Here is a 57,222-nt window from a genome sequence, read left to right as displayed (position 1 = left end):
ACCGCTGGGTGGAGGCGGACGCCCTGCGGACCGTCGAGTGGTACCTCGCCGACCGTCTGCGCAAGCGCCGCTGGGCCCGGTCGCTGCGGGTCGGCGCGGCCCTCTTCGCGACGACCGGCGCCGTCCTCGCCGTCACGGGGGCGGGCGGGCACATCCGCTGGGCGTACGCCGCCTTGGTGCTGGCCGTCGTGTGCGTGGGCCTGGACCGCTACCTCGGCCTGACGGCCGGCTGGATGCGGGACATGGCCACCGCCCAGGCCGTGCAGCGCCGGCTGGAGGCGCTGCGCTTCGACTGGGCGTCGGAGTCGGTCCGCGAGGTCCTGGGCCCGACGGAGGGCACCGCGGCCGAGGCCGCCGAGCGGTGCCTGACCGTGCTGCGCCGCTTCAGCGAGGACGTCTCGGAGCTCGTGCGCTGCGAGACGGCCGACTGGATGGTGGACTTCCGGGCCGGCGCCGCTCCGCTGCGGACCCAGTCCCTGACCTGGGCGGGGAGCACCCGGGGCCCCGAGGGCGCCGCGACCGGCACCGGCGGCAGGTTCCCGCTGCTGCCCGGCGGCCGGCCGAGCATGCCGCGCCAGCGCCCCCCGGAGGGCCCCCGCGCGAGCTGACCGCCGCCGGGGGGGCGCCCGCGCCCGGTGCTAACTGAAGACGATCATCGAGCCCTGCCCCAGCGCACGCGTCGCCGCCGCGTGCAGCCCCAGCCACACGTGGCGCTCCCGCGCGAAGGGGCTGCCGTCGTGGTGCTCCGGCGGGGCCGCCGGCTCCTCCAGCTCGGTGGGACCGGCCGGCGGCGCCGGGGCGGGCGGCGGGTTGTGCGGGTCGATGCCGATCACCGGGCCGACGAACTCGAGCTCGCGCAGCAGCCCGTGGGCGGAACCCAGGGGGCCGCCGGCATCGAGGAGTTCGTCGTTGACCAGCGGATGGGGGAAGTCGAGGGGGACGTAGCCGCCCGCGTGGTCGTAGTGCCAGACGAGGTGCGACTGCTGGGCGGTGGTCTCGAACATCTCCAGCAACTGCTCGTAGTCACCCCCGAGTTCGTCGACCGGGGTGACCGCGAGGCCCTGGATGTGGAGCAGGTACGCGCGGCGCAGGAAGTGCAGCGCGTCGTAGTCGAAGCCCGCGACCGGGGCCACGTCGCCGGACAGGCCCGGCATGTAGGAGTAGACGGGCACCGGCGGGAGACCGGCGTCGCTCAACGCCTTGTCATAGCGGGCGATCTCCTCGGCGAACGGGTTGTCGGGGCTGTGGCAGAGCACGTCCACCAGGGGAACCAGCCACAAGTCGCAGGCCACAGGCGCTCCAAGTCCTTCCGTGCGTGGTCGGACCAGCGTAGTGGGCGGCGGCCGTTCCTACCGGCCCGCGGCCAGTCGCCGCATGAGCGCGAGGGAGTGGTCGTTGAACTCCTCGACGACGCGCTGGGCCGTCTCCGTGTCCCGCTTCTCGATCGCGGTGACCAGGGCGACGTGGTCGGACCAGCACAGGCCCTCCAGGTCCGGCCGGCCGCGCAGGAAGGGCACCGCGTACACCCAGGTCTGGGTGCGGATCCGGTCGAGGAACTCCCCGACGTGGGCGTTCCCGGCCAGCGCCGTCAGCTCGCGCCAGAAGCGGATGTCGTAACCGATGAGGACGTCCAGCTCGCCGGCCCGGGAGGCACGCGCCGCGGCCTCGGCCCGGCGCCGTACGGAGGCCAGCTCCATGGGGTCGACCTCGCGCATGCCGCGCGCGGCGATGCGGCGGAAGATCCCCTCGACGACGAGGGTGCGCGCCTCGACCATGGAGCGGAACTCGGCGTCCGTGAAGCGCCGCACCTGGAAGCCGCGGTGGTGCTCGACGTCGAGCAGCCCCTGCGCCGCCAGGTCCACCAGGGCCTCGCGGACCGGGGTGGCGGACACGCCGTACAGCTCCGCGATCTCCTTGACCGTGAAGTGCCGCCCGGCCGTCATGCGCCCGGTGAGCACCTCGTCGCGGAGCGCGTCGGCTATCTGCTGCCGCAGACTGCTCCGTCGGACGGGTCCGCCCGCTGGGCCTTCCGGCATGCCGGTGCCTCCCTACAGATGTGGCGGTGCGCTTACGGCTCCGCCACACCTTATGCGAGGCCGGGCCGCGGGTGGTCCACACCTGTGGTGCGGACCACCCACGGTCCGCGGACACGCCCCGGGCGCGCTCAGCGCGTGTGCTCGTCGGCGACGGACAGCGCCGCGTCGAGGAGTGCCAGGCCCTCCTTGGCCTCGGCCTCGGTGATGTTGCAGGCCGGCACCACATGGGTGCGGTTCATGTTGACGAACGGCCACAGGCCGCTCTTCTTGCAGGCCGCCGCGAAGGCCGCCATGGGGGCGTTGGCCTCGCCCGCCGCGTTGTAGGGGACGAGCGGCTCGCGGGTCTCCCGGTCGCGCACCAGCTCCAGCGCCCAGAAGGCGCCCAGGCCCCGCACCTCGCCCACCGACGGGTGGCGCTCGGCGAGCTCCCGCAGGCCCGGACCGAGCACGTTCTCGCCGAGCGCGGCGGCGTGCGCGACGACGCCCTCGTCCTCCATCACCTGGATCGTGGCGACGGCGGCGGCGCAGGCCAGCGGGTGGCCGGAGTAGGTGAGGCCGCCGGGGTAGGGGCGGGTGGCGAAGGTCGCGGCGATCTCCTCGCTGATCGCGACACCGCCGAGCGGCACGTAGCCGGAGTTGACGCCCTTGGCGAAGGTGAGCAGGTCAGGGGTGACGTCGAACCGGTCGGCGGCGAACCAGCTGCCGGTGCGGCCGAAGCCGGCCATGACCTCGTCGAGGACGAAGACGATCCCGTACCGGTCGCAGATCTCGCGCACCCCGGCGAGGTAGCCGGGCGGCGGCACCATGATGCCCGCCGTGCCGGGCACCGTCTCCAGGACGATCGCCGCGACCGTCTGCGGGCCCTCGAAGACGATGGTGTCCTCGAGGTGCTGCAGCGCGCGGTCGCGCTCCTGCTCCTCGGTCTCCGAGTGGAACGGCGAACGGTAGAGGAACGGCGCCCAGAAGTGGACGACGCCGGCCGAACCGTTGTCGGAGGGCCAGCGGCGCGGGTCGCCGGTCAGGTTGATCGCGGCCGAGGTGGCGCCATGGTACGAGCGGTACGCGGACAGCACCTTGGGGCGGCCGGTGTGCAGCCGGGCGAGCCGTACCGCGTTCTCGACGGCCTCGGCGCCGCCGTTGGTGAAGAAGATCTTGTTCAGGTCGCCGGGCGTGCGCTCGGCGATCAGCCGGGCGGCCTCGGAGCGCGGCTCCACGGCGAAGGCGGGCGCGAAGGTGACGAGCTTGGCGGCCTGCTCCTGGATGGCGGCGACGACCGTGGGGTGCTGGTAACCGATGTTGGTGAACACCAGGCCGCTGGTGAAGTCCAGGTAGCGGTTGCCGTCGTAGTCCCAGAAGTACGCGCCCTCGGCCCCGGCGACCGGCAGCGGGTCGATCAGGCCTTGCGCGGACCAGGAGTGGAAGACGTGGGCGCGGTCGGCGGCCTTGACGGCGGCGCCGGTCCCGGGGTCGGCGAAAGGAGGGGTCATGCGCCCAGGCTAAGGAACGGCCCGGGCGCACGACATTGGCACCCTGTATGACGGTGGGCGCGCGCGCCGACAGGTTGTAGGGCCCGCGCGCCGCCGTCACTCAGAGGAACGAGTTGATCTCGATGGTCTCGGTGCGGCCGGGGCCGACGCCGATGGCCGAGATCGGGGCGCCGGACATCTCCTCCAGCGCCTTGACGTACGCCTGGGCGTTCTTCGGCAGGTCGGCGAAGGTCTTCGCCTTGCTGATGTCCTCGCTCCACCCGGGCAGGGTCTCGTAGACCGGCTTGGCGTGGTGGAAGTCCGTCTGGCTGTACGGCAGTTCCTCGACGCGCCTGCCGTCGATCTCGTAGGCGACGCAGACCGGGATCTGCTCCCAGCCGGTGAGCACGTCGAGCTTGGTGAGGAAGAAGTCGGTGAGGCCGTTGACCCGGGTCGCGTAGCGGGCGATCACCGCGTCGAACCAGCCGCAGCGACGGTCCCGGCCCGTGGTGACGCCGCGCTCGCCGCCGATGCGGCGCAGCGCCTCACCGTCGGCGTCGAACAGCTCGGTCGGGAACGGGCCGGCGCCCACGCGGGTGGTGTAGGCCTTGAGGATGCCGATCACCCGGTTGATCTTGGTGGGGCCGATGCCGGAACCGGTGCAGGCGCCGCCGGCCGTCGGGTTGGACGAGGTCACGAAGGGGTAAGTGCCGTGGTCGACGTCCAGCAGGGTGCCCTGACCGCCCTCGAGGAGGACGACCTTGCCCTCGTCGAGCGCGGTGTTGAGGACCAGCGTCGTGTCCGCGACGTAGTCCTTGATCTGCTCCGCGTAGCCCAGGTACTCCTCGACGACCTGGTCGATGCTGATGGCACGGCGGTTGAAGATCTTGATCAGGACCTGGTTCTTGTCGTGGAGCGCCGCCTCGGCCTTCTGACGGAGGATCGACTCGTCGAAGAGGTCCTGGACCCGGATGCCCACGCGGTTGATCTTGTCGGCGTAGGCGGGGCCGATGCCGCGGCCGGTGGTGCCGATCTTGCGCTTGCCGAGGAAGCGTTCCGTCACCTTGTCGAGCGTCTGGTGGTACGGCGTGATCAGGTGCGCGTTACCGCTGATGAGGAGCTTGGACGTATCGACCCCGCGCTCGTTCAGCCCGCTCAGCTCGGAGAGCAGGACCGCCGGGTCGACGACGACTCCGTTGCCGATGACCGGGGTGCACCCCGGTGACAGGATCCCGGAAGGCAGGAGGTGGAGCGCATACTTCTGGTCGCCGACGACGACCGTGTGGCCGGCGTTGTTGCCGCCCTGGTAGCGCACCACGTAGTCCACGGAGCCACCGAGCAGGTCGGTGGCCTTTCCCTTGCCCTCATCACCCCACTGAGCACCGAGCAGCACAAGTGCGGGCACAGGCGTACACCCCTTCCGGGCGGGGCATGTCCAACGTGGCTCCCCATGGCGGGGAGAGCCGTCGGACCGGTGCCCCGGAAATAGACGAAGCCCCTGGCGCAAGGCAGCGCAAGGGGCTCTTGCACCGAGATGTTACCTGAGGAAGGACCAAGGTGTCGGCTCAGCGACCGTCCGGGCAGCCCCTGCTCGTGGTCATCGACCCCGCTGCCCGCGTCATGGACGGCGAATCCGTACGCATCGCGAAGGACGTGCTGTGCGGGGGAGCCCCCTCCGTCAAGATCGCCCTTCCGGAGTCCGAGGAGGAGGCCGTCCGGGTGCTGGAGCACCGGGGCCGGCGGCGCCCGGTGGTCGTGGGTGACGATGCGGCGCTGCTGCGCACGGTACGGGCGCTGCACTCGGCCCGGGGACTGGGCGAGGCGGTCGTCGGTCTGGTGCCGGTGGGGCGGCGGACCGGCCTGGCGCGGGCGCTCGGCGTACCGGGCGGTGCGGTGAGCGCGGCGCGCGCGGTGCTGGACGGGGCGGAGCGCGAGCTCGACCTGCTGCTCGACGACAGCGGCGGCATCGTGCTGGGCGCGCTGCGCATCGGCTCGGCGGCACCCGCCTGGTGGACGCCGGTGGAGCGCCGGGCCCGCTCGCTGGCCCGCACACTGAGCCTGAACGGCCACACCGCGCACCTGGGGCTGGGGATGCGCGGCGGGCAGCGGCTGCGGATCGAGGCGGACGGGGTGGTCCTGGCCGACCTGGACGACTGCGTCGAGGAGGTGTCGGTCTCCACGGCGGTGCCCGGCCTCGCCGAAGTGCTGGTCCGCAGGGAGGGCGGGGCGCCCGCGGGGCCGGTGCACGCCCGGAGCGTCACCGTCTCCGGACGGGACTTCCGCTACACGGCCGACACCGCGCCGGCCGGCCCGGTCCGGCGCCGCACCTGGACGGTGATGCCCGCGGCCTGGCGGCTGACGGTCCCGCGGTCCGCCTACTAGAGGGTCACAGGACGCCCTGTTCGCGCAGCTCCGCCTTGCGGTCGCGCCAGCGGTCCATCATGTCCACCAGTTCCTTCTGCAGGAAGTCGAAGAAGGCCGCGGTCTCCGCGAGCCGCTGTCCGGCGGCGGTGTCCGGGCCGAGGGCGTCCATGCCGGACCGCAGGGTGTTCTCCCAGCGGGCGAGGACCTGGTCGCGGCGGGTGAAGGTCTCGTACCACTGGTCGCTGTGCACCCGGTAGCGCTCCCGCCGTGAGCCCGGCTCCCGCTCGCGGGTGAGCATGCCGACCTGCGCCAGGTAGCGGACCGCGCCGGACACGGCGGCCGGGCTGGCCTGGAGCCGTCCGGACAGCTCGGCGGCGCTCAGCACGCCGGTCTCCGAGGCGAGGAGCGCGGCGAACACCCGCGCCGCCATGCGCTGCATGCCCGCCTCGACGAGCTCCGCCGCGAAGCGCTCGACGAACGTCATCGGCTCCAAGGACTCTTCAGCCACCGCCATCGCCTCCTGTCCCGAAGTTTATACACTTCCTTAACTTCACAAATTTGTGAATCTACTGTACGTTCAGAATCATGACGAAGGCAATCAGTGTGGCCGGACTGCACAGGTCCTTCGGCCGCACGCACGCACTGGACGGCCTCGACCTGACCGTCGAGAAGGGTGAGGTGCACGGCTTCCTGGGGCCCAACGGCGCCGGCAAGTCCACCACCATCCGCATCCTGCTCGGCCTGCTGCGCGCGGACGGAGGGGCCGCCCAGCTGCTCGGCGGCGACCCGTGGCGCGACGCCGTCACCCTGCACCGGCGCCTGGCGTACGTCCCGGGTGACGTCACCCTCTGGCGCAACCTCAGCGGGGGCGAGGTCATCGACCTGCTGGGGCGGCTGCGCGGCGGGCTGGACGAGGCACGCAGGCGGCAACTGCTGGAGCGCTTCGAGCTGGACCCGACGAAGAAGGGCCGCGCGTACTCCAAGGGCAACCGGCAGAAGGTGGCGCTCGTCGCCGCGTTCGCCTCCGACGTGGACCTGCTGATACTCGACGAGCCCACCTCCGGCCTCGACCCGCTGATGGAGGAGGTCTTCCGGGACTGCGTCCGCGAGGAACGCGACCGCGGCCGGACGGTGCTGCTGTCCAGTCACATCCTCAGCGAGGTCGAGGCCCTGTGCGACCGGGTCAGCATCATCCGGGGCGGGCGCACGGTGGAGACCGGGAGCCTGACCGAACTGCGGCACCTCACCCGCACCTCGGTCACCGCGGAGCTGGCCGGCCGGCCGAACGGCCTCGGCCAACTGCCCGGCGTGCACGACCTCGACGTGCGCGGCAGCCACGTCCGGCTCCAGGTCGACACCGACAAGCTCGGCGCCGTGCTGAAACAGCTGAGCGAGACGGGCGTGCGCAGCCTGACGAGCACGCCGCCCACGCTGGAGGAGCTGTTCCTGCGGCACTACGAAGACAGCCCGGCCGGCACCACCGGCACCACCGGCGCCGTCGCGGCCGACGCGGAGGCCCGACGATGAACGCGCTCACCGGGACGGGCACGCTCACCCGGCTCGCGCTGCGCAGGGACCGCGTCATGATCCCGGCGTGGGTCGTGCCGATCGCCCTGCTGGTCGCGTCCACCGCCTCGGCCTTCGACGGCCTCTACGACACCCCGGCGGAACGCGCCGGGGTCGCGGCGAGCACGGCGGGCAACGGCTCGCTGCGCGCCCTGTACGGGCCGGTGTTCGACACGAGCATCGGCGGCCTGACGGCCTGGCGCATGATGGCCTTCGGCGCGGCGCTGGCCGGACTGATGGCGATGCTGCTGGTCGTCCGGCACACCCGGGAGGAAGAGGAGGCCGGCCGGCTGGAACTGGTCGGGGCGGGCGCCGTCGGCCGACGGGCGCCGCTGGCCGCCGCCCTGGTCACCGGCTTCGGGGCCTCGCTGCTCCTCGGACTGCTCGTCACCGGGGCCCTGCTCGGGCAGGGCGCGCGGGGCGCGATGGCCTTCGGGATCGCCTTCGCCGGCGCGGGATGCTCCTTCGCCGCGGTCGCGGCCGTCGCGGCGCAACTGACGGAGAGCGCGCGTGCGGCGCGGGGCATCGCGGGCGCGGTCCTGGGCCTCGCCTTCCTGATACGTGCCGTCGGCGACGCCGGCAGCGGCACCCTGAGCTGGCTCTCGCCGCTGGGCTGGGCCGAGAACATACGCCCCTACGCGGACGAACGCTGGTGGGTGGCCGCCCTGTTCGCGGCCTGGGCCGCCGGTCTCGTCGCCGTCGCGTACGCCCTGGTGGCGCGGCGTGACATCGACGCCTCCCTGCTGCCGTCCCGTCCCGGCCCGGCCACCGCCGGTCCCCGACTGCGTTCCGCCCAGGCCCTGGCCTGGCGGCTGCAGCGCGGCTCCTTGTGGGGGTGGACGGCGGGCTTCGCCGTGGGCGGCGGCGCGCTCGGCGGCCTCGCCAACGGAGCGGCCGACCTCGTCCGGGACAACGAGCAGCTCGCCGACGTCATGCGTGACATGGGCGGCGCCTCCGGGCTGGTCGACTCCTACCTCGCCTCCATGACCGGGGTGATGGGGATGATCGCCGCGATCTACGCCGTCCAGGCCGTGCTCCGGCTCCAGGGCGAGGAGAACTCCGGCCGCGCCGAGCCCGTCCTCGCCACGGCCGTGGGCCGGGTGCGCTGGGCCGCGGGCCACGCGCTGCTCGCCTTCGCCGGTTCCGTGCTCCTCATGGCCGTCTCCGGCCTCACCATGGGAATCGGTTACGGGGCGACGGCCGGTGACACAGGCGGCCAGATGTGGCGGCTGGCGGGGGCGGGCCTGGTGCAGCTGCCCGCGGTCTGGTGCGTGGCCGCGGTGGCGCTGCTGCTGTACGGCGCGGCACCGAAGGCGGCACGGGCGAGCTGGGGGGTGGCGTCGCTGACGCTCGCCATCGGGCTCTACGGACCCGCGCTGGGGCTCTCGCCCCGGGTGATGGACCTGTCCGTCTTCACGCACCTGCCGAAGGTGCCGTCGGCGGACGTCACCGTGACCCCGCTGGCGGTGCTCACCGTGCTGGCCCTCGCGCTCGCCGCCCTCGGGCTCGCGGCGCTGCGCCGCCGCGACATCACGGCGTGAGCCGCGGGACCCGGCCACCAGGCCGGGTCCCGCAGCGACCGGAGGACAGGTCCTAACAGGTGACGCGCAGTTCGCGCAGACCGCGGATGACGTAGCCCTCGTTCCAGGCGGGCTCCGCCGCGAGCTCCAGCCGCGGGGCGCGGCGCAGCAGCGCCGTGAAGGACGCGGCGAGTTCGATGCGGGCCAGCGGCGCGCCGAGGCAGTAGTGGATGCCGGCGCCGAAGGTGATGTGCGGGTTGTCGGCGCGGGAGAGGTCCAGCCGGTCGGGGTCGGGGAAGCGCTCCGGGTCGCGGTTGGCGGAGCCGAAGAGCAGCGCCACCTCGCTGCCGCGCGGGATCACCGTGCCGCCCACCTCGATGTCGTCCAGCACCCAGCGCTCGAACATCTGCAGCGGGGTGTCGAAGCGCAGCAGCTCCTCGATCGCCGTCGGCAGCAGCTCCTCCCGTGCCGCGCGCAGCTCCGCCAGCTGCTCGGGGTGCCGGAAGAGCGTCCACCAGCCGTTGCCGGTGGTGTTGACGGTCGCCTCGTGGCCCGCGTTCAGCAGCAGCACGCAGGTGGAGACCATCTCCTGCTCGGTGAGCCGGTCGCCCTCGTCGTGCGCGGCGATCAGCGCGCTGATCAGGTCCTCGCCGGGCGCCTTGCGGCGTTCGGCGATCAGCTCGCGCAGGTAGGCGGAGAACTCCTCGCTCGCGCGGACCGCCCGGCGCGCGGCCTCCTCGGAGGGGTTGAGCTCGAACATCCCGACGATGTCGGCCGACCAGGGCCGCAGCAGATGCCGGTCCGCGGCCGGTATCCCCAGCATCTCGGCGATGACGGCCACCGGCAGCGGTTCCGCGACCGTGGCGATGAGGTCGCCGCCGCCCTCCGCGACCAGCCGCTCCACCAGCTCCCCGGCGAGCCGCTGCACGGTCGGCGTGAGCCGCTCGACCGTGCGCGGGGTGAACGCCTTGGAGACCAGCCGCCGGATGCGGGTGTGGTCGGGGGCCTCCAGGTCGAGCAGGCCGTTGCCGTTGAGCGTGGTGAAGGGCTCGTGCTCCGGCGGCGGCGCGGTGCGGCCGAACTCCTCGTGGGTGAAGCGGTGCAGGTACGTCCGCCCGAGCCGCCGGTCCCGCAGCAGCGCGCTGACGTCCGCGAAGTGCGGGATGAGCCACTGCCGGCTCGGCTCGAACCAGTGGGCGCGCCCCTCCGCGCGCAGCCGGGCGTACGCGGGGTAGGGGTCGGCGACGAACTGCGGCGACCAGGGATCGAAGGCGGTGGCAGTGCTGCTCATGTGCGGAGACTACCCTCCGCCCGTTCAGCCGCCCGGGGTGACCAGCCGCGCCTCGTACGCGAAGACCGCCGCCTGGGTCCGGTCGCGCAGCCCCAGCTTCACCAGGACCCGGCTCACGTGCGTCTTGACCGTCGACTCGGCGACCACCAGATGGTCGGCGATCTCCGCGTTCGACAGTCCCTGGGCGACCAGCACGAGCACCTCGGTCTCGCGCTCGGTGAGCTCCCCGACCCGGTCCTGGGCGGGCGGCCGGGGGGTGCCCAGCCGGTTGAACTCGGTGATCAGCCGCTTGGTGATCGCCGGGGCCAGCAGCGCGTCGCCGGCCGCCACGATCCGCACGCCGTCCGCGAGCTGACGGGCCGAGGCGTCCTTGAGCAGGAAGCCGGAGGCGCCCGCGCGCAGCGCCTGGTAGACGTACTCGTCCAGGTCGAAGGTGGTCAGCACGAGCACCTTCGCGTCGGCGTCCGCGGCGACGATCTCGCGGGTGGCCTCCAGGCCGTTGAGCTCGGGCATCCGGATGTCCATCAGCACGACGTCCGGCCGCAGCGCCGCCACCTGCTCGATCGCCTGCCGTCCGTCGACGGCCTCGCCGACGACCTCGATGTCCGGCTGGGCGCCCAGCAGCACCGAGAAGCCCTCGCGGACCATCATCTGGTCGTCCGCGATCAGCACCCGGATGGTGTTCCCGGTCATGCACGCTCCCCGGGGACCGGGATGAACACGGAGACCTCGTAGCCGCCGTCCTCGGTTGGCCCGTCGGTCATCTCGCCGCTCAGCATCGCCACCCGCTCCCGCATGCCGGCTATGCCGTGTCCCGCTCCGGGTGACGGTTTCACCAGGCCGCGCGGCGGGCCGTTGACGACGCGCAGCCCGAGCCCGCCGAGGACGTAACTCACCTCGACCCGGGCGGCGGCGCCCGGCGCGTGCCGCAGGCTGTTGCTCAGCGCCTCCTGGATGATCCGGTACGCCGACAGCTCCACTCCCTGCGGCAGCTCGCGCACCGCGCCGGTCACCGTCCGCTCCACCTCCAGCCCCGCCTCGCGCACGTTGGCCACGAGCCGGTCCAGGTCGGCGAGGGTCGGCTGCGGCGCGTCGGGGGCCTGGTAGTCCTCGGCACGTACGACCCCGAGGACGCGGCGCAGCTCGGTCAGGGCGATGACGGCGTTCTCGCGGATGATCGAGAAGCTCTTGGTCAGTTCCTCGGGCGGGTCCTCCACCCGGTACGGCGCGGCCTCCGCCTGGATCGCGATCACGGACATGTGGTGGGCGACGACGTCGTGCAGCTCACGGGCGATGGTCGTGCGCTCCTCCAGCAGCGTGCGCCGGGTCCGCTCGACCTCGGTCACGGCGACCTGGGCGGCGACCTCCTGCCGGGACTGGCGCAGCCCGCGCACCGCCGACACGACGGACAGCACGACCGCGGAGAGGAAGATCATGATGAACGGGTCCGACCCGTACCCGCTCGACAGCCCCTGGAAGGCCAGCGCCAGAGCGGCGGTCAGCAGCCACATCTCGGCGGCCACCCGCGCCCTGGTGCGCGCCGCCACCACGCCCAGCACCGTCAGGTGCGAGACGAAGCCGGCGTCCGTCCACGGATACGTGGAGGACCAGCCGGAGCTGAACACCCCGGTGAGCACCGCGGCACCGACGGACAGCCACCACGCGCCGATCGGCCGGAACATCGTGGTGAGCAGGGGCACACCGGCCAGCAGGGCCAGCACGAAGCCGCCCGGCCCGCCCGCGCTCTCCGTCGAGACGAACATCAGGAAGACCGTGAAGCAGGTCAGCGCCGCGTGCGGCATCCAGCGCCCGTACCCCCGGAGCCTGCGCGGCACCACGGCGAGCAGCGGGTGCCCTTCGCGCAGCGGTGCCATCGGCCGGAAGGCGAAGCCGTCGGTGATCAGGTCGTGCCGCAGCCCGCTGAGGGCGCCGCGGGCCATGCGGAGCTCGGTCCGCAGCGAGGTCTGGCTTGTCTCGGTCACGCTCTCACGGTAGGCAATCCGCGTGTCGCCGTCGTCACCTGCGAAGACGATGTGGCGGCGTCATCCTCAAGTAGGACCTCCCGCAGGAGGACGCGCCTCACCAGGCGAGCTGGGCGATCTCCTCGGCGACCACGGCCGCCGCGTCCGCCGCCGGGTCGATCACCGGGAAGTGGCCCACGCCCGCCAGCAAGGTCAGCTGGACCTCCTCCCCCGCCTTCGCCGATGCCGCCGCGAAGGCCTCCGCGACCTGCGGCGGTACGACCTCGTCACGGTCGCCGTGCACGACGGTCACGGGGATGCCGGTGGGCAGCAGCGCGGCCGGGTCGGTCTCCGCGCGGCGCTCGGCGAGCAGTTCGGGCCCGCCCAGCAGTTCGGCGACCGCCCCGGAGCACACGTCGCGCTCCACGGCGGCCTCGAAGTCGGCGATGGGCGCGAGCGCCACGACGCCGCGCAGCGTGGGCGCGCCGGGGCGGTGCCAGCGCGACCCGGCCGGCAGCACGTGCCGGGCGGCCGCCCACAGCGCGAGGTGGCCGCCGGCCGAGTGACCGGTGAGCACGATCCGCCGGACGTCGACGGTGTCCTCGCCCAGGGCGGCCACGGCCAGCGCCGCGACGGCGTCGGTGGCGGCCGCCACGTCGTCGAAGGTGTCCGGCCAGCGGCCCGCGACCGTACCGCCGTTGCCCCGGCGGTACTCCACCGAGGCCACCGCGAAGCCGTGCCGGGCGAGCAGGTCCGCGAGCGGTGAGACGTGCGTCCTGTCGTACGGCGCCCGCCAGGCGCCGCCGTGCAGCAGCACGACCAGCGGCCCCGGCCGTGTGCCGCCCGCTCCGGGCCGCGGACGGTAGAAGTCCACGACCTGGTCCGGGTGGTCGCCGTAGGCGGCCGTGGCGTCCGGGGGGACGGGGGCGTGCGAGAACGCGGACGACTCCTCGGCCGCGGCCCGCTCCGCGGGGTCCCGCGGAGCGGACCGGGGCCCCACCGCGTCGGCGCGGCCGTCGGCGCCTGCCGGAATGGTGTCGCTCGACGAGGTGGGATCGGACATGCGTTACCGCGTCCCTTCCAGGACCTGGGCCAGCACCCGCGCCGCCCGCTCGGCGTCCGCGAAGCGTGTGTACAGCGGGGTGAATCCGAAGCGGAGGATATCCGGCTCGCGGAAGTCGCCGACGACGCCCCTGGCGATCAGCTCCCCCATCACCGCGCCCGCGCCGGAACAGCGCAGCGCGACCTGGCTGCCCCGCTCGGCGTGCGCGGCCGGGGTGACCGACCGTACGGCGCCTTCCGGCACGTACGCCGCGACGCACTCCAGGAAGAAGTCGGTGAGGGCGAGGCTCTTGGCCCGCACGGCGTCCAGGGACACGCCGTCCCAGACGTCGAGGGCCGTGTCCAGCGCCAGCAGCGACAGGATCTCCGGGGTTCCGACCCGGCCGCGGACGCTGCCGTCGGCGGGCCGGTAGGCGGCCTCCATCGCGAACGGGTCGCGGTGGGAGTTCCAGCCGGGGAGCGGGGAGTCGAAGCGCGGCTGCAGGTCACGGCGGACGTACAGGTACGCTGGCGCGCCGGGGCCGCCGTTGAGGTACTTGTACGTGCAGCCGACGGCCAGGTCCACGCCGTGCTCGTCCAGGCCGACCGGCAGGGCCCCGGCCGTGTGGCACAGGTCCCAGACCACCAGGGCGCCGGCCGCGTGCACGGCGGCGGTGGTGGCCGGCAGGTCGTGCAGCCGGCCGGTGCGGTAGTCCACGTGGTTGACCAGCGCGACGGCGGTGCGCGGGCCCGCCGCGGCGGCGACCTCCGCGGCGTCGACCGCGCGGATCGCGCACCCGGTCATACGGGCGGCGGACTCCGCGATGTACCCGTCCGTGGGGAAGGTGGCGGCGTCGACCAGCACCTCGTCACGGGCGGGATCGGTCTGCTGGGCCATCCGGACGGCGCCGACCACGGCCTTGAAGACGTTGACGCTGGTGGAGTCGCCGGCCACGACCTGGCCGGGGGCGGCGCCTATGAGCGCGCCGATGCGGTCGCCGATCCGCTCCGGTGCCGTCCACCAGCCGCTCTCGGTCCAGGAGCGGATGCGCAACTGCCCCCACTCGCGCGCGACCACGTCCGCCATCCGGTCCTGCACCCCGGCGGGCAGTGCGCCCAGCGAGTTGCCGTCCAGGTAGATCACGTCGTCCAGCACGAAACGGTCGCGGAGCTTGGCCAGCTCGTCGGCGGTGTCGAGGCGGGCGGCCCGCGCCGCCGGGGACTCGGTGGGCTTCATCGCGTCAGACATGGCTGCGGGCCGTCCAGAGCTCGGGGAACACGTTCTTGGTCGCGCGCTTCTCCAGCCAGGAGACCCCGGCGGAGCCTCCGGTGCCGGTCTTGGCGCCCATCGCGCGGCGGGTCGCCACCAGGTGGTCGTTGCGCCAGCGCCACACCAGCTCGGCCACCTCGGTCAGCGCCTCGCCCAGCCGGACGAGTTCGCCCTCCTGGTCACCGGAGTAGACGGCCTGCCAGGCCCGCTCGACGGCCGGGTCGGCCTCGTAGCGCTGCGAGAGGTCGTCGCGCTGCGGGACGTCGTGGCCGCGGCGGGCCAGCAGCCGCAGCACCTCGTCGTAGAGGCTGGGTTCGTGCAGCGCCTTCTGCAGCTCGTCGTGCACCCGCGGCGCGCCGCGGTGCGGGACCAGCATCGACGCGGACTTCTCGCCGAGCAGGAACTCCATGCGCCGGTACATCGCCGACTGGAAGCCCGAGCCCTCGCCGAGGGCGGCGCGGTAGGCGTTGAACTGCGCCGGGGTGAGGTGGGCGATCGGCTCCCACGAGGCGTTGAGCGACTGCAGTTCGTAGGTGCTGCGCTTGAGCGCGGCCAGCGCGGTGGGCAGGTCGTCGGCCGCGAGCGCACGGGAGGCGGTCTCCCACTCGTGCACGATGACGGTGAACCACAGCTCCATGACCTGGGTGGTCACCAGGAAGACCATTTCGCCGGGGTCGTCGGAGCGGGGGTGCTGCAGATGGGTGAGGACGTCGGCCTGGACGTAGTCCTCGTACGGGGTGGTCCCTTCGAAGTCCAGGTTCGGGGCCTCGGGGGCCGCCTGGGAAACGTCGGGGCGGTGGGACATCGGTGTCTCCGTGGATACGAGCTACCGGGTAGCGGTCTGTCCCGCGCGCCGTCGCGGCGGGACCCCGGTCCCCTCGGGCCCGCGCTCTACCGGCGCCGGGCCCAACGGGCATCATGCGTGGTCACAGCACGCTACGGCAAGACCTGCCCGGCGCGCGCGCCGGACAGGTCGGGGGTGGATGCCGTGGTCAGCGGCGGGGCGGTGGCTCAGCCGAGGGTGTCGGCGGCGGTCTGGGAGGAGTCCCGCAGGAAGGTGCTGCAGCGCTCGTACTCCTCCTGCTCGCCGATCGCCTGGGCGGCGCGCGCCAGGGCGTGCAGGGCCCGCAGGAAGCCGCGGTTGGGCTCGTGCTCCCAGGGCACCGGGCCGTGGCCCTTCCAGCCGTTGCGGCGCAGCGCGTCCAGGCCTCGGTGGTAACCGGTGCGGGCGTAGGCGTACGACTCGACGACCCGGCCGCCCTCGAAGGCGTCGTCCGCGAGCTGCGCCCAGGCCAGGGAGGACACCGGGTACTTGGCGGCGACCTCGGAGGGGGCCGCTCCCGAGGCGAGCAGCTCGCGCGGCTCGGGGTCGTCGGGCAGGTTCGTCGGGGGCGGTCCCCCGAGCAGGTTCTCGTGAATGGCCATGGGTTCCAGTATGGCCGGGGCCCGGCCCTCCGCGTGGAAGGGCCAGGCCCGGTGCGTACCGCCGTGCGGGGCGGTTACTTGAGCTTGGTGCCGGCGGAGCGCAGGTCCTGGCAGGCCTCGAGGACGCGGGCGGCCATGCCGGCCTCGGCCAGCTTGCCCCAGCTGCGCGGGTCGTAGGTCTTCTTGTCGCCGACCTCGCCGTCGATCTTCAGCACACCGTCGTAGTTGCGGAGCACGTGGTCCGCGACCGGGCGGGTGAAGGCGTACTGCGTGTCGGTGTCGATGTTCATCTTGACCACGCCGTTCTCCAGCGCGGTGGCGATCTCCTCCTTGGTGGAGCCGGAGCCGCCGTGGAAGACGAAGTTGAACGGGTCCTGCTTGCCGAACTTGGCGGCCACACCCTCCGCGAGCTCCTTCAGCAGCTCGGGACGGAGCACGACGTTGCCCGGCTTGTAGACGCCGTGGACGTTGCCGAAGGAGGCGGCGAGCAGGTACCGGCCCTTCTCGCCCAGGCCCAGCGCCTCGGCGGTGCGGATGGCGTCCTCGACCGTGGTGTACAGCTTGTCGTTGATCTCGTGGGTGACGCCGTCCTCCTCGCCGCCGGTGGGGGTGATCTCCACCTCGAGGATGATCTTCGCCTTGACGGCCTCGGCCAGCAGCTCCTGGGCGATGGCGAGGTTGTGGTCGAGGGTCTCGGCGGAGCCGTCCCACATGTGCGACTGGAACAGCGGGTTGCGGCCGGCCGCCACGCGCTCCTGGGAGACCGCCAGCAGCGGGCGCACGTAGCCGTCCAGCTTGTCCTTCGGGCAGTGGTCGGTGTGCAGCGCGATGTTGACGGGGTACTTCTCGGCGACGACGTGCGCGAACTCGGCCAGCGCCACCGAACCGGTGACCATGTCCTTCTTGTACTGGCCACCGAGGAACTCGGCGCCGCCCGTCGAGATCTGGACGATGCCGTCGCTCTCCGCCTCCGCGAAGCCGCGCAGCGCGGCGTGCAGGGTCTGGGTCGAGGTCACGTTGATGGCCGGGTAGGCGAACTTGCCGGCCTTCGCCCGGTCGAGCATCTCGTTGTAGATCTCGGGGGTTGCGATGGGCATCTGTCCGCTCCTTGTGATGTGCGGGTTGTTCGGTGAGTGACCCTGACCTGGGATCGACGTCATCGTCGCCCCCATCTTGGCAGACTTGCGCGAGAGCTCCACACACTGCGCAGCACGGACATACCTCAGGGGTGAAGGGTTTCACGTGAAACCCTTCACCCCTGAGGGAAAGCGCAGGTCAGACGGCCAATCAGCCCAGGCCGAGATCGTCCAGACCGAAGGCGCGGACGTACGGGAGACCGGCCTCCGCGATGGCCCCGGCGGCGCCCCGCTCGACGATCACGGCGACGGCCACGACCTCGGCGCCGGCCTCGCGCGCGGCCTCCACCGCGGTCAGCGGCGAGCCGCCGGTGGTCGAGGTGTCCTCGACCACCAGCACCCGGCGGCCCTTGATGTCCGGCCCCTCGATGCGGCGCTGCATGCCGTGCGCCTTCTGCGCCTTGCGCACCACGAAGGCGTCCAGCCGGCGGCCGCGGGCCGCGGCGGCGTGCAGCATCGAGGTGGCGACCGGGTCGGCGCCGAGGGTGAGGCCGCCGACGGCGTCGAAGTCCAGGTCGGCGGTGGCGTCGAGCATCACCTGACCCACCAGCGGAGCGGCTTCGGCGTCCAGCGTGATCCGGCGCAGGTCGATGTAGTAGTCGGCCTCGAGACCCGAGGAGAGGGTCACCTTGCCGTGCACCACGGCCTTGTCCTTGATCTGCTGCAGCAGGGCATCACGCGCGTCGCTCATGGCCACGAGCCTAGCCCAGCGGCTCCCAGGCCCAGGTGGCGCGCATCTCCAGGGGGTCGATCGGGGTGACCAGACGCGGCGCGGTGTTCAGCCCGTTCGGGGGGCCCGACTGGGGCTCCACGCAGATGGCCGGGGGCTGTTCGTCGTAGACGACGACCCACTCGGCGGGGCTGGTGATCCGCAGCCGCAGCTCGCCCGGCCACGTCAGGGTGACGTCCACACCGTCCGGCATGCCGAAGCAGTCGTCCCACGGGCGGGGCCCCGGCTCCACCCGGTGGCCGGTGGGCAGGTGGTCCTCGCCGCGCTCCTCCATCCAGCCGGGGGTGAAGTCGATCAGGGCGTCCTGCCCGCCCCGGCCGAGGTTGCGCAGGAACCAGGGGTGCCAGCCGGCCTGGGCCGGGAAGGAGTCGTCCGTGGTCTCCACGCTCATCGTGAGGTCCAGGCGGTCCTCGGACAGCTCGAAGCGCTGGCTGACCCGGCCCTTGTACGGCCAGGGCTCGGCCAGGTCGTAGTAGAAGCAGGCGCTGGTGCCGGTGGCGCCCGGGGCCTCCTGCCAGGCGACGTGCCGGCCGGTGCCGTGGATGGCGTGCGGGCCCGCGTCCCGCGGCATCTGGTGCAGCACCCCGCCGTTGCGGAACTGCCCGTCCCGGGTGCGGCCGCACCACGGGACCATCGGGAAGGACCCGAAGTTGGGGCCCTGCCGCAGCAGCTCGACGCCGCCGACGGTCAGCGAGCCGACACGGCAGCCGAGATCCGGAAGGATCGTCAGCCGCGCCGGTCCGGCTTCGAGTTGGACTGCGTGCTCGTCGTCTCGCCCGTCAGGGGTCTCATCCGTGGCCACGGCACAGACCCTACGGGAACGAGCGCCTGCGCCGCCGCAGCACCCGCCCCGCGACCACGGCCGACAGCAGCAGCGCCGCCGCGGCCGGCGCGTAACGGCGCAGCGAGGCGGCCGCGGCGCCGCTCTGCGGTGCGGGCACCGGGGCGTAGCGGCCGCGCGGCGGGGCGTGGTCGACCTCCTCGGCGCTGCGGCCGATCAGGGTGCGGCGGGCGTGCGCGGCCTCCGCGGGCAGGTCGATCCCGGCCGGGTCCTCGGGGACCCTGGCCACCGCCTCCGCTCCGGGCAGCACCTCGCCGACGGCCTCCACGTCGTCCGCGTCCTCCGGCTCGGGGAGTTCCTCCAGCTCACGCAGCTCCTGCGCGTCGTGCCCGGCGAACTCGTCGAGCTGCGCGGGCAGGTCGTCGGCGAGGTCCTCGGCACCGGCGTCCTCCGCGGCCGGTTCGGGCGCCCCGGCCGGGGCCTCCTCCTCCAGGTCGGAGGTGAGCGCGGCGACGAAACGGTCCAGCAGGCGGTGGCCGGCGGAGGTGACCGTCGCCTCCTCGTACTCGCCGAGCCGCCCGTCGGCCTGCACGGTGCCGGTGAAGGTCAGCAGGGCGCCGCCCGACACGGCGTCCACGCCGAGCTCCAGCGCCAGCTTGACCGTGCCCGCGCCGCGCGACTCCACCGCCTCGCCCTCGACGGCCAGCCCGCCGCCGCGCGGGACCAGTCGCAGCGAGCCGCGGTAGGTGATGGTCGAGCCGCCGATCCGGAGCCTCAGCCGGCCGGCGAGCCCCTCCTCGGCGCCGGCGTCCCGCTGGAGGCCGGGCACGCAGCGCGCCACGCGCTCCAGGTCGGCGAGGGACCGGCGAATGGTTTCGGCCGGAAACGGAACGAACACCTCATGCGGCTCCATGCCGCGAGCCTAATCCGCCGGGCGGCGCTTCGGTGCCGATTCACCGCCGGTTCGCCCTCACCCGGAGCGCGGATGCATCAGCGTCGACGGGGGCAGGTCCCGCAGCGGGGACCGCGCGGCCCGCCGGACCGCCGAGGCGAGCGCGGCGGGGGACAGCGACCGCAGCCGCGGCACGTCCGCGGGCAGGCGCGGGACCGGGGCGCGGTGCCGGGCGGCGAGGACGAAGCCCCAGTCCTCGTCCCCGCGGCCGGTGCCGATCCAGTAGTCGGCGGTGCGCAGCCCGGACGCCCGTACCGTCGCGTCGACGGTCCAGAAGCCGCGCCGGGCGGCGCCGGGCGCTCCCGCGTGCACCGCGAGCCGCCCGCCCGGGGCGAGCGCGCGCCCGGCCAGCCCGTAGAACTCCTGCGAGTACAGCTTCGCGCTGCGCGAGATCCCCGGGTCGGGGAGGTCGGCGAGCACGACGTCGTACCCGCCCGGCGGTCGCGGCGGCCCCTCCTGCCGCAGCCAGTCGAAGACGTCCGCGGCGGCCACCTCGACCCGGGGGTCGCGGTAGGCGTGCCGGTTGAGGCGGGCCAGCGCGGGGTCGTCCCGCGCCAGGGCGACGAGCCGGGCGTCGGGGTCGACCAGGGTCACCGAGCCGACCCCCCGGTAGCGCAGCACCTCGCGCAGCGCGAGCCCGTCGCCGCCGCCGAGGATCAGCACCCGGCGGTGCCGGCCCGCCATGGCGGGGTGCACCAGCGCCTCGTGGTACCGGTACTCGTCCCGGCCGCGGACCCGCAGCCGGCCGTCGAGGAAGAGCTGCAACGGAGCCGAGGTGAGCACGACCTCCTGGACGCCGGTCTGCTCGGCGAGCCGCACGTCGCCGCCGTACACCGCCTGCCGGGCCGCCCGCTCGAACGGCCCGGCGGCCCAGGCCGCCCCCGCCAGCACCGCGAGGACCACGACGTTGGCGGCGATCAGCCGGGCCCGGGCACGTGGCGTGACGTCACTGCGGAAGAGCCAGAGCACGGTGGCGCCGCCCGCCACGGCGTTGACCGCGCCCGTGACGAGTGCCCCGGTCAGCTGGCCGTAACAGGGCAGCAGGAGGAAGGGGAAGGCCAGACCGCCGACCAGGGCGCCCACGTAGTCCGCGGCGAAGAGGTCGGCGACGGCACCGCCCGCGTCCTGCCGCCGGACCCGCTGGATCAGCGTCATCAGCAGCGGGATCTCGGCGCCGATGAGCACGCCGATGGCGAAGGCGAAGACCGCCATCGCGGGCCGGGACTGGCCGAACCAGGCGAAACTGGCGTACAGCGCCATCACCGAGAGTCCGCCGACCAGCGCCAGCACGATCTCGACGGCCGCGAAGCCGATCGCCGGCGCGCAGCTGAGCCGCTTGGCCAGCAGGGAGCCGACGCCCATGGCGAAGACCATCACGGACAGCACGATCGACGCCTGCGTCACGGAGTCGCCGACCAGGTACGAGGCGAGGGCGACCAGTTCGAGCTCGTACACCAGGCCGCAGGCGGCGCAGACGAAGACCGCGGCCAGGACCAGCGCCCTGGCCGCGGCCACCGGGACGGGGAGCCGCAGTCTGCAGACGCGCGGGGCGGCCCGGGCCGTACGGGAGGTGGACTGGTCGATCATGCTTGCACGCTATGTCAGGTATATGGCGGTCCACGTCACCCACAGGGGTGCAATTCGTGGCACTTGGCGGCGCGTTGACGCCGTGCCGGCCACGGGCGTACCACCGCGCTCACGGCTGCGCGCTGAGGGTCGAACGGGTCGCCACCAGGCGTCCTTCCTGGGGGTACGCGTGCCAGGTGCGCCACAGGACGCTGCCGCCGCGGTACTGCACGAGCAACGCGGTGAAGGCGTGCGGATCACCCGGGAACGTCCCCGCCAGGCCATTGGGGTGATCGGCCACCAGCGCGAGCAGCTCCTGCGCCCGCCCGGCGAAGCCCCCCCGGGAGAGCGTCTCGATCCGCGCCGCGAACTCGTAGTCCCAGCCGGCGATCCGCCGTGCCACACCGAACGGCAGCGGCGCGCTGGTGCCCGGCAGGCAGGCGACGGTCTCCGAACAGCGGCCGCGGGCCGAGTCCAGGATGACCTGGTGGGAGGCACCGAGCAGCCGCAGCTGGACCTGGACGCGGGGGGCCGCGGGCGCGCCGGAACCGGCGCCCGGTAGCTCGCGGTCGAGCACGGCGAGCGCCGGCAGCTCGTCCTTCCCCAGACACCAGGCCAGGTCGCCGGCGCGGGTGTCGGTGTAGGCGGTCTGAAGCATGGTGAGCATGAAGTCGGCTCCGCAGGCACATCGCGAGCAAGCGAGGGGAGGTCACGGGCATGGGGGGGAGAGGACGCGCCGACCCGCGCCTGTGGGGGAGAACGTCCGTCGGCTCGTGCCCACGAGGGGTCGGTGAATACGCAATCATGAATGGCGCGTCGCCTTCAGCGTTTTTACCCATCTCCACCCCCTTTACATCCGCAAGGGCCCGGACGGGTTCAGGTGTTCACTACAAATGCGCCCGACGGGTGAGTAACCCACCGGGCGCATATGCGATTCGGCACGGGCAATACGCAATTTCGTATCGTCAGCTTCCGCCGCCGCAGCCCCCGCCGCCGCCGCACGAGCTGCTCCCCCCGCCGCACGAGCTCCCGCCGCCGCAGGAGTGGTGGCCTCCCCCGTGGTGGCCGCCGCCTCCCCCGTCGGAGGAACCCGCGTCCCCCGCCCACCAGCCGGCCCCGGCGGAGGAGCTGTACGAGCGCCGCCGGCCCTTCCGCCGGCCGCCCTTCCTCGCCGCCACGACGACGAGCCCCACTATCGCGCCGAAGACGAGCAATACGACCAACGCGCCCATCGTTCCCACCCCCGCTTTCCGTGCTTTCCGTTGTGCGACGGTGATGCCCCCGCCGTCCGCGGCCGAAAGCAAAGTTGAGGAAGTCCAGAGGTTTCCGGGTACGGGAAGGCCCCTGGTCTGCATCGGAAGCAGAACCAGGGGCCAAGGGTGGACGACTGGGCCGTCTAGGGGCCGCGATCTTCATCGTCAGGCGGCCCAAGGACTCGGTCAACGGCCCGCCGGGATCGCTCGCGGCTGTTGGGCATCAGGTGCGCGTACACGCGAAGGGTCATCGCCGGGTCAGCGTGTCCCATGTACTCGCTCACGGCCTTCACGCTCTCCCCGGAGTCGAGGAGTACCGAGGCGTAGAAGTGCCGGAGAGCGTGCATGCCGTGTTCACGGGCGCCCACGAAGTCCAGCGCGCCCTCAGCAAGCCCGAACACTTCTCCCTGACGCAGTCCGCACCCAGCCGCGACATCGACCACGGCACGGTAGCGCTCCTCAAGACACCCGGCGTCGCTCACGCTCCGCCGGGCGCGCGGCCCGCGTCCGGCCGCGCCAACGCCCGCTCGGTCGTGCTCGCCCAGGTGTCAACGACGTCAAGTGACCAAGATGTCGCGAGGTGCGGTCAGAACCAGTGCAGGCAGTGCGGGGGGCGCTCGGCGCGGAAGAGGGCGTCGGCGAGGGTGGCCGCGCCGGGGCGGTGGGCCCGGATGTGCCCGCCGCGCACGAGGGTGCTCGGGGTGGTACCACCGAGGTAGACCGAGCCCAGATCGCTTATGTCCAGGGACAGGTCAGGCTCCTGGTCCGTGGGGACGCAGTCGGCCTTGCCGTCCCGGACGGTCAGCAGGTACCGGCCATGCTCGCCGAGGAACGGGTCGTCGACGTCGAGGACGAGCTCGCCGTCCGTGAACCAGCCGCGCGAGGTCAGCGCACGCGGGACGTCCAGCAACCGCACCCAGAGCCAGTCGGTGTGGTTGCCTGCCTGGCCGGCACGGAAATCCGCAAACTGCCAGCGCAACGGGTGATCGGGCGTGACGTGCTTGAACACGACCTCAGTGACCAGGTCGTGGCCGAGCACGAACCGAGCCAGGGCCGTAAAGGCGGTGTCGGTAGTGGCAATGGTCTCGTCGACCGTCAAGGTTTCGGACTCGCCGAGGGAGTAGCTGGCGTACCCATCCGGGACGCCGTCGGCGTCGCGGTGGACGGCAACGTGGCGCGGTGCCGGGGCGACAGGGGGCTGCCCCGCGCCCAGAGCCCACCAGCGGTGCGGCCGGGACAGCGCACCGGGCTGTGCGCGGCGGTACCGGTCGTAGACCTCTTCCAGGATCTCTTGGCACTCGGCTCGCCGCAGCAGCTCGACTGAGCCGGTCGCCGTGGCGTCGGCCGTTCCGCGCGCACGCGGTACGGCGAGGGCGGCCTTGTGGCGCGGCACTGTCAGCCGCCCCGTGTAGGTCGCCGGTCCATAGCCGAACCTGCCGTAGATCGGGGCTTCGGAGGCCAGCAGTACGGAGAGGAACTCCCCTCGGTCCCGCAACTCTGTGAGTTGATGCCGCATCATGGCGCTGAGCACGCCTTGGCGTCGGTGTGAAGGCAGGACGCCGACGGCGCTCACCCCGGCGGCCGGGACGATGGCCTCACCGGGCAGGGTGAGCTCGAAGGAGTACGCGCCCGCGGTGCCGACGGGCCGCCCCTCCGCCGTCGTGGCCAGCAGGTTGCGGTCCATTTCGAGCGCCGACCACCAGACTCCGCCGCCGCCCTCGGTCGGGGTTTCCGGGAAGCGCCCGAACGCGGCATGGAGTGTGTCGACGAAAACGTCGAGGTCCTGGTCGGTCGTGGGACGGATCTTCATTGCTGCCGCTGCCTCCCCGGGATGCTGGCACCACGCTCATGGCGCCCGCCACAGTGCAGCGTCGAGCCATGGCTAGGTCAAGCGAATTACGGCCGCCCACAGCCGATGACAGCAACCGTCCCCGTCCGGCTAGAGCTACGCGGCGGAGAGCGTGGATTCCCGGGCCGTCTCTGGGCCGTCCGACGGTAGCGAGCGACGACAGATGACGACAGTCGCCTACGCCTCTGCCCCTGCTCAGGGGCTGTGCTCCGGACACCGGCGCAGGTGCTGATCCCCCGAACGTCAGTTGAGGAAGTCCAGAGGTTCGGCGGAGGATGGCGGGCATGACCTCCTCGCGACCCCCGCTCAACCGCGCACTCGCCGAGTTCGGGACCACGATCTTCGCCGAGATGTCCGCCCTCGCCGTCCGCACCGGTGCGATCAACCTGGGCCAGGGCTTCCCGGACACCGACGGCCCCGAGGAGGTGCGCGAGGCCGCCGTGCGCGCGCTGCGCGACGGCCGCGGCAACCAGTACCCGCCCGGGCCCGGCGTGCCCGAACTGCGCCGGGCCGTCGCCGAGCACCAGCTGCGCTTCCACGGGCTCGGCTTCGACCCCGACACCGAGGTGCTGGTCACCGCGGGCGCCACCGAGGCCATCGCGGCCGCCATGCTCGGGCTGCTGGAACCGGGCGACGAGGTGATCGCCTTCGAGCCCTTCTACGACTCGTACGCCGCCTGCATCGCCATGGCCGGCGCCCGCCGCGTCCCGCTCACCCTGCGCGCGCCCACCTTCCGCCCGGACCTGGACGCCCTGCGCGCGGCGGTCACCCCGCGGACCCGGCTGCTGCTGCTCAACAGCCCGCACAACCCGACCGGCATGGTCCTCACCCGGCAGGAGCTGACGGCGATCGCGGAGCTGGCCGTCGAACGCGACCTGATCGTGGTCACCGACGAGGTCTACGAGCACCTGACGTACGGCACGGAGCACGTGCCGCTCGCGTCCTTCCCGGGGATGCGCGACCGCACGGTCACCATCTCGAGCGCGGGCAAGACGTTCTCGTTCACCGGCTGGAAGGTCGGCTGGGTGACCGCCGCCCCCGTCCTGGTCGACGCGGTGCGCGCGGCCAAGCAGTACCTGACGTACGTGAGCGCGGGGCCGTTCCAGTACGCCGTGGCCGAGGCGCTCCGGCTGCCGGACGCCTACTACCGGGACTTCCGCGAGGACCTGCGGCGCAAGCGGGACCTGCTCTCCGACGGCCTGGAGGCGGCCGGGTTCAGGGTCTTCCGCCCGGAGGGCACGTACTTCGTGACCACCGACATCCGGCCGCTCGACGAGAAGGACGGCCTGGCGTTCTGCCGGGCGCTGCCCGAGCGCTGCGGGGTGGTGGCGGTGCCGAACGTGATCTTCTACGACGACGCGGAGGAGGGCCGCAGCCTCGTGCGCTTCGCCTTCTGCAAGCGCGAGGACGTGCTGCGGGAGAGCGTGGAGCGGCTGCGCCGGCTCTGAGGCCCTGGGCGGGTCGGGGCCGGTCGGGGCCGGTCAGGGCGCGCCTCGGACCGGGACCGGAGCACGGCAGCCCGCCCGCGCACGCCCGCTCACCGGCGGTCGCGTGGCGGACGGGCTGCTGGAGGGGCTGCCCTCGTGCGGTCCGTGTACGCCCGTGCGGGCGCGCTCAGTCCTCGCCGTCGCCGTCGTCGTCCGTGGACTCCGCGTCCTTCTCCAGCCCGAGGGCCTCGAGGATCCACTTCTCGAACTCGATGGAGGCCCGGACCCAGCTGACGGTGCTGGAGACGAAGTGCTCCAGGCCGACGCCGAGGCCGATCAGCATCTGGGCCTCGCCGATCAGACGGACCGTGCCGTCGTCGTGCGTGTGGGTGTAGACCTTCGGCCACAGGGTGCGGCGGTTCCAGTCGTCGAGCGCCTCGTGCAGCTGAGGCTTGTCCTCGATGCTGTACGGCCGGTCGTAGAAGGTGCGGACCGCGAAGATCTGCTGGTCCTCCTCCCCGCGGAACATGAAGTAGGTGCGGAACTCCTCCCACGGCGCGGCGAGGTCGCCCTCCTCGTCGACGACGTACTTGAGCTCCATCTGCTCCAGCAGCTGCTTGACCAGATCCTGGTCAGGAATGACCACGTTCCCGGCAGGGCCGGGCTGGGGGTCCGGCTGGCCCCCGAAATTCGGAATCGAGGACGGGTCGATGCTCACCTTGCAGTTCCCTTCGTACGGATACACCCATCCTCCCTCACCGCGGGCCGCGCCGTGCAAGCGCGGCCCGCCGAGCCCCGTTCGCGTGCCGTTCCCGGGGTGCCTCAGAGGCTCTTGCCGGTGGTCGCGCCCACCAGCAGCCGGTCGCCGACCCGCTCGACCCGCACCGTGTCGCCGTCCCTGACCTCGCCGGCCAGGATCTCCCTGGCCAGCTGGTCGCCGATGGCGGTCTGCACCAGCCGGCGCAGCGGACGGGCGCCGTAGGCGGGGTCGTTGCCCTCCTCGGCGAGCCAGTCCAGGGCCTCCTCGGTGACGTCGAGGGCGATCCGCCGGTCGCGCAGCCGGGCCGCCAGGCGGTCGGTCTGCAGCCGGGCGATGCGGCGCAGCTCGTCCTTGTTCAGGGCGCTGAAGACCACGATGTCGTCGAGCCGGTTGAGGAACTCGGGCTTGAACGACGCCCGCACCGTCTCCAGCACGCTCTCCCTCTTCTGCTCGTCGCCGAGCACCGGGTCGACCAGGTACTGGCTGCCGAGGTTGGAGGTGAGGATGAGGATGGTGTTGCGGAAGTCGACCGTACGGCCCTGACCGTCGGTGAGCCGGCCGTCGTCGAGCACCTGGAGCAGGACGTCGAAGACCTCGGGGTGGGCCTTCTCCACCTCGTCCAGCAGCACCACGGAGTACGGGCGGCGGCGCACCGCCTCGGTCAGCTGACCACCCTCCTCGTAGCCGACGTAGCCGGGAGGGGCACCGACCAGGCGGGCGACGGAGTGCTTCTCGCCGTACTCGCTCATGTCGATGCGGACCATGGCCCGCTCGTCGTCGAAGAGGAAGTCCGCCAGTGCCTTGGCCAGCTCGGTCTTGCCGACACCGGTCGGGCCGAGGAAGAGGAAGGAACCGGTCGGGCGGTCGGGGTCGGCGATGCCGGAGCGGGAGCGGCGCACCGCGTCGGACACCGAGCGCACGGCCTCGCCCTGGCCGATCAGGCGCTTGCCGAGCTCCTCCTCCATGCGCAGCAGCTTCTGCGTCTCGCCCTCCATCAGGCGGCCGGCCGGGATGCCGGTCCAGGCCGCGACCACATCGGCGACGTCGTCCGGGCCGACCTCCTCCTTGACCATGGTGCCCCGCTTGGCCACCTCCTCGGCCTCGGTGGCCTCGGCGAGCTCCGCCTCCAGCTTCGGCTTCTCGCCGTACAGCAGCTTGGACGCGGCCTCGAAGTCGCCGTCGCGCTGGGCGCGCTCGATCCGGGTGGTCAGGTCGTCCAGACGCTCCTTGAGCTCACCGACCCGGTTCAGGCCCTCCTTCTCCTTCTGCCAGCGGGCGGTGAGGCCGCGCAGTTCCTCGTCCTTGTCGGCGAGGTCCTTGCGCAGCTTCTCCAGACGCTGCTTGGAGGCCTCGTCGGTCTCCTTCTCCAGCGCCATCTCCTCCATGCGGAGGCGGTCGACGGAGCGCTGCAGCTCGTCGATCTCGACCGGCGAGGAGTCGATCTCCATGCGCAGCCGCGAGGCGGCCTCGTCGACCAGGTCGATGGCCTTGTCGGGCAGGAAGCGGGCGGTGATGTAGCGGTCGGAGAGGGTCGCGGCCGCGACCAGGGCGGCGTCGGCGATCTGCACCTTGTGGTGCGCCTCGTAGCGTCCCTTGAGACCGCGCAGGATCGCGATGGTGTCCTCGACGCTGGGCTCGGCCACCAGCACCTGCTGGAAGCGGCGCTCCAGGGCCGGGTCCTTCTCGATCCGCTCGCGGTACTCGTCGAGGGTGGTCGCGCCGACCATGCGCAGCTCGCCGCGGGCCAGCATCGGCTTGAGCATGTTGCCCGCGTCCATCGCGGAGTCCCCGCCGGCGCCCGCGCCGACGACGGTGTGCAGCTCGTCGATGAAGGTGATGATCCGGCCGTCGCTGGCCTTGATCTCCGCCAGCACGGCCTTCAGCCGCTCCTCGAACTCGCCGCGGTACTTGGCGCCCGCGACCATCGCGCCCAGGTCCAGGGCGACCAGCCGCTTGTTGCGCAGGCTCTCGGGCACGTCGCCCTTGACGATGCGCTGGGCCAGGCCCTCGACGACGGCCGTCTTGCCGACGCCGGGCTCGCCGATGAGCACCGGGTTGTTCTTGGTGCGCCGGGAGAGCACCTGCACCACGCGCCGGATCTCGTTGTCCCGGCCGATCACCGGGTCGAGCTTGCCCTCGCGGGCCGCCGCGGTGAAGTCCGTGCCGTACTTCTCCAGCGCCTTGTACGTGCCCTCGGGGTCGGGTGTCGTCACGCGCTGACCTCCCCTGATCTGCTCGAAGGCGTCCTGCAGCCTGCTGCCGGTCGCACCGTACTCCTTCAGCAGCCCACCGGCCGCTCCGCCCTTGAGGGCGATGCCGATGAGCAGGTGCTCGGTGGACACGTACGCGTCCCCGAGTTCCTTCGCCCGCCCCGCCGCGTCGGCGATCACGGCGAGCAGTTCGCGGTTCGCCTGCGGCGGCGCCACCGTGCTGCCCTGGACGCTGGGCAGTCCGCCCAGCAGCCGCTCGGCGCCGGAGCGCACCGCTGCGGCGTCCGCGCCGGTGGCCGCGAGGACGTCCAGCACGCTGTCGTTCTCCGGCTGCTCCAGCAGCGCCAGCAGCAGGTGCACGGGGGTCAGGTCCGCATGCCCGGCCGAGACCGCCTTGGTGTTGGCGGCGTTCAGGGCCTCGCGGCTCTTGTTGGTCAGCTCGGCGTCCACGTCCGCGTACTCCTCCTTCTGGTCCTTCCGAACCGTTTCGGACCTGCCTTCTCCAGCGTGAGACAAGTTGAGTCTATTCCACTCAAGTCTGTGAATGCCAGCGACGGGCACAGAAAGCCTTTGCAGTCCTCCACATCTCTGCCAAGATCAACCCCCAGGGGAGGGGATCCACTGACATGTCCATACGCCATTCCGCGGCCGTAGTCGCCGCCACCGCCCTTGCATGGGGCACCACCGCCGGCACCGTCCCGGCCCACGCCACCACCGCCGTCACCTGCGGCACCAACGTGTGGAAGGCGACCTACTACGCCAACACGGCCTTCAAGGGCACCCCCAAGAAGACCGTCTGCGACACGAAGATCAGCGAGAACTACGGCTCGGGCGATCCGGCCGGCGTCTCACTGCCCAAGGACAACTTCGGCGTCCGCTGGTCGGTGACCAGGAACTTCGGATCGGGCGGCCCGTTCAGCTTCACCACCACCGCGCAGGACGGCGTCCGCGTCTACCTCGACGGCAACCGCAAGATCAGCCTCTGGAAGGACGTGAGCAAGACCCAGAAGAAGACGGTCAACCTCACCGTCCCCAAGGGCAAGCACACCATCCGCGTCGACTTCGCCGCCTTCAGGGGCAAGGCCAACGTGACGTTCGGCTACGCGCCCCGCACGTCGGCCTCCGTCGACAAGGTCAAGCCGCTGGCCCCGGCCGGCCTGCGCGCCACGTACTCCGGCAGCACGGCCAAGGCCGGCCTGACCTGGTCCCAGAACGCCGAGATGGACCTGGCCGGCTACCGCGTCTACCGCCGGCTCGCGACCGCGACCGCCTGGACCAGGATCAGCGGCACCGCCCTGCTGACCTCGCCCCGATTCACCGACACCCCGCCGCCCACGGGTGCGAGGTACGTCTACAAGGTCACGGCCGTCGACAAGGCGGGCCACGCCTCGGCCGACTCCGCCCTGGTCGCGGTCACCAGCACCGACAGGACCGCTCCGGCCGTACCGACCGGGGTCGCCGCGACGTACTCCGAGTCCACCGGCGCCGTGAAGGTGACCTGGGCCGCCGGCAAGGACGCCGACCTGCGGTCCTACCGCGTGTACCGCCGCACCGGCGCCGACGGCGCCTGGGTCCGGCTCGACCCGAACAGCGCCCCGTCCACCGAGCTGTACCTGAACGACCAGAGGCCCGGCGGCACGGCCGGGACGTACACCTACGCGGTCACCGCGGTCGACGCCTCCGGCAACGAGTCCGCCAGGGCCCAGGCGCCCTCGGTCACCCTGACCGCGGTCTCCGGCCCGCCGGCCGCCGTCACCGGCCTCACCGGCACGGCCGAGAAGTACGGCATCGAGCTCGACTGGGACGACAGCACGGCGGCCGACCTCGACCACTACGAGGTCCACACCGGCTCCTGGGAGATGAACGCCTACACCGGCCGGCCGTACTTCCAGAAGGACACCACGGCCGTGGTCCCCGCGGGCACCACGCACTACCGCCTGGTCAAGGCGCTCGGCAGCCAGCCCGTGAGCTTCCTGGTCGTGGCCGTCGACACCTCGGGCAACGCGACCGTGGACACCGTGGCCGCCACCTTGGACGTCACGCCGATCAACATGGTGGACACCCCCTACCCGGCGCCGGGCACCCTCGCGCTGCGGATGGACAGCATCTCGGTGACGGCCACCGGCGGGGTGCTCCTGGACTGGTACTGCTCGAACGCCGCCGTGTGCGACCGGATCACCGGCTACAACGTGTACGACTTCGACTACACCACCCGCTCCTACGTGAAGCTCAACGACACACCCCTGCCCACCCTGCCGTCGAGCTGGACCGACACCACGCCGGCCACGGGCACGACCCACGTCTACCGGGTGACCGCCGTCCTCGACGACGGGACGGAGTCCTTCCCGGTGTGGGGCTCCATCGCCCTGGCGCCGACCGGGTGACATCCTTCCCGGTATGACGGTCGACCCACGCGAACCAGATCCCGCCTACCTCGCCTTCTGGCGGGAGTACCTGATGAGCACGCTCACGACCCACCGGCCCGACGGCTCCCCGCACGTCGTGCCGGTGGGTGTGACGTACGACCCCGAGGCGGGGCTGGCTCGCGTGATCACCAACAAGGCGAGCCGGAAGGTCGCCCACGTGCTGGCGGCCGGGCCCGAAGGGGCCCGGGTCGCGGTGTGCCAGGTCGACAAGGGGCGGTGGGCGACGCTGGAGGGCGTGGCCCGGATCAACACCGACCCGGACGCCGTCGCCGACGCGGTACGGCGCTACGCCGAGCGCTACGGCCGCACCCCCGCCCCCAACCCGGACCGGGTCGTCGTCGAGATCGCGCTGACCCGCGCCATGGGCCGCGCCTGACCCTCGCCGCGGGCCCCCGCGGCCCTGTCGATCCCGCCCCGAAACACCCCTGCATGCTGCATGATTGACGCTCCGGCAGATTCGGATGGCGTACGGCTACGGGGAGGTGCCCGGCTGTGGCACGGGTTGTGGGAATCGATCTGGGCACGACGTACTCCGCTGTCGCGGTGGCGGACCGGACCGGCACCGCGTCCATCGTCCGCAACCGCGAGGGCGAGAACATCACCCCGTCCGTGGTGATGTTCCAGGGCGACGTCGTCGTCGTCGGCTCGCAGGCCAAACGCTCCGCGGCCACCGCCCCGGACCACGTGGTGCAGTTCGTCAAGCGCTACATGGGCGAGCCCACCCCCGTCTACACCTCGGAGTCCGGCACCCCCTTCCGCCCCGAGGAGATCTCCGCGCTGATCCTCAAGCGGCTCAAGGAGGACGCCGAGATGATGCTCGGCGAGCCCGTCGAGCGCGCCGTGATCACCGTCCCCGCCTACTTCGACGACGCCCGCCGCAAGGCCACCCAGGACGCCGGCCGGATCGCCGGCCTGGAGGTGCTGCGGATCGTCAACGAGCCGACCGCGGCCGCCCTCGCGTACGGGCTCGACCAGGACGAGGACGAGCGGGTCGGCACCGTCCTCGTCTACGACCTCGGCGGCGGCACCTTCGACGTCACCGTGATGAAGGTCGAGGACGGCGAGTACGACGTCATCGCCACCGACGGCGACCGCAACCTCGGCGGCTTCGACTGGGACGGGGCGCTGATGGAGCACCTCAACGGCGCCTTCATGGCGGCCGGCGGCCCCGACCTCACCGACGACACCGCCACCCTCGCCGAACTGCGCGACAAGGCGGAGATCGCCAAGCGCACCCTGTCCAACGCCCCGCAGGCGGTCGTCATGCTCTCGGCCGGCGGCCGGCACGAGCAGATCCGCGTCACCCGCGAGAAGTTCGACGAGCTCACCGCCGAACTGCTGGACCGCACCCGCATCCTCACCGAGGGCGTCCTGGAGGAGTCCGCACTCACCTGGGACGACGTCGACAAGGTGCTGCTCGTCGGCGGTTCCACGCGGATGCCGCAGGTCCCGGCCCTGGTGGAGCGGCTGTCCGGGCGGACCGCGGAACGCGGGGTCAGCCAGGACGAGGTGGTGGCCCTGGGGGCCGCGCTGATCGCCCTGGACGCCGAGGTCCGCGCCGAACAGGCCGCCGAGCGCAAGAAGTACATCGGCAGCGGCGCCCACGTGGAGTCCGCCCCGGGCGACGGCCTGGCCCGGCTCACCAAGGGCAGGGTGAAGTCCATCAAGGACGTCACCTCGCAGTCGCTCGGCATGGTCGCCGTCCACGACGACGCCCCCCGCTCACCGGAGTACAACGCGGTGATCATCCCGCACAACACCACGGTCCCCGCGAAGGAGAGCGACACCTTCTACACGGTCCGGGAGCGCCAGACCGCGCTGCGGGTGCAGGTCACCGAGGGCGAGGGCGAGGACCTGGACTACGTGAAGGTCGTCGGCGAGAGCACCCTCAAGATCCCGCCGTACCCCAAGGGCGCACCCTTCGAGGTGTACTACGCCTACGACGTGGACGGCATCATCCACGTCGAGGTCAAGGACCTGACCTCGGGCGAGTGGCTCGGCGAGTTCGAGGTCGAGCGCCCGGACAACCTGGGCACCGAGGAGCTCGAGGAACTCAGCGACCGCGTGTCCCGCACCGCGGCCCTCTGACCGGAGCGGGAGCCGACGCCCCATGACCACGACGGACGTGCCCGACTACTACGCCGAGTTCGGGATCGGCACCGCCGACAGCGCCGAGGAGATCGGCAGGAAGCTCGACCGCGAGCACCGCAGCTGGGCGGGGAAGGCGAGCAAGGCCCCCACCGCCGACAAGCGCCGCGAGGCCGAGGACAAGGTGCGGCGCGTGCTGGAGGCCCGCAAGGCGCTCACCGACCCCTCCGCCCGCGCCCTGTACGACCGGCGGCTGGCCCGGTCCCGGAGGAAGGGGCCGGGGCCCCGGGAGCCGGAGGCCGTACAGCCGACCCTCGGCGGCACCGTACGCGACTGGGTGGGCATCGCCGAACGCAACATCGAGGACGGCGACCTGCAGGCCGCCGAGTACGAGCTCCGCCAGGCCGTGCACCACGACGACCGCGACGCCTACGCCTGGCGGCTGCTGGGCGCCGTCCACCAGGACCTCGGCGCGTACCAGGACGCCCTGCAGGAGCACCGCAGGGCGCTGCAGTTGAACCCGGACGACGCCGCGAACCACTTCCAGATCGGCAACGTCCACACCGCGCTCGGCGACCACCACACGGCCCTGACCTGGTACATGAAGGCCGACGAGCTGGCGCCGGGCGACCTCGGGACCGAACTCGCCGTCGGTGACGGCCTGTACGCCTCCTCGCGCTTCGACGAGGCGCTGACCTGGTACGAGAAGGTCCTGGCGCACAGTCCCGGCCACACCGGGCTGCGCAACCAGATCAGCCGCATCTGGTCGCTGCGTGCCGAGGGCTCGATGATCACCCACCCGGTCACCCGGAGGCTGGTCGTCGCCTCCGAGGAGGCCCCCCGGCGCATCCTGCACTGCGTCGACCAGGGCCTGGCCGTGCGCCCGGCCGATCCGGACCTGCTGGGGCGGCTGGAGTTCTACCGGGGGCTCGCCGCCGAGTCCCTGGGCAAGACCTGGCGGTGGCACAAGAGCATGCTCTGGGTCCTCGTCCCGGCCGTCGTGGTGCCGCTCACACCGGCCAGGCCCTACGCCTGGTTCGTGGCGCTCGCCGCCCTCGCGCTCATCGCGTGGATCGGCTTCCGACCGCGCTGGTGGCACACCCGCGCGTCCCTCCCCCGGCACCTCCTCAACCCGCCGCAGCAGTACTGGAGCCGCGCATGAGCACCCCGCCACCGCTACCTCCGCAGCCTCCGCAGGTCCCGCCCCTGCCGGCCGTGCCGGTGGTGCCGCCACCGCCACTCCTGCCGGAGGTGCCCCCACAGCCCCCCGCGCCGCCACAAGTGCCGCCGGAGGACGCCTCCCCGGGCCCCGCACCGCAGACCGCGGAGGAGCCCGCGCCCGACCCCCTGGCGGTGGTGGCCGACGCCGTCGACGGCCTGCGCGAGGAAATGGCCGCGCTCGGCGACCAGTTCCGCCGCCGGCTGCTCAACGACCGTGAGGGACGGCGCGGTCTGGACGAACTGCGCGCCGAGCTCGACCACACCCGCAGGGCCGCCGAGGGCCGGCTGGTGCAACCGCTCCTGTACGACCTCGTCCTCCTCCTGGACCGCATCGACCGCCACCTCGGCGTCGACGGCGGCTTCGGCGACTCGGTCGGGGCCGAGCTGCTCACCCTCCTGGAGAAGTACGGCATGACCCGCATCCCGGTCACCGCCGGGCGCTTCGACCCCGCCCTCCAGGAGGCCGTGGGCACCGTCCCCGCGCCCCGGCCGGAGCTCGCCGGCGACGTCGCGGAGGTCGTACGGCACGGCTACCGCATGGGGGACCGCGTCGTACGCCCCCAGCAGGTCCGCGTGCACGCGCCCGCGTGACCGAAGGGGGCCAAGGATGCCAAGGAAGCCAAGGAACCCAAGGACCCGAGGAACCCAGGGAGCCCCGGATTGCCCAGGACCACACAGCTGCGGACGTACACCATCAAGCCGGAGATGCTCGACGCCTGGCTCGGCCTGTGGCACGCCGAGATCGTGCCGTTGCGCCGGGCCCACGGCTTCGAGATCGGCCTGGCCTGGGTGGACCGCGAGCGCAGCCAGTTCGTCTGGCTGATCGCCTACGACGGCGAGGACGGCTTCGCCGCGGCCAACGCCCGCTACTGGGACAGCCCCGAACGCGTACGGATGCCGCTGCAGCCCGATGACTACCTCGTCGGCAGCGAGGTCCGTGACGTCGAACCGGCTTGAGCCGCCGCCCACATCGCGGCCGCCACCCACACCGGCAGCCACGCGGCGGCCACCAGCGCGCCCGCCCCGGCCGCCGCACCCACCACGCCGCCCATCTCGCGGCGCCGGGCCCACACGGACCCGGCGCCGCCCACCACCAGCAGCGCCGCCACCACCGGGACCGGCACCAGCCCCGCGTACCGCGGCACGCCCACGTCCCCGTACGCCACGACGCCCACGCTCACCAGGGCCAGCGTCATCAGCCCGGCGACCCACCACGGCCCCTCGCGCCGCGCCGCCAGCCGCAGCCCGGCCCACATCGCCACCGTCGCCAGCCCCACGTCCAGCCCCTCGGCGCCCCAGCTCGCGCCGAGCGGCACCGCACCGGCCACCATCCCCACGGCCAGCCCCACCACGATCCCGGCTCCGACGCCTCTGTGCGGCATACGGACCGTCTTCCCCACCACGCGTCCCACACGCCCGCCCCGCCCCCCACGGCCACCCCTTCGGCGGAGGCCGCCGTCACACCGTCCGTTCCCTCGCGCGACGCCCCCCGTTCGCCGCCCCGCGGGGAATCCCGCCCGGTACGACACGGCCTGATCACGGCTTCCGGGACGACTTGGCACTGACGTTCGGGCCCTGCCAGGATCTTCCTCCTCAGGGAGGGATCTTTGACCAAGTCCATACGCGCCCGCGCCACGGCGCTCGCGCTCGCCACGGCCGCCACCGGATTCGCGGTGCCCGCCGGCACCGCCCACGCGGCGACCACCTGTTCCACCGGGGTCTGGCTGGCGTCGTACTACGCCAACACCACCTTCAAGGGCACCCCGAAGAAGACCGCCTGCGACACCTCGATCAACGAGAACTACGGCACCGGCGACCCCGCCGGCGTCACCCTGCCGAAGGACAACTTCGGCGTCCGCTGGAGCCTGACCCGCGACTTCGGCTCCGGCGGCCCGTTCACGTTCACCGCCGCCACCCGCGACGGCATCCGCGTCTACCTCGACGGCACCCGCAAGATCGACCTCTGGAAGGACGTGAGCGCCACACAGAACAAGACGCTCAACCTCACCGTCCCCAAGGGCAAGCACACCCTCCGCGTCGACTACGCCGCCTTCAAGGGCACCGCCAACGTCAAGTTCACGTACGCGCCGCGCACGTCGGCGTCGGTGGACAAGACGAAGCCGCTGGCACCCACCGGCCTCAAGGCCCCGGCCAGCGGCCACGCTTTCACGCTCGCGTGGACCAGGAACACCGAGATGGACCTGGCCGGTTACCGGGTCTACCGGCGCACCGGCACCGGCGCCTGGGCACGGATCGGCGGCAGCGCGCTCGTGACCGCGCCGTCCTACCGTGACGTGCCGGCCGCCACAGGGGCGAAGTACTCCTACGCGGTCACCTCCGTCGACAAAGCGGGCAACGCCTCCGCGATGTCCTCCGCGGTGACCGTCTCCTCGATCGACGAACAGGTCCCGGCCGTGCCGTCCGGCCTGAAGGCCGCGGTGACCGCGGACGGCAAGGGCTACGCCCTGACCTGGAACGCGGTGTCGGACGCCAAGCAGTACCGGGTCTACCGGTCGACGTCGGCGGCGGGCCCGTGGACGCAGATCGGCACCCCGTCGGCCGCGTCGTACACCGACACGACGGCCGTCGCCAAGACGACGTACTCGTACGCCGTCGCCGCGGTGGACGCCGCCGGCAACACCTCCGCGAAGTCCGCGTCCGCGGGCGCGGCCCCGCTGGTGATCCGGCCGGACGCACCCCGTGACGTGGCGGCTACCCCCCTTGAGAACCTCCTCGGCGTCAAGCTGACGTGGAGCCTCCCCAGGGCGCAGGCCGTCGGAACGTACACCGTGTACCGCTCGACCACCTCGCCGGTGAACCCGGCCACCGCGACCCCCGTCGCCTGCACGGTCGATCACGAGGACAACCTCGGCTCGGACCCGGTGCGGTACAGCTGCACCGACACCAGCAACTCCCTGCGGCGCGGCGTGACCTACCACTACACCGTCATCCAGAGCGCCGACGGCGTCGCTTCCGCACCCTCGAACGAGGCCGCCTTCGCTGTGCCGGGCGACGAGGTCCCCCCGGCCCTGGTCTCCGGCCTGACCGCCGAGCCCGCGGAGTACGGGGTGCGTCTGCACTGGAATCCCAACACCGAGCCGGACCTCGCCCGTTACACGGTCTACCGCGGTGAGGTGTACGAGGACGACGGGGAACGGATCTGCCTCGGCCACGTGGTCGAGTGGCTGGGCCCGGACACCACCGGGTACCTCGCCGAGCGGCTGCCCGACGGCGAGCAGGGGTGCTACTTCGTCGACGCCGAGGACACCTGGGGCAACTCCCTCTTCGCCTCCGACGAGGGGGTCTCCGTGGTGGAGTTCACCGAACTCGACCTGACACCCTCCGTCGAGACCCCCGCGGGCTCTCCGGTCGGGTTGAGCGCCGAGGACGTGATGAACGGCGTACGTCTGGAATGGCACGACGTGGCCGACGCCGTCGGTTACCGCGTCTACCGCTGGGACCGTGACTCCGGCAGGTACGAAAGCCTCACCCCGGAGCCGGTGACCGGCGAGGCCTGGACCGACGCCACCGCGTCGCGCGGCACCACCCACTACTACTGGGTGACCGCCGTGTACGCCGACGACACGGAGTCCGCGCCGGGCGGCGCCTACGCGGTCCTGGCGCCGTAGCATCAGCACACAGAGGCGGGCCTTGCGATTATCGCAAGGCCCGCCTACGCTTTTCCCATGGACCCGTATGTCATCACACGCGTACGCACCGTGATGGACGCGGCCGCGATGACCAAGGCCGCGTTCGCCCGGTCGGTCGGGCTCACGCCCGACAAGCTGTCGAAGTCGCTGAGCGGCGTGCGCCGCTTCACCTCGCTCGACCTGGCGCTCATCGCCGAGGCGGGCGGCACGAGCGTGGACTGGCTGCTGACCGGCAACGAGCCGCTGCGCCCCGCGCTCGCGGCCCGTACGCGGGGCGACACCACCGCCGACCCCGTGGGGGCGCAGGAGGTCGCAGCACGGTTCGCCGACGCCTACGAGGTGCTGGAGCTGCTGGGCCGCACAAGGGAGTTGCCCGCCGTGCCGGAGGTGGACCCGGCGCCGGAGCGGTACGCGGCGCAGGGCGAGCGGCTGGCGGCCGAGGTGCTGGAGCTGCTGCCGGCCGCGGGGACGGGCACGGACGAGCTGATCGCGGCGATGGAGGACCGCTTCGGGGTGGACGTCGCCATCACCGGGCTTCCCCCGGGTGTGGACGGCCTGGCGTGGCAGGCCGACTCCTTCCGCCTCGTCCTCCTCGCGCCCACCGACCTGTGGACGCGGCAGCGCTTCACCCTGGCCCACGAGCTCTGCCACATCCTCTCCAGGGACGCGCGGAGCGTGGTCGTGGAGTCCCGGGTCGCCCCCGGCCGGCAGAAGGACCTGGCCGAGGTCAGGGCCAACGTCTTCGCGTCACACCTGCTGATGCCCACAAGGGAGTTGACGCAGGCCGCGGCAGCGGAGGGCGGGCTCTCGGACGCCGGATTCGAGCGGCTCGTCGTGCGCTTCCGGGTGTCGCCGAGCGCGCTGGCGGCCCGGCTGCACCAGCTGGGACTCATCGACGCGGCACGCCGCAAACAGCTGCGCGCCCTCACCACGGAGGCCTGCCACCTGCTCGCGGGCGCCGGCGACGACTACCAGAAGCAGGCCTCGCGGGCCTCGGCGGAGCGCTTCCCGCCCCGTGTCGCCTCGGAGTTGTACAAGGCCTACCTGGCGGGGGAGACGACCCTGCGTCCGCTGGCCGCGCTGCTGGACACCGACGTGGAGCGGCTGCACGACCTCCTCGCGCCCGAACCGCCCCCGGGCAACGGCATCGAGCAACAGGACGCGGAAGAAGGGGATCCGGTCTTCCAGCCATGACCGCGTGGTGGTTCCCCGACAACACCGTCCTGTGCAACTTCGCGGCCGTCGACCGGCTGCTCCTGCTGGAGAAGGTGCTGGACGGCCGCGGCCGCTGGACCCAGGCCGTGGCCTGGGAGGCGGGCCGTTCCGCGCGGTTCCTGCCGCGGCTGGCCGGACTGGCGGAGGCCGGGTGGCTCGGCGAGCCCGTGGAGATCAGCGACGGCGACGAGCTGCGGGAGGTCGACCGGCTGCGCCGGGCCGTCTTCGGCGGCTCGTCCCACCTGCCGACCAAACACCTCGGCGAGGCCGAGACGTGCGTACTGATCACCCGGCGCCGTGAGTTCCGGGGCTCGGTCTGGATCACCGACGACCGCTCGGCCCGCGACTTCGCGCGCCGGCGGGGCATCACCACCAAGGAGACCTTCGACCTCGTACGGGAGGCGTGCGCCGGAGGGCTCGTCCCCGCGGCGGAGGGCCACCGGCTGCTGGAGGCGATGGTCGCCTCGGGACGCCATCTGCACCGCGTCTCGCGCGGCCCCGCCGACCTGCAGGCCTAGCGGGACGGGCGGCGGCCGGTCACTCCGGCCGCTTGGGCCGCCACACCACCAGCGCGGAGGTCTGCTGGACGTCCTGGTAGGGCACCAGGTCACGCCGGTACGAGGCGTGGACGGCGGCCTCACGCTGCTGCATGGCGGCCGCCGCGCCCTCCAGGGCCGCGGAGAGCTCGGCGACCCGCGACTGCAGGGCCGCCACCTGGTTCTCCAGTTCGATGATGCGCTTGATGCCGGCCAGGTTGATGCCCTCGTCCTGGGAGAGGCGCTGGACCTCGCGCAGGAGTTCGATGTCACGAGCCGAATAACGGCGGCCGCGCCCGGCCGTACGGTCGGGCGAGACCAGGCCGAGGCGGTCGTACTGGCGCAGGGTCTGCGGGTGCAGCCCGGAGAGCTGGGCCGCCACCGAGATGACGTAGACGGGGGACTCGTCGGTCAGCTCGTACGGGTTGCGGCCCCGACCGCCACGCATGCCGCCGCTCGTGTTCATCGGCTCAGGCTCCCTTCGCGGCATCGAACAGCTCCGCCCGCGGGTCCTCGTCCGCGGTCGCCTCCCGGTAGGCCTCCAGGGCGTCCAGCGCCTTCCCCTCGGTGGTCGCCGGGACCGCGACCTCGATCGTGACCAGCAGGTCCCCGCGGGTGCCGTCCTTGCGGACCGCGCCCTTGCCGCGGGCCCGCAGCGTACGCCCGTTGGGCGTGCCGGGGGGCAGCTTGAGGGTCACGGCGGGACCGCCGAGCGTCGGCACCTTGATCTCCCCGCCCAGCGCCGCCTCCACGAAGGTGACGGGCACGGTGACGGTGAGGTTGTCGGCCTTGCGTCCGAACACCGGGTGCGCGTCGACGTGCACGGTGACGTACAGGTCGCCGCCCGGGCCGCCGCGCTCGCCCGGCGCGCCCTTGCCGCGCAGCCGGATGCGCTGCCCGTCGGTGACACCCGCCGGGATGCGCACCTGCATGGTGCGCGCCGAACGGGCCCGGCCGCTGCCGCTGCAGACCTCGCAGGGGTCCTGCGCGATCAGGCCGCGGCCCTTGCAGTCCGTGCACGGGTCGGTGAGCGAGAAGCTGCCGCTGCCGCCGCGCGAGACCTGGCCGGTGCCGACGCAGGTCGGGCACACCCGGGGCGTGCCGTTCTTGTCGCCGGTGCCGGAGCAGGCCTTGCAGGGGGCCTGGCTGGTCATCTTCAGCGGCACGGTGGCGCCGTCCACCGCCTCGGTGAACTTCAGCGTCACCTCGGTCTCGATGTCCTGGCCGCGCCGCGGCTGCGTACGGGTCGTACCGGCGCCGCGGTTGAACAGACCGCCGAACACGTCCCCGAGGCCGCCGCCGAAGCCGCCGCCCTGGGTGGTGGTGGTGCCGGGGCCGCCACCGAAGAGGTCACCGAGGTCGAAGCCGAACCCGCCCGGGCCGGCCGGGCCGGTACGGAAGCCGCCGTTGCCGAAGAGGGCGCGGCCCTCGTCGTACTCCTTGCGGCGCTTGGGGTCCGACAGGACGTCGTTGGCCTCGGAGATCTCCTTGAAGCGCTCCTCGGCCTTGGCGTCGCCCTTGTTGGCGTCCGGGTGGAACTCGCGGGCGAGCTTCCGGTACGCCTTCTTGATCTCCGCCTCGGTGGCGTCCTTCGGGACGCCGAGGACCTTGTAGAGATCCTTCTCGAACAAATCCCTGCTGATGCTCATCCCCGGCGTCCCTCCTTCCGTGCGCTCACCACGTCAGCCCTGTTCGGGGCCACCGTTCTCCTCGTCCGCCGTGTCGTCGCTCTTCTGCGTGCCCTGCGAGCCCGGCTGGGGCTCGGCGACGGCCACCCGCGCGGGGCGGATGGTGCGTTCACCGATGCGATACCCGGGCTGCAGGATCTGCACGCAGGTCGTCTGCGTGACGTCCGGCGAGTAACTGTGCATCAGGGCCTCGTGCACCAGCGGGTCGAAGGGCTCGCCCTCCTTGCCGAACTGCTGCAGCCCCATCTTGGCGACGACCGTCTCCAGGGACTCGCCGACCGACTTGAACCCGCCGACCAGCTCCTTGTGGTCCCGGGCGCGGCCGATGTCGTCGAGCACCGGGAGCAGCTCGGTCAGCAGGTTCGCGATCGCGATCTCGCGGACCGCGATCCGGTCCCGCTCCACCCGGCGGCGGTAGTTCTGGTACTCCGCCTGGAGCCGCTGGAGGTCCGCCGTGCGCTCACCGAGCGCCGTACGCACCTGGTCCAGCTGCGCCTGCAGAGCGACGTTGGCGTTCGCGTCCCCGGCCGGGGCCGCCGGGCCCGCCTGGTCGGCGGACCCGGCGCCGGGCCCCGCCTCGCCGGGGGAGTCCCCCGGCGAGGTGGAACCGGCCTCGGCAGAGGGGACGACAGGCTCCTCCTCGAAGCCCGGGGTCTCCTCCGTCACGCGGCACCGTCCTTCTTGTCCTCGTCGACGATCTCGGCGTCGACGACGTCGTCGTCGGCCTGGGGCTGGGCACCGCCCGCGGCACCGGCCGCGCCGCCCTCGGCCTGGGCGTTGGCGTACAGCGCCTGGCCCAGCTTCTGCGAGGTGGCGGCGACCTTCTCGGTCGCCTCGCGGATGGCGGCGGAGTCCTCGCCCTTCAGCTTCTCCTTCAGGTCCGCGACGGCGGCCTCGACCTCGGTCTTGACGTCACCGGGGACCTTGTCCTCGTTGTCCTTGAGGAACTTCTCGGTCTGGTAGACCAGCTGCTCGGCCTGGTTGCGGGTCTCGGCGGACTCGCGGCGCTTGTGGTCCTCCTCCGCGTACTGCTCGGCCTCGCGCATCATGCGGTCGATGTCGTCCTTCGGCAGCGCGGAGCCACCGGTGACGGTCATGCGCTGCTCCTTGCCGGTACCGAGGTCCTTGGCGGAGACGTGCATGATGCCGTTGGCGTCGATGTCGAAGGCGACCTCGATCTGCGGGATGCCGCGCGGGGCCGGCGGCAGACCGGTCAGCTCGAACATGCCGAGCTTCTTGTTGTACGCCGCGATCTCGCGCTCGCCCTGGTAGACCTGGATCTGCACCGACGGCTGGTTGTCCTCGGCCGTGGTGAAGATCTCCGAGCGCTTGGTCGGGATCGTGGTGTTGCGCTCGATCAGCTTGGTCATGATGCCGCCCTTGGTCTCGATGCCGAGGGACAGCGGGGTGACGTCGAGGAGCAGGACGTCCTTGACCTCGCCCTTGAGGACACCGGCCTGGAGGGCGGCGCCGATGGCGACGACCTCGTCCGGGTTGACACCCTTGTTGGCGTCCTGACCGCCGGTCAGCTCCTTGACGAGCTCGGCGACGGCGGGCATACGGGTCGAGCCGCCGACGAGGACGACGTGGTCGATCTCGGAGAGCTGGATGCCCGCGTCCTTGATCACGTTGTGGAACGGGATCTTGCAGCGCTCCAGCAGGTCCGTGGACAGCTGCTGGAACTGGGCGCGGGTGAGCTTCTCGTCCAGGTGCAGCGGGCCCTCGGCGGAGGCCGTGATGTAGGGCAGGTTGATCGAGGTCTCGGTGGACGAGGACAGCTCGATCTTCGCCTTCTCGGCGGCCTCGCGCAGACGCTGCAGGGCCATCTTGTCCTTGGACAGGTCCACGCCGTGACCCGAGGCGAACTGCTTCACCAGGTAGTCGACGATGCGCTGGTCCCAGTCGTCACCACCGAGGTGGTTGTCGCCGTTGGTGGCCTTCACCTCGACGACGCCGTCGCCGATCTCCAGCAGCGAGACGTCGAAGGTGCCGCCACCGAGGTCGAAGACGAGGATGGTCTGGTCGTCCTTGTCCAGGCCGTACGCCAGGGCGGCGGCCGTGGGCTCGTTGACGATGCGCAGGACGTTCAGGCCCGCGATCTCGCCGGCCTCCTTGGTGGCCTGGCGCTCGGAGTCGTTGAAGTACGCCGGGACCGTGATGACCGCGTCGGTGACCTTCTCGCCGAGGTAGGCCTCCGCGTCCCGCTTCAGCTTCTGCAGGATGAAGGCGCTCATCTGCTGCGGGTTGAAGTCCTTGCCGTCCAGGTTGATCTTCCAGTCGGTGCCCATGTGGCGCTTGACCGACCGGACGGTCCTGTCGACGTTGGTCACGGCCTGGCGCTTGGCGACCTCGCCGACGAGCACCTCGCCGTTCTTGGCGAAGGCGACGACGGACGGCGTGGTCCTGGCACCCTCGGCGTTGGTGATGACGGTGGGCTCGCCGCCTTCGAGAACGCTGACGACGGAGTTAGTCGTGCCCAGGTCGATGCCGACCGCACGTGCCATGGTGGAATCCTCCAGCTGCCTACTTGAGTGGAACTGGCTCAAGGGTGCCTCACAGCTCTCGCCCTGTCAACAGACCTGAGTCGTGGCGACTCAACTTATGCACCAGCCCTCCGCGCACGGACGACCACGACGAGCGACGGTGCGGCCGCCGGACCGCCCCGGCGTCAAGGGAAGGCACGCCTCAGCGACACAGATCACCGGCGGCACGGCTGCGCACGTGCGCCGATACTGGGTAGTCTCAGGAGAACCGAATAAGTTACTGCTTAGTAGGCAGCCGGGCGTCAGCCCCGAGCCTCCGCTCTCGCAGGTCCGAGGAGCCCCCTCATGCAACTCGCCGCGATCATCGTGTCGCTGGTACTCGCCGTGGTCGGCGTTGCGCTGTTCAGCCGCGCCATCGCCCAGATCTACCGGTTCGTACGACTGGGCCAGGACGTCCCCGCGGACACCCGCACGGACGACTGGCGCGCACGCACCGTCACGGTGGTCCGGGAGTTCCTCGGCCACACCCGGATGAACCGCTGGGGCGTCGTCGGCGTCGCCCACTGGTTCGTCGCCGTCGGCTTCTTCTCCCTCGTGCTCACCCTGGTGAACGCCTTCGGCCAGCTCTTCCAGGCCGACTGGATGCTGCCGGTCATCGGCCACTGGCTGCCGTACGAGGTGTTCGTCGAATTCATCGGCCTGATGACCACGCTCGGCATCCTCACGCTCATCGTGATCCGCCAGCTGTCCCGGCCGGGCCGGGCGGGCCGCAAGTCCCGCTTCGCGGGCTCCAACACCGGCCAGGCCTACTTCGTCGAGTCCGTCATCCTCATCATCGGCCTCGCGATCATGACGCTGCGCGGCCTGGAGGGCGCCCTGGCGGGGGTGCACGGCTACGAGGCCGCGTACTTCGCCTCGTACCCGCTGGTCGCGGCCTTCAAGGGGCTGAGCGTCGGCACGCTGCAGAACCTGGTCTACCTGACCGCGATGATCAAGATCGGGACCTCCTTCATCTGGATGATCACGGTCGCCCTCAAGACCGACATGGGCGTCGCCTGGCACCGCTTCCTGGCCTTCCCCAACATCTGGTTCAAGCGGAACGCCGACGGCGCCGTGGCGCTCGGCGCCCTGCTGCCCATGGCCTCCGGCGGCAAGCCCATCGACTTCGAGGACCCGGGCGAGGACGACGTCTTCGGCGTCAGCCAGGTGGAGCAGTTCTCCTGGAAGGGCATCCTCGACTTCTCCACCTGCACCGAGTGCGGCCGCTGCCAGTCGCAGTGCCCGGCCTGGAACACCGGCAAGCCGCTCTCCCCGAAGCTGCTGATCATGTCGCTGCGCGACCACGCGCACGCCAAGGCGCCGTACCTGCTCGCCGGCGGCGGCAAGACCATGGAGGGCGAGGAGAAGGCCTCCGAGGAGCAGCTGGGGGACGTCCCCGCGGCGGCCCTCGCGGAGGCCGAGCGCCCGCTGATCGGCACCGCCGAGGAGAACGGCGTCATCGACCCGGACGTCCTGTGGTCCTGCACCACCTGCGGCGCCTGCGTCGAGCAGTGCCCGGTGGACATCGAGCACATCGACCACATCGTCGACATGCGCCGCTACCAAGTCATGATCGAGTCCGCGTTCCCGTCCGAGGCGGGCACGATGCTCAAGAACCTGGAGAAGAAGGGCAACCCCTGGGGCCTGCCCAAGAAGCAGCGGCTCGCCTGGGTCAAGGAGGTCGACTTCGAGGTCCCCGTCGTGGGCGAGGACATCGAGGACCTCACCGAGGTGGAGTACCTGTACTGGGTCGGCTGCGCCGGCTCCCTGGAGGACCGTGCCAAGAAGACCACCAAGGCCTTCGCCGAGCTGCTGAACATCGCGGGCGTCAAGTTCGCGATCATGGGCGGCGAGGAGAACTGCACCGGTGACTCCGCCCGCCGCCTGGGCAACGAGTTCCTCTTCCAGCAGCTCGGCGCCGAGAACGTCGCCATGCTGAACATGGCGTTCGGCGAGGACGACGAGGACGAGTCGACCAGGAAGCCGAAGGCGCAGAAGAAGATCGTCGCCACCTGCCCGCACTGCTTCAACACCCTGGCGAACGAGTACCCGCAGCTCGGCGGCGAGTACGAGGTCATCCACCACACCCAGCTGCTGCAGCACCTCGTCGACGAGGGCAAGCTCGTCCCCGTCACCCCGGTCGAGGGCATCATCACCTACCACGACCCCTGCTACCTGGGCCGCCACAACAAGGTCTACACGCCGCCGCGCGAGATCATCGCCAAGGTGCCGGGCCTGCGGAACGAGGAGATGCACCGCCACAAGGAGCGCGGCTTCTGCTGCGGCGCCGGCGGCGCCCGCATGTGGATGGAGGAGCGGATCGGCAAGCGCATCAACAACGAGCGCGTGGACGAGGCGCTGTCCCTCAACCCGGACATCGTCTCCACCGCCTGCCCGTTCTGCCTGGTGATGCTCTCCGACTCCGTCAACGGCAGGAAGAACGAGGGCAAGGCCAAGGAGTCCCTGCAGGTCGTCGACGTCTCCCAGCTGCTGCTGGACTCGGTCAGGACCCCGCTCGACCCCGACGGCGAGCCGGAGACGGCGAGCGAGCCGCAGCCGGAGCCCGCGAAGTAGCACGTGAAACAGCCCGGTCCGCGGACGGACCTGGGAACGCCGGTGGGCGCGTACGGATCCCGTACGCGCCCACCGGCGTTCTGCGTGCTCCCCCGGCGCCCTCAGCCGCCGATGCCCGACTGCCGCAGCAGCGCGGCGAAGGAGACGGGGTCGAACAGCTTCTGCAGGTCGGCCTGGGACACCGCCGTGCCGTCGATCTTCACGTACGGGGTACCCGTGGCACCGCTCTTGACGAAGGCCTCCTCGGAGGCGGTCACGAAGTCCCCGTACGACTGCTTGCGCACCGCCGTGTCGAAGGCCGCGCCGCGCAGCCCCTCCACCCGGCCGGCGAGCTCCATCAGGTACGCGTCGGTGAACCCGTCCACCTGTTCCTGCGGCTGGTTGGCGTAGAGCAGCTCGTGGTAGGTCGCGAAGGCCCCGGTACCCGCCTCGACGGACGCACGCAGGGCGCCCGCGGCCTTCTTCGAACCGCTGCCCTTGAGGTTCTCGTCCAGGAACGAGGCCAGGGTGTACTGCAGTTTGATCTCACCGGCCTTCGCCAGCGCCGCCAGCTGCGGCCCGGCGGCCGTCTCGAACGCCTTGCAGATCGGGCAGCGCGGGTCCTCGTAGATGTGGACGGTCCTCGGCGCCGCCGGGTCGCCCACCGTGATCGTCGTCCCGTCCGCCTCCAGACGGGCCGGCAGCGCGGCCAGCACCGCGGGGTCCGGCTTCACCGGCACGCCGCCCACGGCGGACGAGGCGGCGGGGGAGCTCGCCGCGGCCGGCGCGTCCGGCGAACCGGAGTCGGTCGTCAGCAGCCCGCACCCCGTCACCGCGAGGGTCAGCAACCCCACGACCGCCGCGCCCACCGCGGCACGCCCTGAGGTGCGCGCGGTCCCGCGCGCGGCATTCCGTACGGCCCTGACAACCATCGGCACTTCCCGTCCCTTCGGATCCGTTCCGCCCCGAACGGTAGGGCTTCACCGGCCCGCACGCCCAACCGCGCGACCGGCCCGCCGGCATCCCCCGCGCGGATGTTCGCCCGGAGTGCACCCGGACACAACCTTCCGTCCACCCGGCCCGTCACACAGTCACCTGTTCCTCACCGATGGGAGCCGCCGTGCGCGTTCGCGTCCTCGCCCTCGCCCTCGCCCTCACCGCGACGGCGGCCTGCCTCACCCTGCCCTCCCAGACGGCCGTGGCCGCCGCGCCCGCCGAGCCGTACGACTTCAACGGCGACGGCTACCTGGACCTGGCGATCGGCGTGCCGGGAGGGACCGCGGGCGGCAGGGCGGCCGCCGGGTACGTCGCCGTCGTCCCCGGGTCGTCCGGCGGCGCCCGCACGTCCGCCCGCTACACCGTCAGCCAGTCCACCGCGGGCGTCCCCGGCTCCTCCGAGACCGGCGACCGCTTCGGGGCCCGCCTGGCCAGCGGCGACCTCGACAGGAACGGCTACGCGGACCTGATCGTCGTCGCGCCGGGCGAGAACGCGTCCGCCCTGGAGGACACCGGCCGCATCACCATCCTGTGGGGCGGCTCCTCCGGCTTCACGCGCGGCACGTCCCTGCCCGGGTCGGGCGCCTACAAGGGCACGGGCTTCGCCGGCCTCGCCGCGGCGGACGTCAACGGCGACGGGCGGCTCGACATCGTCACCGGCAACAGGGGCGACGAGAGCGGCGGCCTCTCCGTGGCCCTCGGCCCGTTCGCCCCCGGCCGGGCACCGGCCGCCCTCACCACCGTCACCGACGACGGCATCCCGCACTTCGTCGGGCGCATCCGCCTCGCGGTCGGCGACATCGACGGCGACGGCAGGACGGACGCGGCCGTGGCGTACAACGGCCTCGACGGCGGCGGCACCGCCTATCTGCGCGGCACCGCGGCCGGCCTCGTCCGGGCGCCGTCCTGGTACGGCGAGACCACGGGCGAGGCCCTGGCGGTCGGCGACTTCGACGGGGACGGCCGCGCGGACGTCGCCGTCGGCGGCGCGGGCTTCGGCATCCACGACACCGAGGAGCCGTGGGTGCCGGAGCACCCGCTGCCCACCCGTACCGGCGGCATCGTCCGCGTCCTGTACGGCAGCGCCCAGGGCCCGGCCGCCACGCGGCCCCCGGTGGACCTCGCCCAGGGCACCGCGGGCGTACCCGGCGGTGACGAGGCCGGCGACCGCTTCGGGGCGGCCCTGACGGCGGCGGACCTCACCGGCGACGGCCGCGCGGACCTCGCGGTCGGCGTGCCCGGCGAGGACGTCGGCACGGTGGCCGACGCGGGCAGCGTGACCGTCCTGCCCGGCTCCCCCTCCGGCCTGACCGCCACCGGGGCCCGGACCCTCCACCAGGACTCGGCGGGTGTGCCCGGGGGCAACGAGCGCGGCGACGGCTTCGGCGGCACCTCCGGATGCGGGCTCCTGCTGCGCGACCTGAACCGCGACGGCCGCGCCGACCTCTCCGTCGCCGCCCCCGGCGAGGACGCGGGCAGCGGCCGCGTGTGGACCTTCCGCGGCACCGCCTCCGGCATCACCGCCACCGGTTCGGCCACCTTCACCGCGGCCGGTCTCGGGCTGCCCCGGCCGACCGGCGGCCTGGCCTTCGGGGCGACGCTCTGCTCCTGAAGACGGTGCGCGGCGCGGGCGTCCCACACGTCACGCGCGGACCGGGCCGGCGTCGTCGACCCCGGCCCGGTCACGACGTCAACGGCGACGGCGAGGCCGACCTGACCCGCCGCCACCCACAGCGAGAACGGCGGGAACGGCTCTGTCACAGCTTGGCAGCAATGCCCCTCCGGGGGCGGGGGGCACCGCCCTGCGTCCCCGCGACCGGGTACGTTTCGAAGCGTGGCTGGATTCAGGAACGGACGCGGACGGGACGGGGACGTGCAGCACCCGCATCAGCAGTACGGCGGCTACCCGCAGCAGAACACCTCGCCGGGCGGGCAGCAGCCCCACCACGGCTTCACGCCGGCCGCCGACGGTGAGCCCGAGTACTTCGGCTCCGCGGCGCCGGCGCCCTCGTACGACAACAACCCCGGGCACACCCGCGCCTTCTCCATCGGCGACGCGCCCGACACCTACGACCCCTACGAAGCGCAGTCCCCGCAGCACCCGGACCAGGTGTCCACCTACCGCGCGGGCCACACCATGGCGCCCCCGGCCGGCCCCCGGCTCGGCTGGAAGCAGCTGCTGAGCGGGATCGTCATGCGCCCGTCCGCCACCTTCTGGCAGATGCGCGACTACCAGGTGTGGGGCCCCGCCCTGATCGTCACCTTCCTCTACGGGCTGCTCGCCGTCTTCGGCTTCGACAGCGCCCGCGAGGACGTGCTCGACGCCACCCTCTCCAACAGCGTCCCCTGGGTGGTGTGCACGGCCATCGCCGTCATCCTGAGCGGCCTGATGCTCGGCGCCGTCACCAACGCCCTCGCCCGCCAGCTCGGCGGCGACGGCGCCTGGGCGCCCACCATCGGTCTGGCGATGCTCGTCACCTCGCTGACCGACGCCCCGCGACTGGTCTTCGCCGTCTTCCTGGGCAGCGCCAACAGCTTCGTCCAGTTCCTCGGCTGGGCCACCTGGATCGGCTGCGCCGCCCTGCTGACCTCCATGGTCTCCAAGTCCCACGACCTCCCGTGGCCCAAGGCCCTGGGCGCGGCGTCGATCCAGCTGATCGCGCTGCTGGTGCTCTTCAAGCTCCCGGTGATCTGAGGCCCGCCCGCCGCCCCGGCACGCGGAACCACGGGTAAGGGGCGCCACTCCTGGAGTGGCGCCCCTTACGCATGTCGTGCCGACTGCCTCAGTCGTGTGCCGTGAACTCCGGCCGTGGCACGGCCGTGGATCAGAGCGCGTCCCTCGACGGGGTGATCGGCTCCCCCGCCCCGCGCACCGGAGGCAGGACGCTCCAGGGGAAGTTGATCCAGTCGTCGGTGCGCTTCCAGACGTAGTCGCACTTCACGAGCGACTGCGACTTCTCGTAGATCACCGCGCTGCGCACCTCGGCGACGTGGTCGGCGCAGAAGTCCCGGACGAGTTTGAGCGTCTTTCCCGTGTCGGCGACGTCGTCCGCGATCAGCACCTTCTTGTCGGAGAAGTCGATCGCGTTCGGCACCGGGGCCAGCATCACCGGCATCTCCAGCGTCGTCCCGACCCCGGTGTAGAACTCGACGTTCACCAGGTGGATGTTCTTGCAGTCGAGCGCGTACGCGAGCCCGCCCGCCACGAACACCCCGCCGCGGGCGATCGACAGCACGAGGTCCGGCTCGAAGCCGTCGTCGGCGATCGTCTGCGCCAGGTCCCGCACCGCCTGCCCGAAGGCCTCGTACGTCAGGTTCTCCCGCGCCGGCCCGCTCATGCGCTCAGACCTGCGTCCGGTGGAAGTTGAGGTAGGAGCGCGACGGCGTCGGCCCCCGCTGCCCCTGGTACCGCGAGCCGTACTTGTCCGAGCCGTACGGGAACTCCGCCGACGAGGTCAGGCGGAAGAGGCACAGCTGCCCGATCTTCATGCCCGGCCAGAGCTTGATCGGCAGCGTGGCGACGTTCGACAGCTCCAGCGTCACGTGCCCCGAGAAACCGGGGTCGATGAAGCCCGCCGTCGAGTGCGTCAGGAGCCCCAGCCGGCCGAGGCTCGACTTGCCCTCCAGGCGCGAGGCGATGTCGTCCGGCAGGGAGATCACCTCGTACGTCGAGGCCAGCACGAACTCCCCGGGGTGGAGGATGAACGCGTCGTCCCCCTCCGGCTCCACCAGCCGCGTCAGGTCCGGCTGCTCGACGGCCGGGTCGATGTGCGGGTACCGGTGGTTCTCGAACACCCGGAAGAAGCGGTCCAGCCGGACGTCGATGCTCGACGGCTGCACCATCGACGGCTCGTACGGGTCGATCCCGACCCGCCCGTTGTCGATCTCGGTCCGGATGTCCTTGTCAGAGAGAAGCACGCAAGCAGGTTACGCGGGGACCGGGCTCCGGGCCGAATCGAGCCGACCCGGCCCGGAGCCCCGCGTCACGTCCGACCTGCGCGGTCCCGGACCTCCGCGGCTACTTGCCGCTGTCAGCCGCCACGGGGACGGCGCTCCTCAGCCGCGCGCACCGCGGACACCTGATCAAGCGCCCGGGGCCGAGCCTTCCGGCGCCCAGGTTCTGCATCGGGAACGTGGCGGTGCTGAAAACGTGCCCTTCGGCACAACGAACGACGGTGCGATCCATCGCTCCCCTTCTCCCCGGTACCTCAACGACGAAAGCCACATTAGGGGATGAACCCACCCCCGCCTCACGCGGCACTCCGCCCACTTGGGCACCTCGGGTCCCCCTCACCGTACGCCCCCCGCACCTCCCCGCGCACGCCATTCCGGGGGCAACACGAAGGCCCCGGAGGTATGCGTCCGGGGCCGGGCATGGGGTACAGTGTGCGAGGTCAGATGCCTCAACAGGTGTCTTACGCGGGTGTAGTTTAATGGTAGAACATGAGCTTCCCAAGCTCAGAGCGCGGGTTCGATTCCCGTCACCCGCTCCAGCAGAAAGCCCCAGGCGAACAGCCCGGGGCTTCTTTGTTGTCCAGCCCTCTTTATCCCTCCCGTGCCCGTTGCGTGCCCGATGATCCGTCAGCGTGCCCGTCGATCGATTTACGGTCAGCCCGCACACGGGCGTCGAGCGCGGCGGCGATCTCCTTTTGCCGCTCCAGCGTCGAGTGCTGGTAGATCAGCGCAGCGCGCTCGGAGGACTGGCCGGCTCGGACCATGGCGTCTTTGAGCGTGGCACCCGACTGCGTCGCCAGCGTGTGGCCGGTGTGGCGTAGATCGTAGAAGCGGAAGTTCTCAGGCAAGCCGACCTTGGCGCGGGCTTTCCGCCATTTCCGCCCGAAGGACGAACGCCGGAACAGGGCACCCTTTTCTCCAACGAACAGCAGCCCGTTCGGGTCCTTCTCCGCGAACCACTTCACATGGCGATGCACATCCCTGTGCATAAACTCCGGCAGCACGATCAAGGCTCCCGGCGTCGCTCACGCTCCGCCGGGCGCGCGGCCCGCGTCCACATAGGTAGGCCCGAGGGCATGAGGTCAGAACCGCGGTGGCTGGGGCGGCCGGCGCTCCGATGCTTTAGGCGGCCGTCATGGGGCGAGCCTCGAAGATCGGGGCCCACATCGGGCTATTGCGTGCAGGCAAGGAGCCAGCCCGATTCGCCGCCAGCGTACGGGCCCCGATCTCTCGCCCCATGCCAGTTCCAGCCCAAAGCCTCTCCACACCGACCGCGCTATACGGTGCAGCCATGCCTCAGCCCACGTATGGATCACACGCCCCAGTCACCTCCCGGGAATCCCTCATCCGGCACATTCAGTTGCTGCGCGAGGATCTGCTGGCGAACGGGGACGACTGGGAGAACCCGACACTGGAACGGTTCCTCGAATCCATGGCTGCTTGGATCAAAGACTCAGCGGGCTACTACCGGTCGCGCGGCGAGGAGCCCCCGGGGCCGGACTGGGAGTTCATTGGTAACGCCCTTCGAGCCGGTGCGCAGTACGAGTAGAGGGGGCGTGCCACAGCTATGCCACGTGTGACGGAGCTGAGCGGGGGCCACGGGGAATCAAGGGGAGAATCCGGCATCTGACCACGTCGAGACCCGCGCAGCTCAGGCGGTAGTCGGAGCCTCAGCCTTCCAAACTGGTGCTCCAGGCCCCGGGCAGCTGCGCTTTAGCCGGGTCGTTGAGACTCCGCCGACCGCACGCCTCTGCCGCTCTCGGCCTTGTCGTCCGCCGGTCTCTCGCCTTCCCAGACAGCCAAGTCGTAGCTCATGCCCGCGAGACTCTCACGCAGCACCGACACCCTGCCGAGACGGCCCGCTCGATGCCAGGGTTCTGGGCCGTCTCCGGGCCGTGCGGGGGTGCTCCACGACGACCCTAGCCAACCGTCATCAGGCTTCAGCAGCTCACCGGCGTGCCTGGCGGACCTCAGTGACCGTCGTACCCCTGGTTCGCATCGAGAGAGCCGCCAGCGCGGAACCCGTGCCACTCTCGTGCCAGAACGGGCGGGGAGCCAGGGGGAATCGCGGTACGGAGCGGGAGGCGCCGCCCACTAAGTCCAAGGCCGGGAATCTGCAGGTCACACCGCAGACCGCCCAACCTCGCTCCTAAAGCGGTGCTCATGTGTCGGGCAGGCCGCTCGCGGGACCGGGAGCTTCCAGGCGGTGGACGAGTGCACGCAGGGCTCGGAGTTCGGCGTCCAGTGCCTGCGTGCCTTCGCGGGTGAGGGCGATCCAAGTGCGGGGGCGCTTGCCGACGTAGCCCTTCTCCAGGGTGATCAGGCCTGAGTCCTCCAGCACCTTCAGGTGCCGGGAGAGGTTTCCGTCGGTGACGGCAAGTTGCTTCTTCAGGAAGCCGAACTCGACCCGGTCGGCTTCGCGGGCGACGGTGAGGATGCCGAGCCGCACGCGCTGGTGGACGGTGTCGTCCAGCGCGTGGGTCGGATGCAGTCCTTCGTGGTTGTCACGCGCGGCGGACGAGTCCTCGACGCTCATGAGGCGACGGTACGCGTACCGGCAGCGCCCGAGGAGGCCCGGCGGCGGACCACCGCCCGCTCCGCCAGACCGGCGAGGAGCAGGACGGCGGCCAGCAGGAGAGCCTTGGCCTGCGGGCCGTCGGTCCAGCCGGGGTGGGCGGGGTGCTCCCAGGGGAGCCACCCGCTGCCCCAGGAGGCTCCCAGGTAGCTGGTGAGCAGCAGGGTGTGGGCGGTGCCGGCCGCTGCGGCGATCCAGCTGCGTTCGGCCAGGCCGAGGGCGAGGAGTCCGATTCCGACCAGGTACCACGGGGAGGCGTAGCGGTTCTCGAGCAGTTGAGCCTCCCACGGCTGGCTCCTGGAGAACAGGAACACCAGCAGGGTCCCTGTGACTGCCGCGGTGGCGGCGGCAGTGGCCTTGATCCACACGCCACGGCGGGGAACGATGCCCCGGGCCTCGCCGCGCAGTCGGTACCAGCGGGCGAAGGCGAACCATGCCAGGGGGAGGAGCGCGAACCAGACACCCCAGGCCGCGAAGCGCAGGACGGCGCCGTCGAACTCGCCCCGCAGGCAGGGGGTTCCCGGTTCATGGACGACGCACAGGCCGGTCAGCTCGGCGTAGGCGAAGGCTGGATAGGACCCGATGTAGCGCCCGTGCGCCCCGAAGTTGAAGGCGTACCGGGCGAACGGAGCGGCCGCCAGCGCGAGGAGGCCGAAGCCGAGCAGGGGGACCCACGAGCCGTTCAGCTGCGTTCGGGTCCTGGCCCGCAGGCCTTCCGTCGCGGCAAGCAGGCCGGCCGCACCCCCCGTCGGCTCGGATTCATCCGCGCTGCTCAGTGCGGGTGTTGCCATGATGTCCCCCCGGTGATCACGCTTCGACAGCTCTGGAAAGCGGATTGCTGGATGGCCATCCACCATCCCCTAACTTTGCAATGCAAAGTACATGGCGGTCAAGAGAAAGCAGCACGCCGGCCGCGCCCCGGCGGACGCCACGGGGAGCAACCGCTGGCCCGCGGGGTACGCCAACGAGGTCGCCGGTTCGGCTTCGGCCATGGCCACCAGTGCTGACCAGCACAAAGCCCCGGGCGAGTGAGCTCGCACGGGGCTTTTCCGTGCCCGGTTGACCGCAGTCTGACGGCGGCCGAGCCGCGGAGCAGGTCACAGGACCCTGGGCTTGTCTCGCCGGATCCTGGCGGGCCCAGCTGTGGGAAGGCGGTCTGTCAGGCTCTCCCGCAGCTGGGCGCCGGGTGGTTCAGCGGGTGATCATGACGGCGTCGAGATGTACGGTGGACCGGCCAGAGGCGCTGCCTGAAAGGACGCGCAGCTGGACCTTGTGCGTCTTGATCGTGGAACCGAGGGTGCAAGCGAAGACGACCTGTCGATAGGCGGTCTTGGCTGCGTAGGTGTTCACCGTGCCCACGGACGTGCCGTCCACGACGACCGCGAAGCGGCCGCCGTCGGCCTTCCGGGTCGCCACGATACGCAGCTGAGTGCCGTCGGCCGAGAAGGAGACGTAGGCGCCCGTGGTCGCGGAGGTGCGCTCGGTTCCAGCCCAGGCAGAGGCTGCCGTGACCGACTTCCATGTGCCCTTGTAGAGCAGTGCCGACGAGCGGTCGTCGACCGGGATGCCACTAAGTGCCGCAGGGCTCCACGGGCCGGTCTGACCAGCGGCGTCGTGGGCGCGGACGTAGAAGCGGTAGGTCCGACCGGCGACCGGCTTGACCGGGCTGCCGGACTTGCCGAAGACCGCCGACGTCGTGGTCGTGCCGGTGCGCCAGGTCTGCAGCGGCCCCAGCTTCCACACACCCGTGGTGCTGCGGCTGGCAACCTTCCAGGCGACGTCGTAGGACTTCACACCAGGAGTCGTCGCCGACCAGGTGACCGGAACCTGCGCGGTCGTCGAAGCGGTAGCGGCCACGGTCGGCGCCTTGATCGACGCAGTGGGAACCTTCCGGCGCAGCACCACGGTGCCGGTGAACGTGGTAGCCGGAACGCTGGTCACCGTGTCCTTGGCCGTGAGCGTCCAGGTGTAAGAGCCCTCGGCCGCCTTGGCGCCCGAGTCGGTGGTGCCGGTCCAGACCGGCTTCACCAGACCGTCCGACGCCGTCCCGCTCAGGGAACGCACCAGCGTGGTGCCGGCTTTCAGGGTGAGCGTCCACGTGACCGGCCGGTTGTACCACCATGCCGGGTTCCAGGTGTCGGCCGAGCCGTCGCCATTGGGGCTGAAGCCGGTCGGGGCGAAAGCACTGCTGCGGGTCGGCGCGCCTGCCCACACCACGTGGGTGACCCCGTCGGTGCTCATCCAGGCAGCCCACGGCGCATCGCGGTCCACCGCCCACCGGTCGGCGGAGACACTGGTGAGTCGGTCCGGCAGGACGAACAGGGGGCGGGCCGTGGCTCCCGCCACTCCTAGGACCTGCGCGCTCAGCGTGGCCTGAATGACACCGTCGGTCCTGCCGAAGGTGTACAAGACGTTCGTACCCAGGATCGGGACCTGCACCGATGCGTCCACGCTCATGCGGAACGTACTTCCGGCCTTGAGCAGAAGACTGCTGGTGAAGGGAGTCCCGCAGGGCGTCGCCAGGATCCAGGAGCCCCGTACCTGCAGGTCACCGGGTTGACAGTCCACCGTGGCGACAGTGCTCACCGTGCCGGTGGCCAGGTCGGTGCGCCGGATGGACCAACCGGAGCCATTGGCGTTGGAGGCGGAGGTGTAGAGGGCGCCTCCGTCGAGGGCGGAGCCGCCCGGCACATGCCTGCTCGCACCGCTGCTGACGGTCTGCAGCAGAGGTCCGGCGCTGGAGGCCGGGTCGTTGGACAGAACGTACTGGCCGTCGAAGTCCACCACCTGGGCGTATGCGGTGTGCGGGAGGGCGGCACTGACCCGCTTGCCGTCCTGGTAGACCTCGTAGCCACTGCCCTGATCGGTCAGAACCCGGCCGCCTGCGGAGGCCAGCGTGGAGTGCACGAGCCCGGAGGAGTAGGCCAGCACCCGCGACGGGCTGCTCGCCGAGGCGCCGGCCGCACCCACCGAGAGGTTGCTGGCGAGCAGGACGCCGTCCCGTCGGGAGGAGTCGTCGCTGGTGTAGAGGGTGCCGCCGGAGAGCGCCATGGCATCCAGCCGGGCCGGACCGGCAGGGATCGTGGTGGCATCGCCCGCGGCCGTGGACACCCGTCCGGCGACGAGAGTCTGGATCCGGGCGTCGGTGTCCGGCCGATAGAGCGACACCCGCATCCGGCCGTCGTCGCCCACCG

51 protein-coding genes, 1 tRNA gene and 2 pseudogenes (2 of these 54 only partly in view) are annotated in these 57,222 nt (G+C 71.9%); 20 read left to right on the top strand and 34 right to left on the bottom strand.

The genetic code is table 11. The annotated features are described in order from the left end of the window. On the top strand, positions 1–608 hold the 3' portion of the coding sequence (locus OG937_23970) for an SLATT domain-containing protein (protein WUD74534.1). The gene continues 142 nt to the left of window position 1, outside the view; the window shows 608 of its 750 coding nt (coding positions 143–750); its start codon lies off the left edge, out of view; it ends in the stop codon at positions 606–608. Positions 609–638: 30 nt separating this feature from the next. On the opposite strand, the gene OG937_23965 is transcribed toward OG937_23970, so the two are convergent. From OG937_23965 to OG937_23950, 4 genes are all read right to left on the bottom strand, one after another. Then, positions 639–1,292, bottom strand: coding sequence for a hypothetical protein (locus tag OG937_23965; protein WUD74533.1), 654 nt, complete (start codon positions 1,290–1,292; stop codon positions 639–641). A gap of 57 nt (positions 1,293–1,349) precedes the next feature. After that, positions 1,350–2,036 carry a GntR family transcriptional regulator gene (locus OG937_23960; GenBank protein WUD74532.1) on the bottom strand — a complete coding sequence of 229 codons (687 nt, stop codon included), beginning with the start codon at positions 2,034–2,036 and terminating at the stop codon, positions 1,350–1,352. A gap of 128 nt (positions 2,037–2,164) precedes the next feature. After that, positions 2,165–3,523 (bottom strand): aspartate aminotransferase family protein, encoded by a 1,359-nt coding sequence (locus OG937_23955; GenBank protein ID WUD74531.1) that lies wholly within the window; start codon positions 3,521–3,523, stop codon positions 2,165–2,167. A 100-nt stretch (positions 3,524–3,623) separates the two neighbouring features. After that, positions 3,624–4,907, bottom strand: a complete 1,284-nt coding sequence (locus OG937_23950) for an adenylosuccinate synthase (GenBank protein ID WUD74530.1) — start codon at positions 4,905–4,907, stop codon at positions 3,624–3,626. Between the two features lie 188 nt (positions 4,908–5,095). Here OG937_23950 and OG937_23945 point away from each other — a divergent pair, with 188 nt between their 5' ends. After that, positions 5,096–5,884, top strand: a complete 789-nt coding sequence (locus OG937_23945) for an acylglycerol kinase family protein (GenBank protein ID WUD78859.1) — start codon at positions 5,096–5,098, stop codon at positions 5,882–5,884. 4 nt (positions 5,885–5,888) lie between these two features. Here OG937_23945 and OG937_23940 read toward each other — a convergent pair whose 3' ends face one another. Further along, positions 5,889–6,380: a MarR family transcriptional regulator gene (locus OG937_23940; GenBank protein WUD74529.1), complete on the bottom strand. Its 492-nt coding sequence runs from the start codon at positions 6,378–6,380 to the stop codon at positions 5,889–5,891. A 71-nt stretch (positions 6,381–6,451) separates the two neighbouring features. On the opposite strand from OG937_23940, the gene OG937_23935 reads away from it, so the two are divergent. Together OG937_23935 and OG937_23930 are read left to right on the top strand one after the other, a co-directional pair. Beyond that, on the top strand, positions 6,452–7,393 hold the full coding sequence (locus OG937_23935; GenBank protein ID WUD74528.1) for an ABC transporter ATP-binding protein: 942 nt from the start codon (positions 6,452–6,454) through the stop codon (positions 7,391–7,393). After that, positions 7,390–8,973: an ABC transporter permease gene (locus OG937_23930; GenBank protein ID WUD74527.1), complete on the top strand. Its 1,584-nt coding sequence runs from the start codon at positions 7,390–7,392 to the stop codon at positions 8,971–8,973. Before OG937_23935 ends, OG937_23930 begins: the two co-directional genes overlap by 4 nt. Positions 8,974–9,025: 52 nt before the next feature. Here the strand turns inward: OG937_23930 and OG937_23925 are convergent, their stop codons facing one another. From OG937_23925 to OG937_23855, 15 genes and pseudogenes are all read right to left on the bottom strand, one after another. Next, on the bottom strand, positions 9,026–10,243 hold the full coding sequence (locus OG937_23925) for a cytochrome P450 (protein ID WUD74526.1): 1,218 nt from the start codon (positions 10,241–10,243) through the stop codon (positions 9,026–9,028). Between the two features lie 24 nt (positions 10,244–10,267). After that, complete coding sequence (locus tag OG937_23920; GenBank protein ID WUD74525.1) at positions 10,268–10,936, bottom strand: response regulator transcription factor; 669 nt, start codon at positions 10,934–10,936, stop codon at positions 10,268–10,270. Then, positions 10,933–12,225, bottom strand: coding sequence for a histidine kinase (locus OG937_23915; GenBank protein ID WUD74524.1), 1,293 nt, complete (start codon positions 12,223–12,225; stop codon positions 10,933–10,935). The genes OG937_23920 and OG937_23915 overlap by 4 nt, the downstream gene beginning before the upstream one ends. A 97-nt stretch (positions 12,226–12,322) precedes the next feature. Then, entirely contained in the window at positions 12,323–13,267 is a 945-nt protein-coding gene (locus OG937_23910; protein ID WUD74523.1) for an alpha/beta hydrolase, read from the bottom strand. A gap of 3 nt (positions 13,268–13,270) precedes the next feature. Next, on the bottom strand, positions 13,271–14,494 hold the full coding sequence (kynU, locus tag OG937_23905) for a kynureninase (protein ID WUD74522.1): 1,224 nt from the start codon (positions 14,492–14,494) through the stop codon (positions 13,271–13,273). Then, positions 14,487–15,320, bottom strand: a complete 834-nt coding sequence (locus tag OG937_23900) for a tryptophan 2,3-dioxygenase family protein (GenBank protein ID WUD74521.1) — start codon at positions 15,318–15,320, stop codon at positions 14,487–14,489. Before OG937_23900 ends, kynU begins: the two co-directional genes overlap by 8 nt. Positions 15,321–15,526: 206 nt before the next feature. Beyond that, on the bottom strand, positions 15,527–15,940 hold the full coding sequence (locus tag OG937_23895; protein WUD74520.1) for a DUF3151 domain-containing protein: 414 nt from the start codon (positions 15,938–15,940) through the stop codon (positions 15,527–15,529). A 74-nt stretch (positions 15,941–16,014) separates the two neighbouring features. Next, the gene (gene fbaA / locus OG937_23890; GenBank protein WUD74519.1) at positions 16,015–17,037 is read right to left on the bottom strand and encodes a class II fructose-bisphosphate aldolase; all 1,023 of its coding nucleotides are present in this window, start codon (positions 17,035–17,037) and stop codon (positions 16,015–16,017) included. Between the two features lie 190 nt (positions 17,038–17,227). Continuing rightward, on the bottom strand, positions 17,228–17,767 hold the full coding sequence (pyrE, locus tag OG937_23885; GenBank protein ID WUD74518.1) for an orotate phosphoribosyltransferase: 540 nt from the start codon (positions 17,765–17,767) through the stop codon (positions 17,228–17,230). Between the two features lie 10 nt (positions 17,768–17,777). Beyond that, positions 17,778–18,608, bottom strand: coding sequence for an aldose 1-epimerase (locus OG937_23880; GenBank protein WUD74517.1), 831 nt, complete (start codon positions 18,606–18,608; stop codon positions 17,778–17,780). A 10-nt stretch (positions 18,609–18,618) separates the two neighbouring features. After that, on the bottom strand, positions 18,619–19,500 hold the full coding sequence (locus OG937_23875) for an SRPBCC domain-containing protein (protein WUD74516.1): 882 nt from the start codon (positions 19,498–19,500) through the stop codon (positions 18,619–18,621). A 57-nt stretch (positions 19,501–19,557) separates the two neighbouring features. Then, positions 19,558–21,126, bottom strand: a complete 1,569-nt coding sequence (locus OG937_23870; GenBank protein ID WUD74515.1) for a polyamine aminopropyltransferase — start codon at positions 21,124–21,126, stop codon at positions 19,558–19,560. 109 nt (positions 21,127–21,235) lie between these two features. Continuing rightward, the gene (locus OG937_23865; GenBank protein ID WUD74514.1) at positions 21,236–21,772 is read right to left on the bottom strand and encodes a DUF2617 family protein; all 537 of its coding nucleotides are present in this window, start codon (positions 21,770–21,772) and stop codon (positions 21,236–21,238) included. Positions 21,773–22,501: 729 nt separating this feature from the next. Further along, positions 22,502–22,822 (bottom strand): annotated as a pseudogene (locus OG937_23860) (tyrosine-type recombinase/integrase). Between the two features lie 122 nt (positions 22,823–22,944). Beyond that, on the bottom strand, positions 22,945–24,168 hold the full coding sequence (locus OG937_23855) for a GNAT family N-acetyltransferase (GenBank protein ID WUD74513.1): 1,224 nt from the start codon (positions 24,166–24,168) through the stop codon (positions 22,945–22,947). A 323-nt stretch (positions 24,169–24,491) separates the two neighbouring features. Between OG937_23855 and OG937_23850 the strand changes: the two genes are divergently transcribed. After that, positions 24,492–25,655, top strand: coding sequence for a pyridoxal phosphate-dependent aminotransferase (locus OG937_23850; GenBank protein WUD74512.1), 1,164 nt, complete (start codon positions 24,492–24,494; stop codon positions 25,653–25,655). Positions 25,656–25,821: 166 nt separating this feature from the next. On the opposite strand, the gene OG937_23845 is transcribed toward OG937_23850, so the two are convergent. After that, entirely contained in the window at positions 25,822–26,352 is a 531-nt protein-coding gene (locus OG937_23845) for a YbjN domain-containing protein (GenBank protein WUD74511.1), read from the bottom strand. Positions 26,353–26,456: 104 nt separating this feature from the next. Then, a complete protein-coding gene (gene clpB, locus OG937_23840; protein ID WUD74510.1) occupies positions 26,457–29,054 on the bottom strand; it encodes an ATP-dependent chaperone ClpB in 2,598 nt (865 codons plus the stop codon). 176 nt (positions 29,055–29,230) lie between these two features. Between clpB and OG937_23835 the strand changes: the two genes are divergently transcribed. The 6 genes from OG937_23835 to OG937_23810 all read left to right on the top strand — a co-directional run bounded on the left by OG937_23835 (position 29,231) and on the right by OG937_23810 (position 35,296). Next, positions 29,231–30,988 carry a PA14 domain-containing protein gene (locus OG937_23835; GenBank protein WUD74509.1) on the top strand — a complete coding sequence of 586 codons (1,758 nt, stop codon included), beginning with the start codon at positions 29,231–29,233 and terminating at the stop codon, positions 30,986–30,988. Positions 30,989–31,001: 13 nt separating this feature from the next. Next, on the top strand, positions 31,002–31,406 hold the full coding sequence (locus OG937_23830) for a TIGR03618 family F420-dependent PPOX class oxidoreductase (GenBank protein WUD74508.1): 405 nt from the start codon (positions 31,002–31,004) through the stop codon (positions 31,404–31,406). A gap of 116 nt (positions 31,407–31,522) precedes the next feature. After that, positions 31,523–33,118: an Hsp70 family protein gene (locus OG937_23825; protein WUD74507.1), complete on the top strand. Its 1,596-nt coding sequence runs from the start codon at positions 31,523–31,525 to the stop codon at positions 33,116–33,118. Between the two features lie 22 nt (positions 33,119–33,140). Next, positions 33,141–34,280 (top strand): tetratricopeptide repeat protein, encoded by a 1,140-nt coding sequence (locus tag OG937_23820; GenBank protein WUD74506.1) that lies wholly within the window; start codon positions 33,141–33,143, stop codon positions 34,278–34,280. Continuing rightward, positions 34,277–34,930, top strand: coding sequence for a nucleotide exchange factor GrpE (gene grpE, locus OG937_23815; GenBank protein ID WUD74505.1), 654 nt, complete (start codon positions 34,277–34,279; stop codon positions 34,928–34,930). Before OG937_23820 ends, grpE (OG937_23815) begins: the two co-directional genes overlap by 4 nt. A gap of 69 nt (positions 34,931–34,999) precedes the next feature. Further along, the gene (locus tag OG937_23810; protein ID WUD74504.1) at positions 35,000–35,296 is read left to right on the top strand and encodes an NIPSNAP family protein; all 297 of its coding nucleotides are present in this window, start codon (positions 35,000–35,002) and stop codon (positions 35,294–35,296) included. Here the strand turns inward: OG937_23810 and OG937_23805 are convergent. Next, positions 35,254–35,721: a hypothetical protein gene (locus OG937_23805; GenBank protein WUD74503.1), complete on the bottom strand. Its 468-nt coding sequence runs from the start codon at positions 35,719–35,721 to the stop codon at positions 35,254–35,256. The two genes, OG937_23810 and OG937_23805, sit on opposite strands and share 43 nt — an antisense overlap. Before the next feature lie 225 nt (positions 35,722–35,946). Between OG937_23805 and OG937_23800 the strand changes: the two genes are divergently transcribed. From OG937_23800 to OG937_23790, 3 genes are read left to right on the top strand one after another with little or no spacing between them, the layout of a single operon-like run. Next, a complete protein-coding gene (locus OG937_23800; GenBank protein ID WUD74502.1) occupies positions 35,947–37,968 on the top strand; it encodes a PA14 domain-containing protein in 2,022 nt (673 codons plus the stop codon). A gap of 57 nt (positions 37,969–38,025) precedes the next feature. After that, entirely contained in the window at positions 38,026–39,183 is a 1,158-nt protein-coding gene (locus OG937_23795; GenBank protein ID WUD74501.1) for an ImmA/IrrE family metallo-endopeptidase, read from the top strand. Continuing rightward, entirely contained in the window at positions 39,180–39,722 is a 543-nt protein-coding gene (locus OG937_23790) for a hypothetical protein (GenBank protein ID WUD74500.1), read from the top strand. The genes OG937_23795 and OG937_23790 overlap by 4 nt, the downstream gene beginning before the upstream one ends. Positions 39,723–39,741: 19 nt before the next feature. Here OG937_23790 and OG937_23785 read toward each other — a convergent pair whose 3' ends face one another. Genes OG937_23785 through dnaK form a run of 4 tightly spaced genes read right to left on the bottom strand, consistent with a single transcriptional unit; the run spans position 39,742 to position 43,932 of the window. Then, complete coding sequence (locus OG937_23785; protein WUD74499.1) at positions 39,742–40,206, bottom strand: helix-turn-helix domain-containing protein; 465 nt, start codon at positions 40,204–40,206, stop codon at positions 39,742–39,744. A 4-nt stretch (positions 40,207–40,210) separates the two neighbouring features. Continuing rightward, positions 40,211–41,389, bottom strand: a complete 1,179-nt coding sequence (gene dnaJ / locus OG937_23780; protein ID WUD74498.1) for a molecular chaperone DnaJ — start codon at positions 41,387–41,389, stop codon at positions 40,211–40,213. Positions 41,390–41,422: 33 nt separating this feature from the next. Further along, positions 41,423–42,094, bottom strand: a complete 672-nt coding sequence (grpE, locus tag OG937_23775; GenBank protein ID WUD74497.1) for a nucleotide exchange factor GrpE — start codon at positions 42,092–42,094, stop codon at positions 41,423–41,425. Further along, positions 42,091–43,932, bottom strand: coding sequence for a molecular chaperone DnaK (dnaK, locus tag OG937_23770; GenBank protein WUD74496.1), 1,842 nt, complete (start codon positions 43,930–43,932; stop codon positions 42,091–42,093). Before dnaK ends, grpE (OG937_23775) begins: the two co-directional genes overlap by 4 nt. A 324-nt stretch (positions 43,933–44,256) precedes the next feature. Here dnaK and OG937_23765 point away from each other — a divergent pair, with 324 nt between their 5' ends. Next, positions 44,257–46,524 (top strand): (Fe-S)-binding protein, encoded by a 2,268-nt coding sequence (locus OG937_23765; GenBank protein WUD74495.1) that lies wholly within the window; start codon positions 44,257–44,259, stop codon positions 46,522–46,524. A 101-nt stretch (positions 46,525–46,625) separates the two neighbouring features. Here OG937_23765 and OG937_23760 read toward each other — a convergent pair whose 3' ends face one another. Continuing rightward, complete coding sequence (locus OG937_23760; protein ID WUD78858.1) at positions 46,626–47,435, bottom strand: DsbA family protein; 810 nt, start codon at positions 47,433–47,435, stop codon at positions 46,626–46,628. Positions 47,436–47,623: 188 nt separating this feature from the next. Between OG937_23760 and OG937_23755 the strand changes: the two genes are divergently transcribed. Both OG937_23755 and OG937_23750 read left to right on the top strand, forming a co-directional pair. Then, positions 47,624–49,111, top strand: a complete 1,488-nt coding sequence (locus tag OG937_23755) for a VCBS repeat-containing protein (protein WUD74494.1) — start codon at positions 47,624–47,626, stop codon at positions 49,109–49,111. Between the two features lie 261 nt (positions 49,112–49,372). Next, a complete protein-coding gene (locus OG937_23750) occupies positions 49,373–50,194 on the top strand; it encodes a YIP1 family protein (protein ID WUD78857.1) in 822 nt (273 codons plus the stop codon). A gap of 130 nt (positions 50,195–50,324) precedes the next feature. Here the strand turns inward: OG937_23750 and OG937_23745 are convergent, their stop codons facing one another. Beyond that, complete coding sequence (locus tag OG937_23745; protein ID WUD74493.1) at positions 50,325–50,837, bottom strand: phosphoribosyltransferase; 513 nt, start codon at positions 50,835–50,837, stop codon at positions 50,325–50,327. 4 nt (positions 50,838–50,841) lie between these two features. Continuing rightward, the gene (dcd, locus tag OG937_23740) at positions 50,842–51,417 is read right to left on the bottom strand and encodes a dCTP deaminase (GenBank protein ID WUD74492.1); all 576 of its coding nucleotides are present in this window, start codon (positions 51,415–51,417) and stop codon (positions 50,842–50,844) included. A 501-nt stretch (positions 51,418–51,918) separates the two neighbouring features. Here dcd and OG937_23735 point away from each other — a divergent pair. Then, positions 51,919–51,992: transfer RNA gene (locus OG937_23735), tRNA-Gly, on the top strand. A 51-nt stretch (positions 51,993–52,043) separates the two neighbouring features. Here OG937_23735 and OG937_23730 read toward each other — a convergent pair. Then, a pseudogene (locus tag OG937_23730) lies at positions 52,044–52,460 on the bottom strand (site-specific integrase). Between the two features lie 284 nt (positions 52,461–52,744). On the opposite strand from OG937_23730, the gene OG937_23725 reads away from it, so the two are divergent. After that, positions 52,745–53,002 carry a hypothetical protein gene (locus tag OG937_23725; GenBank protein WUD74491.1) on the top strand — a complete coding sequence of 86 codons (258 nt, stop codon included), beginning with the start codon at positions 52,745–52,747 and terminating at the stop codon, positions 53,000–53,002. Between the two features lie 612 nt (positions 53,003–53,614). Here OG937_23725 and OG937_23720 read toward each other — a convergent pair. Then, complete coding sequence (locus tag OG937_23720; protein ID WUD74490.1) at positions 53,615–53,989, bottom strand: transcriptional regulator; 375 nt, start codon at positions 53,987–53,989, stop codon at positions 53,615–53,617. Further along, positions 53,986–54,819, bottom strand: a complete 834-nt coding sequence (locus OG937_23715) for a hypothetical protein (protein WUD74489.1) — start codon at positions 54,817–54,819, stop codon at positions 53,986–53,988. The genes OG937_23720 and OG937_23715 overlap by 4 nt, the downstream gene beginning before the upstream one ends. A 91-nt stretch (positions 54,820–54,910) precedes the next feature. Between OG937_23715 and OG937_23710 the strand changes: the two genes are divergently transcribed. Then, a complete protein-coding gene (locus OG937_23710; GenBank protein ID WUD74488.1) occupies positions 54,911–55,060 on the top strand; it encodes a hypothetical protein in 150 nt (49 codons plus the stop codon). Between the two features lie 159 nt (positions 55,061–55,219). Here the strand turns inward: OG937_23710 and OG937_23705 are convergent, their stop codons facing one another. Continuing rightward, a protein-coding gene (locus OG937_23705) for a hypothetical protein (GenBank protein ID WUD74487.1) crosses the window boundary here: on the bottom strand, positions 55,220–57,222 show its 3' portion. It continues 976 nt past the right edge of the window; only the last 2,003 of its 2,979 coding nucleotides appear in the window; the start codon falls outside the window, past its right edge; the stop codon is at positions 55,220–55,222.

It is taken from the genome of Streptomyces sp. NBC_00510 (genome assembly GCA_036013505.1).
Taxonomy (GTDB): domain Bacteria; phylum Actinomycetota; class Actinomycetes; order Streptomycetales; family Streptomycetaceae; genus Actinacidiphila.
The sequence above is the reverse complement of the archived record's forward strand: the minus strand, read 5'-3'. Positions and strand labels throughout refer to the sequence as shown.

Coding starts and splice junctions, on each gene's coding strand:
- OG937_23960 (WUD74532.1), bottom strand. CDS start 2,036: ATGCCGGAAGGCCCAGCGGGCGGACCCGTCCGACGGAGCAGTCTGCGG.
- OG937_23955 (WUD74531.1), bottom strand. CDS start 3,523: ATGACCCCTCCTTTCGCCGACCCCGGGACCGGCGCCGCCGTCAAGGCC.
- OG937_23940 (WUD74529.1), bottom strand. CDS start 6,380: ATGGCGGTGGCTGAAGAGTCCTTGGAGCCGATGACGTTCGTCGAGCGC.
- OG937_23935 (WUD74528.1), top strand. CDS start 6,452: ATGACGAAGGCAATCAGTGTGGCCGGACTGCACAGGTCCTTCGGCCGC.
- OG937_23930 (WUD74527.1), top strand. CDS start 7,390: ATGAACGCGCTCACCGGGACGGGCACGCTCACCCGGCTCGCGCTGCGC.
- OG937_23925 (WUD74526.1), bottom strand. CDS start 10,243: ATGAGCAGCACTGCCACCGCCTTCGATCCCTGGTCGCCGCAGTTCGTC.
- OG937_23920 (WUD74525.1), bottom strand. CDS start 10,936: ATGACCGGGAACACCATCCGGGTGCTGATCGCGGACGACCAGATGATG.
- OG937_23910 (WUD74523.1), bottom strand. CDS start 13,267: ATGTCCGATCCCACCTCGTCGAGCGACACCATTCCGGCAGGCGCCGAC.
- kynU (WUD74522.1), bottom strand. CDS start 14,494: ATGTCTGACGCGATGAAGCCCACCGAGTCCCCGGCGGCGCGGGCCGCC.
- OG937_23900 (WUD74521.1), bottom strand. CDS start 15,320: ATGTCCCACCGCCCCGACGTTTCCCAGGCGGCCCCCGAGGCCCCGAAC.
- OG937_23895 (WUD74520.1), bottom strand. CDS start 15,940: ATGGCCATTCACGAGAACCTGCTCGGGGGACCGCCCCCGACGAACCTG.
- fbaA (WUD74519.1), bottom strand. CDS start 17,037: ATGCCCATCGCAACCCCCGAGATCTACAACGAGATGCTCGACCGGGCG.
- pyrE (WUD74518.1), bottom strand. CDS start 17,767: ATGAGCGACGCGCGTGATGCCCTGCTGCAGCAGATCAAGGACAAGGCC.
- OG937_23875 (WUD74516.1), bottom strand. CDS start 19,500: ATGGAGCCGCATGAGGTGTTCGTTCCGTTTCCGGCCGAAACCATTCGC.
- OG937_23870 (WUD74515.1), bottom strand. CDS start 21,126: ATGATCGACCAGTCCACCTCCCGTACGGCCCGGGCCGCCCCGCGCGTC.
- OG937_23865 (WUD74514.1), bottom strand. CDS start 21,772: ATGCTCACCATGCTTCAGACCGCCTACACCGACACCCGCGCCGGCGAC.
- OG937_23855 (WUD74513.1), bottom strand. CDS start 24,168: ATGAAGATCCGTCCCACGACCGACCAGGACCTCGACGTTTTCGTCGAC.
- OG937_23850 (WUD74512.1), top strand. CDS start 24,492: ATGACCTCCTCGCGACCCCCGCTCAACCGCGCACTCGCCGAGTTCGGG.
- OG937_23835 (WUD74509.1), top strand. CDS start 29,231: ATGTCCATACGCCATTCCGCGGCCGTAGTCGCCGCCACCGCCCTTGCA.
- OG937_23830 (WUD74508.1), top strand. CDS start 31,002: ATGACGGTCGACCCACGCGAACCAGATCCCGCCTACCTCGCCTTCTGG.
- OG937_23820 (WUD74506.1), top strand. CDS start 33,141: ATGACCACGACGGACGTGCCCGACTACTACGCCGAGTTCGGGATCGGC.
- grpE (WUD74505.1), top strand. CDS start 34,277: ATGAGCACCCCGCCACCGCTACCTCCGCAGCCTCCGCAGGTCCCGCCC.
- OG937_23805 (WUD74503.1), bottom strand. CDS start 35,721: ATGCCGCACAGAGGCGTCGGAGCCGGGATCGTGGTGGGGCTGGCCGTG.
- OG937_23795 (WUD74501.1), top strand. CDS start 38,026: ATGGACCCGTATGTCATCACACGCGTACGCACCGTGATGGACGCGGCC.
- OG937_23790 (WUD74500.1), top strand. CDS start 39,180: ATGACCGCGTGGTGGTTCCCCGACAACACCGTCCTGTGCAACTTCGCG.
- OG937_23785 (WUD74499.1), bottom strand. CDS start 40,206: ATGAACACGAGCGGCGGCATGCGTGGCGGTCGGGGCCGCAACCCGTAC.
- dnaJ (WUD74498.1), bottom strand. CDS start 41,389: ATGAGCATCAGCAGGGATTTGTTCGAGAAGGATCTCTACAAGGTCCTC.
- dnaK (WUD74496.1), bottom strand. CDS start 43,932: ATGGCACGTGCGGTCGGCATCGACCTGGGCACGACTAACTCCGTCGTC.
- OG937_23765 (WUD74495.1), top strand. CDS start 44,257: ATGCAACTCGCCGCGATCATCGTGTCGCTGGTACTCGCCGTGGTCGGC.
- OG937_23760 (WUD78858.1), bottom strand. CDS start 47,435: ATGGTTGTCAGGGCCGTACGGAATGCCGCGCGCGGGACCGCGCGCACC.
- OG937_23745 (WUD74493.1), bottom strand. CDS start 50,837: ATGAGCGGGCCGGCGCGGGAGAACCTGACGTACGAGGCCTTCGGGCAG.
- OG937_23725 (WUD74491.1), top strand. CDS start 52,745: ATGCCTCAGCCCACGTATGGATCACACGCCCCAGTCACCTCCCGGGAA.
- OG937_23720 (WUD74490.1), bottom strand. CDS start 53,989: ATGAGCGTCGAGGACTCGTCCGCCGCGCGTGACAACCACGAAGGACTG.
- OG937_23715 (WUD74489.1), bottom strand. CDS start 54,819: ATGGCAACACCCGCACTGAGCAGCGCGGATGAATCCGAGCCGACGGGG.
- OG937_23710 (WUD74488.1), top strand. CDS start 54,911: ATGGCGGTCAAGAGAAAGCAGCACGCCGGCCGCGCCCCGGCGGACGCC.